Origin of the sequence: Pseudoalteromonas prydzensis (assembly GCF_011050055.1) — a bacterium.
Taxonomy (GTDB): Bacteria; Pseudomonadota; Gammaproteobacteria; order Enterobacterales; family Alteromonadaceae; genus Pseudoalteromonas; species Pseudoalteromonas prydzensis_A.
This window is the reverse complement of record NZ_DRGM01000133.1, coordinates 1-57,671: the sequence shown is the minus strand read 5'-3', so window position 1 is coordinate 57,671 and position 57,671 is coordinate 1. Positions and strand designations below refer to the sequence as shown.

The window sequence follows — 57,671 nt, the reverse complement described above, 5'->3', positions numbered from 1 at the left end:
CGTGGGAACAGCCAACTGGTATAATTTCATCGTCCACAAACTAGCTTTGCTTGTTGGCAATACTCCATTATTTTTCCACAAAAAAGCCGAACTCCACGTTAATAAAGTTCGGCTTTTAATGATCATCAAGCTTAGCTAGATTACTTTATCTATGCAGCTGGATACTCACGATACGCACGTTCAATGTTCTTCGCTTGCTTTTTAGAGATCCCTAAATGAGCAAGTGCTACACGTAAACGGGCACGGGATAGATCAGAGCCTAAAATTTCCATTGCATCAAGTACTGACGTTGATGACGTTTTGCCCGTAATAGCCACAAAAATTGGCTCTAAGAAATCTTTGATTTTTAGCTCATGGAAGGTAGCAACAGCCTTCGCAATGGCAAAAATTTCTGGTTTTTCAAAGCTACGTAAACCTTCAAGCTGCCATATAAAGAACTGTAAAGCTTGACGAATTACATCTTCATCGGCTTTACCTGCGGTGAGTAAAGCTGGATCGTACGTTGGTATACCACCAACAAAATGCCCTGCTAAATCAACCATATCCGACAAAGTATTAATACGCGTTTTCGCTTCTGGTAAAACTTTGCCAAAAAAGTCGCTATTAAACTTCCAATCAACAAAGCGCTGCATAAGCTCGCTATCGGTTAAGTTTTCACGGATCCACATGCCGTTTAACCAGCTTAGTTTATCAACGTCAAATACCGGCCCACCCAGTGACACACGTTTCATGTCGAAGTGTTCAATCATCTCAGCAAGGGTGAACTTTTCACGCTCATCTGGCATTGACCAGCCCATGCGGCCAAGGTAGTTAAGTACCGCCTCTGGTAAGTAACCCATTTCTTTATAGTAATTAATAGAAGTGGGATTTTTACGTTTTGACAATTTAGATTTATCTGGGTTACGTAATAATGGTAAGTGCCCAAGTACTGGTGCTTGCCAGCCAAAATCTTCGTATAGTTTTAATAGCTTCGGTGCTGAGTTGATCCACTCTTCACCACGGAAAATATGACTAATTTGCATATGGTGATCATCAACCACATTGGCTAAAAAGTAAGTTGGGAATCCATCAGCTTTTAAAAGCACTTGCATGTCTACGTTTTCCCACGGGATCTCAATTTCACCTCGTAAGTAATCGTTAAACTTAAAGCTGCCTGCACTTGGAATATTCATGCGGATCACATAAGGCTTGTCAGCGGCTAAATTCGCTTTAATTTCGTCCTCTGTCAGCTTTAAACCACGGCCATCGTACTTAGGACGCAGGCCTTCGGCCATTTGTTGTTCACGCATTTGATCCAGCTCTTCGCTAGTTGCAAAACAATAAAATGCTTTGCCATCATCAACTAACTGATGTGCATATTTTTTATATAACTCACTACGCTCTGACTGACGGTAAGGGCCAAATTCCCCGCCCACGTCAGGACCATGATCCCACTCAAGCCCTAACCAACGTAAGCTATCCATGATCGCTTGCTCTGATTCTGGTGTGCTACGTACTTGGTCTGTGTCTTCAATACGAAGTACAAATTCACCACCTTGTTGTTTAGCAAAACAATAGTTGAATAAGGCGATGTAAGCGGTGCCAAGATGCGGGTCACCAGTAGGCGACGGCGCAACACGAGTACGAATTGTCATGGTTATGTTCTCTTTAAAAAAGGACTATAAAAGTTGCCCAAATGCTAGCATAGCATGGGCAATTTTCGAAGTTATTGGACGCTTTATGCAGCGACTTTATTTAAGTAAGCGATAATATCGTTTGATTCATATAACCAAGTCACTTGGTTATCTTTTTCGATGCGTAAACACGGTACTTTTATTTTTCCACCTTGCTCTAGCAATTCTTGGCGATACAGCTCGTTATGTTTGGCATCGCGAGTTTCAACTTTTAAGCCTTCACGCTTAATGGCACGGCGTACTTTTACGCAAAAAGGACACGCTTTGAATTGATACAATTTAAATTGCGCAGTAAGCTGATCAAGCGGTTGTTGCTCATCCGCAGAGCGTTTTTTACTGCGAGGGGTAAAAACAAAATCAAAAAAGAGGATTAAACTACCTAATAACCAACGAACTAATTTCATCAACTGAGCCCTGTATACAACGATTTAAGGGCACAGATTTTAACACAGAATATAAAGCTAAAATAGCATCAAAAAACGCGGTTCCATCGCCTAAAAAGTAAAGCAATCCACGTTATTTTTGAAAATATAAAGCCAACCTCAATAGCGCAGTGAAAAGGCAGGCATCAAAGGTTTAGTGTTGCGGTATTATGAAAACTATCCATTCATGTCCACAAGGGGTGACTTTATTGTTTTACAATGTAGTCGTTTGATAATCTAAAACAACACCAAATTATCACGATGGATCACCTCACTGCCACAGTCAAAGGCTAGCAACTTAGCTATTTCACTTGAATGACAACCTTTAATGATATCGATTTCAGCTTTACTAAAACGTACTAACCCACGGGCAACTAATTGCTGATCGCTGGTGACTAAATCAATAAGATCGCCACGTTCAAACTGACCACGCACACCACGTACGCCTTTGGCTAATAAACTAGCGCCTTGTTGCTGTAAAGCGTTTACAGCGCCATCATCAATCACTATTTGGCCACTACTTTTAGGTCCAGCTAACAGCCATTTTTTACGGCCATCGCGTGGCGCGATGAGCTTTACAAAGCGTGTGCCTGGTAACTGTTCGCTCATACAGTTAAGAATTACATTTTCACCAGCACCTTTAGCAATGATCACTTCAACGCCAGCACGGCGCGCGATATCTGCCGCTTGTAATTTTGTTGCCATGCCACCAGTGCCTAAGCTGGTGCCACTGCCACCAGCAAGTTGGCGTAATTCATCATCGATATGATTCACTTCATCAATAAGTTGCGCATTAATATCTGTGCGTGGATCGCTAGTAAATAAGCCTTCTTGATCGGTCAATAATAATAATTTGTCCGCATTAGCTAATATTGCTACCAGCGCAGAAAGGTTATCGTTATCACCGACTTTAATTTCAGCAGTCGCAACTGCGTCATTTTCATTAATGATCGGCACTACGTCATAACTTAATAGCGCGGTTAATGTATCGCGGGCATTGAGGTAACGCTCTCTGTAATCAACATCAGCGCGGGTTAGTAGCATTTGCCCCACATTCACACCATATAAAGCGAATAAGCTTTGCCATGTGTGTATTAGTTGGCCTTGGCCAATCGCGGCAAGCATCTGTTTATCAATCAATGAACGACCACAGGGTTTTAATAGTTGCTCACGACCCGCAGCCACTGCACCGCTTGAAACTAGCACTACTTGATGACCTTGTTTTTTTAATTCACAACATTGGCGAACTAATTCCACCATGTGCGCTTTGTCGAGTTTATCGGTGCCGCCGGTGAGTACACTCGTTCCCAGCTTAACCACTATTACCTGTGCCCTTTGCATGCTTTTTACTACACAAAAATATTGAAGGATTTATTTATACCAGTTATCGATTTTTGAACAAGTAAAAAAAATTCATGCTAGGATCGCCTTTTACTATAATCATACGACGTTTATGCCAGCTAGCCTTTGTTTGATCATTGCCACCTTTTTATGGGGTAGCTCTTTTATCGCCTTAAAATATGCCATTGCTATTTATGATCCTGCTTTAGTCATTTTTTTGCGCATGCTCACCACCTTAGTATTAGCGTTATGTTTATGGCGATATGTGATCCGCTTTGAATATCATAAAGGTGATTGGAAGTACTTAGTAGGCATGTCGCTGGCTGAGCCCTGCCTGTATTTTTTGTTTGAAGGCCATGCAATGGAATACACTTCGGCTTCGCAAGCGGGGGTTATTGTTTCGTGCTTACCGATTATAGTGGCGCTTTTAGCGTTTTTTATGCTCAAAGAGTACATCAGTAAAGCCATCGTTATTGGCTTTACCTTTTGTATTGGCGGCAGTATTTTACTCACTCTGCTATCGCCTACTTCAGAGCAAGCCCCTAATCCATTGCTGGGTAACTTTTTAGAACTAATGGCGATGGTTTGCGCCGCGTTTTATACTATTTCAGTTAAGCATTTAGTTGCCCGCTACTCACCATTAACTTTAATTGCACTGCAAGGTTTTAGCGGTAGTCTGTTCTTTGCGCCATTTTTACTGTTTATTGATTTACCCAGTGAAAACCAACATGATCTTAGCGCATTATTAAGTATTTTATATTTAGGCTCTTGCGTCACCTTAGGCGGCTATGGCTTGTATAATTACGCAATTAGTAAAGTATCGGTACTCACTGCGGCCGCCTATTCAAATTTAATTCCAATTTTCACGCTCATCTTGTCGGCAATTATTTTGGGGGAAATTCTCACGTTAGGGCAATGGCTAAGTATCTTCGTGGTGTTTATTGGCGTAATGATAAGCCAACGCCATCAGGAGTTGGTTGTCGATGTTAATGAAGAGGCTTTATCGGATGAGACTTTATCTGCTGATACTAACAAGCGCAAATCAGTGCCTGATGCTAGTGAGTTAAAAGGATAACAAGTCAGTAAGTACAAACCAGCTTGTGCTAAAAAATGGTGCTGGGATTGATGGATCACCTCAATCCCACGTACTTGGTATTGTTCAATCACGCCATTTTGCGTTTGCAAGCTAAACTGCTCACCCACTTTCACTTTTTGTAAAAAAGCAAAGTGGGTGTCATTATGCCCAGCAATCAATACGCCACGCTCTGAGCCGAGCTCGCCACTGGGTAAAAAGTGACTCGGTGCAAAGGCTAAGTTACGGCCGCTGGCTCCTGCTAATATTGTTAAGGTTTGTTTTTGACTTGGCCAATTCAGTTGTGCGGTCACGTAACTGTCAGCATAAAACCATGGTTTTACCTGTTGCTGTGGCGTTGTCAGTGCCAGTTGCCAAGCCTGCTCAATAAAATGTTGTGCCAACCACGCTTTAGCTTGCATATAACTGCCATGGCCAAACAGCGCCAAACCAACAATCAATAATAGAGCACCGAGCACTGCTTTCATTTTTTTAGCCTCAGCACCACAAATCCAGCCAATAGCACGCAACCGAGCAAAATATGCAGTCGGCTCTGCCCATCAGTTTGCGGCAAACGCATTGTTAACCCCTGTGGCAGCTGATTAGCAGCTTGTACGTTGTGCTCTGCAACCGTGCTCGACTGCGTTTGTTCAATTGCTATAAAGGCGGTAAATGGGCTGAGTAATTGATGCTCAAGCGCCAGACTCTCAACCTGTGCTTTTACCTGCTGTTGTTGGTTATAAAGTAATAACGACTTAATTTTTTGTCGTGCCCAGAGCCTTGCAATCCCCTGTGCTGACTGCCCTTGTTGTGTATTTAATTTTATTGCCAGTGGTCCTTGCGCTGTTTGCCCTGTTAATGTAATCGCAGATTGGTTATCAAGCTTAACCGCCACCATTACTGGCTCTGAAAAATATAAATCTGGTAACGGCGATGGCCAATATTCAAGTTGTTGACTAACTGCATCACTAATAAGTGCAAGTTGCGTAATAGCAGGATGTGCCAATTTATCAAACAGCTGCTGCATTTTTGGTTGCACTTGTGCGCTGCTACCTATATGGGTAAATGTACCACGGCCAACATCCGCGGCGCGGCGCATAAAATAGCTATTTGGCGCACTGCCTATACCCACAGTAAACAAGCGGCTGTCACCTAATGCTGCGTTAATATGTTTAAACAAGGCATCTTCATTACTAACACTGCCATCGGTTAAAAACACCACTTGGCGTACATACCCAAGATGCTCACGGCCATCCAGCACCGCATCCAACGCCCCTTTAATTTCAGTGCCGCCATCAGCTTGTAAGTTATAAACAAAGCGCTCTGCGCGGCGTAAATTAAAATCGTTTGCTGGCACTGGTTTATTACTCATTGGCATTATTTGGTCATCAAAGCCAATAATGTTAAAGCTGTCGTTGCTATCAAGTAACGATAGCGCATAGTGCAGCGCACTTTTAGCTTGCTCCATTGATTGGCCATGCATAGAGCCTGAGGTATCAACAACAAAAATCATTTCTCTTGCCAATCGCTGGGTTTGCGTAAAATGGTCGTCTGGCGGCAACAACATTAGCAAACCAAAGCGCTCACCATTATTAAGTTGCTCGGTAAAAAATGCGGCTTGCGCTTGCTCTTTTTGCAGCGGTTTAAACTCCAGTAAAAAATCACGGTCCACTGCATTAGGCTCATTCAAAGCAACTTGATATTGACCAAAGGCTGAGTTTTCGATTGCAATCTGATGATACTTAGATTGAATATCAACCAGCTCTAAACCAACATCGATATTAATTGTTAAACTAAATTCACTTTGCGCTGTATCACTATGACTAGAGGATGAGTAAATAGGCGTGATCCATCCTGATGGCGTAAATACAGTAGCAGCAGGCTGCTTTGCAACGCGTGGACTCTCGCTTTGTTCACGAGTTTGCAGTACCCCATTAATTGGATGATAACGGGGCGTTATTGTGGTTGGAAACCGCAGCGCAAATGTACCGCTGCGATAATCAATCACTTCTTGATATTTCAGCTCTATTTGCACTTCTTCGCCGGGGCCGATGTTTGCCACATTAGTGACAAACATGTTCGAGCGCTGCTGGCGCACTAAAGCCGCTTGTTGACCCGCTTGTTGTGCCTGTTGAAAACGCAGCTCTGCTTGTACTTTTTTATCAATTTCCCCTTTGATCACTCGATCGCCAATCTGCATTGTCATGGCATGCACTGCACTTTCATCGGCCAGTGGAAAGACATAGCGCGCATTAACAGCAAACGGGTTTTCATTGCGATAATGTTGAGTTACCACAACATGGTTTATCAGCCCTGTGATTGTCATGGTGGCATCACTTTTTAAAATAACGCCAGGTGCAGCCATTGCACCTTTGCTGTCGAACATAGTTAGTTCTGGCGATGTGTTGGCGTGACTCGCACAGCTGACTAACACGATGAAAATAAAAAGGCTTCCCCGTAGCCATAAACGGCTACGGATCAGCACTTTGCTTGGTTTACTCAACATAAAAATCACTCCCTTGGCGGCTACTTGGCAAAATGGCGATTAGTTACTCGCGGTTTGGCTATACGGCTGCGTGCTTGGACGCGTTGTTAACGTCACACGGCGATCAAACATGTTTTCTTCATAGTTATCGCTATCAGCCACAGTTTGCTGCTCACCAAATGCGGTGGTCGTTAATCGGGTATGGCTGATACCTTGTTTTATTAAGTAGCTTTGTACATTGGCAACTCGCTGTTTTGAAAGCGCTAGATTAGCGAGTTCATCACCACGTTGATCGGCAAAGCCATTTAAATCTAACTGCAAGTCAGGTTGGCTTTGTAGCAAATTCACTAGTTGGTCGAGTTGGCTGGCAAAGTGCGGAGCAATCTCACTTGAACCGGTTTTAAATTGAATGGTCATTGCCATTAGATTGTGCATTTGTGCTAATGCTAGGCGTTCATTATTGGCTTCAAGTTGATCGAGCTGTTCAGTCATTTGCGCATTTTTAGCGAGTACATGCTGGTAATCATCAGTTTTATCTTGCAGCACTAATAAAGCACGTTGTTGCTCGGCAATTTTATCTTCGGCCACTTCTTGCTCACCAATCAAGCCACCAGCAAATGCGCCAACAAAGGCACCAATTGGGCCGCCAACAATCCCGCCTAAAATCGCACCGGTGCTGAGGCCGATAACCGTTTCTTTATGAGTTTCTTTTGCTGCCACTGATTTTGTGTCAGCGTGCGCTAAGTTAGGCGCTGCAAAAATAGTAGCGATAGTGCAAGCGATAATCATTTTTTTCATGGTGTAATCCTTTTTTGCTTAATAACTTAATGGTTGGCAACTCATAGGTTGGGTAGCTGCCCTATTTGGTATAACGCTATTAAAGCAAGCTCAAGTGGCAACAAAGGGGAGCAAAAAAGGCAAACTGCTGAGCAATTGTGGCAAAAAAAAGGCAATTGCCTTTTTGCCAGTGCGAAAGAAAAAAAATTAGGTATAGTGCAATCAAATGAGTAAGAAGGTATGAAGATGAAGAAAATAGCCATCATTGAAGATGAAACCGCAATCCGCGAAAACTACATGGAAATGCTTAGCGCACAAGGGTATCAGGTCAGCGGCTATTGCGACCGCCAAAGTGCAGAGCATGCATTTAATGACGCATTGCCCGATTTAGCGATTGTCGATATTGGTTTAGGTCATGAAATTGATGGCGGTTTTTTACTATGTCAAACTCTGCGTTCGCTTTCTAAAACCTTGCCGATTATTTTTTTAACCGCCCGCGATAGCGAAATTGATACCGTGTGCGGCCTACGCATGGGCGCAGATGATTACCTTACTAAAGACATCAGCATGGCGCATTTAGCCGCACGTATTGGTGCGTTGTTTCGGCGCATGGAAGCCCTTGAGCAACCGGCTGATCAAAATGCCTTACTCAATCGCGGCCTACTCACGCTTGATACTAAACGTATGCAAGTATTTTGGCAGCAGCAAATAGTCGATTTAACCGTCACAGAGTTTTGGATGCTGCACTCACTGGCTCAGCGCCCGGGGCATGTAAAAAGCCGTAACGAGCTAATGAGCGATGCAAAAATTTACGTTGATGACAGCACAATCACTTCGCACGTTAAACGTATTCGTAAAAAATTTATTGCCTTAGATGCGCAGTTTGATTGTATCGACACCGTGTACGGTATGGGTTACCGCTGGGAGCAACTGTAATGCTGCGCTTTGGTTTGCGTAGCAAGTTTATTTTGCTGTCATGCTTTTTGTTTTTATTGCCTTGGCTTGGCTATGAATATGTGTGGGAAATGGAAAAGTTTTTACGCCAAGGGCAAGAAAAAACCCTGGTCGGCACCACTCGCGCACTCGCCACTGCATTACATGAGCGCCCTGCGCTATTTGATTCGCAAAGCAATTTTTTAGATCAAGTCGTCAAAGGCCGTGATCTTTATGCCTATAACCTCAGTAACCCCATTCAACTTGACGGTAAATTATCTGACTGGCAGCCGTACCAAAGTTTAATCTGGCACTATGATCAGCGCTATTTACAAACCAATAAACCCGACCATCAGCTTGAGGACTTATCGTTTGAGCATATGGTTGGCAAATATGAAAACTTTTTATATGCAGTATTTAAAGTTACCGATGACTCGGTGGTTTATCGCGCTAAAAACAGCTTAAGTTTAACCCGTAATGATCACTTACAAATCATGCTTAAAACGCCTGATGGCGAATTTAAACGCTACATTGTTGCCGCCAGAAAAGACGGTTGGATCAATGCATTCGATGCGCAAAGCAAAATTCCTATTACAAAAATTCAAGGTTACTTTGTCAGTACAGAGACGGGCTACAATATAGAACTGCGCTTGCCACTTAATATGCTGGGTAATAAACTTGGTTTTGCTATCGAAGATTGGGATCAAGGTAAGCCTGAACCACAAACCATGTCGACTTCAAACTTACAAAACCCCAATGATATTGGCTCAGTTCTCGTTCCTTCCCCAGAAATAAACCGGATTTTAAAAGGCATGGGACACAGCGGCAGCCGTATTTGGGTAGTTGATAATCATCACCGGGTACTGGCGCAATCTGGATCAATTCACCATGCCGACGGCGTATGGGCGGATGGTATTGCAGATAAACCGCCTACAACTTGGTGGCAGCGCTTTGAGCAAAACTATTTACACCCACTTTATTACAAGGTACTCACCCGCCCCGAAAACGAATTTTTAGATACCTTACATGATGTTGCGGCCATGCAAGGTACACACATAGGTAAAGCACTCACGGGGACACCTGCCTCGTCGTGGCGACTGACTCCAGATAACAAAGCGGTTATTTTATCTGCTGCTTATCCGATATGGATCCAAGACCAAGTGATTGGTGCCGTGGTCGCCGAAGAGACCACCAACGGTGTACGCACTTTACGAAATAAATCGCTCGAAAAGCTATTTAATGTGATTTTAGCGGTAATGCTGATAGGCACAGTAACCCTGTTCTTTTTTGCCTCAAGAATATCAAGTCGCATTCGCCGCCTTCGCGATACCGCAGAGCAAGCCATTGACGCCCAAGGGCGAGTAACGGGCAGCATTGATTATAGTGACTCAAACGATGAGATAGGCGACTTATCCCGTAGCTTTGCCAATATTGTTGGCCGCTTAGGCGGTTATACTAATTATTTAGAAACCATGTCATCGCGGTTATCTCACGAACTGAGAACCCCTGTTGCCGTAGTACGAAGCTCGCTTGAAAACTTACAAATGCAGCCGCAAAGTGAGCTTAGCCAAAAATACCTTGATCGCGCCAGTGAAGGGGTGGAGCGGTTAGGTAAAATTATTACCACCATGAGCGAAGCAACGCGTCTTGAACAAAGCATTCAAAGCGCAGAAGCTGAACCATTTGATTTACGTAAAGTGATAACGGGCTGCATGCAGGGCTATCAACTCACCTACCCGCAGCAGGCTTTCACTATCGATATTTGCGACTCTTCCTTAGCTGTTATGGGCGCACCTGAATTTGTCGCACAGCTACTCGATAAACTCATTAATAATGCCTTAGAGTTTAACCTTTGTGATAGCGCAATAAGCGTCAGCTTAGCGAAAGACGATAACGAGGCCGTTTTAACTGTTAAAAATAACGGGCCATTACTACCAGCAGGACTTGCTGAACATATTTTTGACTCGATGGTTTCAGTTCGCAGTCAACAACTTCAACAACAGCCTCACTTAGGGTTGGGTTTATACATTGTTCGTTTAGTATGTGAATATCATCAAGGCAGTGTAATAGCGGCCAATAATCAACAAGGTGATGGCGTTGAGTTTATTGTTAGGATGCCATTATCTACACCCAAATATAAAGATGTAACCCAAAAGAGCTGAGGGTTACATTTCTACACATTTTGAGCAATAAGTGTTCACCTATAATTCAGGCTTACAGGCATATCCTTATTATCAGCAAGTTTTAGACTGATTACTAGGAGGTTAAAATGCAAACTGTATTAAAGCGCGAAGAAATCGATTTTATATTCGACCTATATCATCCTGTAGAAACTGATGAAAACAGCAAAGACGACGACGCAGAGCCTGAAACTGAAAAACTTGATGCAGCGCAATCTGGTGCTATTTATAAAACAAGTTATTTGACCTAAAAGCGGTTTGCTCATTACAATGGCGCACCTTGGAAAAGCACCCTGTAATAATGAAAACTCATTCAGCTAAAAAAGAACTTATTTTATTACCTATTCTTCTCATCGTGATCTTACTCTGCGTCGCAGGACACTTTTTATTGCAAGCCAGCTTTGCTGACAGTAACCTCACAGAATACTTACTTGCAGCCCTCCCTTTTGTTATGTTTGGCTTGGTGATTATGGCATTTAAAATTGCCAGTAATAGCGAAGACAAAGAGCGCACTGAACAAAGCGACCACGATTAGCCGCTTAATCAAACAACGTATCTATAAAATATGATAACCAAACCAATCTGGCTTAATCGTCTGAGACTGCCCGCTCGGGGTTAGCTTGATGTGAAGTTGACTGTCGAGTAAATCAATTGCAAAGCAATCATCGACATCGTGTAAGTCATCTTTATGAATATGGCTTAAGCCCGCGAGTAAATGCTCTTTTGCTCTTTGTTTAGCTTCATCGCTACTGCGTGCAACATACAAAGCAAAATCATGCTGCTCAGCTAAACTGTCAGCACGGTATGCCCCTAAATTTACAAAGTATAACTGCTCTGCTTGTGCAACAGGCTGATCAACTACGGTTACTGCAAAGCCATCGATATGATTGACAGCCATGAAGCTATCCATATGCACACTACTTTTATCACCAACCCACTGCGCTTTTAACTTTGTGTAAGTGTGTTCTATCGACTCCCCTACCACGAAACGAACATCATGCATTTCAATATGGCAGCCCTGAATACGCCCACCTAAATACACCATAAATAATTGCATGTTTTCTCCTAACAAATGGTATCCACGTCTATGTTGTGTTTTTTGATCAACTTATAAAAATCTGAACGGTTACGTTTCGCCAGTTTTGCCCCTTCGGCCACATTACCACCGGCCATTTTTAGGGTGTTAATAACATAATCGCGCTCAAACTCTTTTTTAGCATCGTTTAGTGAAAGCGGCTCAACATTACTGGCATTACTATTAAGCGCACTCTCCACCAACTGTACCGATATTACTTCACCTGGGGTCAGTGCGACAACCTGTTCAACAACGTTTTGTAATTGGCGAATATTACCAGGCCAATCATGACGTACTAATGCGTGCATTGCATCGTTGGCAAAGCGCTTTTCTTTTTGCTCCATACGTTTAGCTATGGTGGCGCTAAAATACTGCGCTAATAAACTCACATCTTCTCTGCGCTCGCACAATGGCGGTAATTTAAGGTTAACAACATTTAAACGGTAATATAGATCTTCGCGAAATTGTTGATTAGCAATCGCATCCGGTAAATTTTTATGGGTTGCTGAGACAATCCGCACATCGATAGGAATTTCTTCTTGAAAGCCCACCGGACGGATGGTTTTTTCTTGCAATACACGCAGTAATTTAACTTGTAAATTAAGCGGCATATCACCAATTTCATCTAAAAATAGGGTGCCGCCTTGCGCTTGTTGAAATAACCCTTGATGGTCTTTAATTGCACCTGTGAACGCGCCTTTTTTATGGCCGAATAATTCAGATTCAAGCAATTCCCCAGGCACTGCACCACAGTTAATTGCCACAAATGGGCCTTCACTAACATGACTGTGTTGATGAATCGCATTCGCTAATAACTCCTTGCCCGTACCACTGGCGCCTGAAATCAACACATTGACGTGCGTAGGTCCCAGTAACTTAACTTGTTCAAGCAAGTGCAACATAGCACCACTGCGGGTCACTATATTACTGCTTGATGACTTTTCATCAGCGCTCAAGCCGTGAATCTCAATTGCTTTCGCTAAACTATCGAATAATTCATCTTTATCTACCGGTTTAGTAATAAAAGCGAAAATTCCCTGCTTAGTTGCCTCAACCGCATCAGGGATCGAGCCATGAGCAGTCATCATGATCACCGGCAATGCCGGGTAACGTTTTTGCAGCTGACGATGTAATGCCATGCCATCCATTTCATCCATCCGCAAGTCGGTAACCACGGCATCATACACATGGTTTTTTAAGAGCTGTAGAGCAGCGATGCCACTTTCGCAGGTAGTAACCTGATAGCCTTTAGATTCTATACGAATAGCCAGCAGCTTTAATAAACTTGCATCGTCATCAACCAGTAAAATTCGTGCGCCTTGGTTTTGCTCTATTGCCATGATTACTGCTCCTTGGTTTCTTCGCGTAATAATAACTGCTGCTCGATAGTTGCCAGCGATGACAATGTCTCTTGCATTTTATTATTCAGTGCCTGCTGCTGTTTGTTAGCGTTTATTTGCTGATTTATTTGTTGCTTTTGCAGCCATAAATACTGCTTTATATCATCAGGCCAATAATACGCCTGATCAAGTTTTAGTAACTGCTCTAATACTTTTTCTGGCGCTAATACATTATTTTTACAACTAAAATCAAAATAATTCTGGATCTCTTTAGTACCAATATAAGCGATTTTACTCACCGCCACTTGAAAGCCACCACAGGCCTTCGCATGCCAACCAATGACGATTTCTGCCGGTGGATACATAGGATCTGTTTTTGGCCGAGGTTTTGGGTTTGGTAAACCATCACCGTGTGGCTCAATCTCTTTAATCACCTGCTCTGCTTCGGTATTATTCTCTTTTACTGGTTGCTCAGTTAACTCACACCCTGCGAGCCCTAAAGTTGTGATACACACCACAAAAATGGCATTTAAACGCACGCCCATGCTAATTAACTCCTTGGTTTTTATTGGTTGGAATGATGGTTGGTATTTGAATAACAAAACGACAACCTTGTGGCTCATTCTGCTCTAGCTGCAAAGTCCCCATTAATTGCTCAACAGACTCCTTGACAATTGTCAGTCCTAAGCCGCTACCTTGAGCGATCACATCTTTGGCATTTTTACCTTGATAAAAAGCACTAAAAATATGTGATTTTTCTTGCTCTTGAATACCTGTACCTTGATCACTGACGATCATTTTTAAAGTATGTCCCGCTAATGATAAATTGATATCAACCGCCTGCCCTTGCGATGAGAATTTCAAGCCATTAGAAATTAACTGTATTAAAATCATTTCAACTAATTCCGCAGCAATTTCTAGCGGCTGCTCGGGTACATCACAATGCCAACATAAACTTTGCTTACGCGCGACTAAACGGTGTTCAAAATGACTGTTGATCTTGGTTATTAATTGCGAAAAAACCAACTCACTTAAGTCCTCTTTACTACTGCGAATTGCATTGTAGCTTAGTAAACTGTCTATCATTGCCCGCAGGCGCACCATACTTTGCGTGATTAGCTCCAGTACAGCTTGCTGTTCTTTATTAATAGGCCCTACGATTTCATCGGTTAATAAATCGGTGCCTTCTACCATTGATGCTAATGGGGTTTTCAGTTCATGGGTCACATGGCGTAAGAAGGTATCTTTTTGTTGTTCTAATTGATGTAATTGCTCCTGCACCCATTGTAATTTATTGCCCAGCTCAACCAGTTCGGCAGAGCCCTGTACTGATATTTTTTGCTGCCAATGACCTTGCCCAAGTTTATCAATAACCGAGGTTAAGCCTTTTAATCGGCCGCTAATACGCCACAAAAAACCACCGCCAACCAATAATGTTAATGGGATAAGCGCCACTAACCAATTTATAAAAGAATCTTGTAAGGCTTTTAACTGTTGCTGATTTTTAGTTATTTGCAGTTCATTTTGATCTCTTAACCATAACGTTTGACGAGCAATTAATTCGCTCACCGGAATAAATAATTGCGCATCCTGTAGCCCTTCGCCGACCAGCTTTGAATGCGCTAACTGCAATTCTTTGGCAAGTTGCTGCCACTGACTAATATAATCCCCGGCGGGGCTAATAAAAGTGAGTTCATCAATACTCTGTAACGATGATTGCCACTTATCAACAATCAATTCGTCAAGTGATTCACTTTTTAGTACCCAATTTTGCCGAGTCGCTCGCTCTAAACTATTAAGGTCTTGTTTAAGATTATTAAATGATTTGGTTATTTGATAGTTATCACTGACGATTTGCTGGGTAACGGCAAGCTGTTTATTCAAAGCATTTAAAAACACAATCACCACCAGTGATAATGGCAGCAAAGATAACAAGGTACTAAATAAAAACTGGCCTATTAAATTTGGTCGCCAACTAAGTAAAGCGCTGTACTTTTTAGCGAGTGGGGCCACTATAGCTACTCCTTAGTTTAAATGTCTAATTATGAAAGGTGTTACTTATACACTAGCTGAATCAATAACGATAATGAATAAGGCGAACTCTAAAGCGCCACATAAAGCGGCTGACGCTAAATTGAAACAACTTAATCGTTTGTTTTTAAATAACTTTATTAATTACCATGAAAATCTGTTGCAAAAAAGACACAGCCCTGAGTCATTATTTCCCACTCATCATCACTAAAAACAACTAAAGTACTGATATTTAAAGACTAATTTTATTGGCATTATTCTTGTAATATCTGAAGCAACAACTGTTTTTAAGGTAACCATATGAAAGTATTAGTCCCACTGTGTTTATGCTGCAGTGCACTGTTTAGTTTTAATAGCCTTGCTATCGATGTTGAGGCTACCTTCGCTGAGCTTGATAAAGACAGCAATGGCACATTAAGTGAAGCCGAAGCTTCTGAAGATGCAGTGCTGCACGAAAGTTTTGAGCAAATTGATAAAGACCAAAATGGTCAAATATCCCTAACTGAATTCAAGCAGTTTTTACTATAACTTCCCCAAAGGAAATACAGCTATGAGACAACTTATTGCCGCCTTTTCATTGATGTTTTTAATCATTAGCGCCGCAGTTTTAGCATCGCAAACAAACGTTAAATTTGCACAATTAGATAGCAACGCAGACGGGCAAATATCATTGCTTGAAGCAAAGCAAAACGACGCCTTGCTGAAGCAATTTACGGATCTTGATGATAACAACGATGAGTTATTATCGGCGCAAGAGTTTGCAAATTTTAAGATTTAAACGACTTTATCTTTTTACTAAGTAAGTAAAGTTCAGGCTAACTAAAAGAACCTTAACAATGAAAAACAGATTAGTCATATTAGCTGTGCTACTCGCCACTAGCTTTAGTGCGATAGCGCTGGATGTAAAACAACGGTTTGACCATTTAGACAGTAATAAAGATGGCTACTTAACCAAAAATGAGTTGGACGCTCAACCGCAGCTACTAAAACAGTTTCAGCGCTGGGACACTGACCAAGATAATAGAGTTTCACTCGTCGAGTTTAAGAATTTTTTAACTATTAACCTGCATTAATGAGTTTCCCCCCTATGAAATACACCACACAATTGGGATTAATTTCACTCCTTGCCGTTAGTTGTGGCAGTTTTGCAACAACTGATAACGTCGCTGAGCAATTCAAAAAGTTAGACCGTAATCAAGATGGCTTACTTACTCGCTCAGAGTCAGCAAAAGATCCCGCTTTATGGTCGCGCTTTAAAAGCTATGACAGCGATAAAGATAACAGGTTATCGCTGGCAGAGTTTAGCCTGTACGCAAGTAAATAATTATATCGCACATTATTTTAATTTAAAAAATGCAACTTGCTTTAATACCAACTGACTTTGTTCAGCCATACTATTGCTGGTATTTGCAGTTTGCTGCGAAATATCAGCAGTGGTATCGGTCAAGGTATGGATGGTATGCATATTTTGACTAATATCAGCGGCAACGGCTGACTGCTCTTCAGCGGCTGTTGCTATTTGCTGGGTTTGGTCATTAACTTGATTGATCATTTGCATAATCTCTTTTAATAAGCGATTACTTTCATCCATTTTATCTTCCGCTTGCGCTGCAACTCTGGTGCTATCAGCCATCATAGTCACTGCATTTTGACTTGCTGAGCGTAGCTGCCCAAGCATTGTCTCAATCTCGTTTACTGAACTATGAGAACGTTGAGCCAAAGTACGCACTTCATCAGCCACCACGGCAAAACCACGCCCTTGTTCGCCCGCTCTAGCAGCCTCAATCGCGGCATTAAGTGCTAATAAATTAGTTTGTTCGGAAATATTACGGATCACATCGAGAATAGTTTCAATTTTGCTGGATTCACTTTGCAGTTGGTCAACCACGTCTGACGTTTCATTTAATGTGCCTAATAAGTGACTTACTGCTTCTTTTGTTTGCTCAGAAGCATCTAAGCCACTATTGGCAAGTGTCATCATGCTATCAGAGGCTGTTGCCGACTCAGCGGTATTTACCGCAATACTCTTACTCGTGACCGATAACTCCTCAATTGCAGTTACGGCTTGCGTTGTATGATCGGACACCTCTGATGTCGCTGTTTGAATTTGAGTATTTGAGCTGAGTAACTCATTACTATGATTATTAACCTGTGCTACAGAGTTATAAATAGTGGCAAGAGTGGTATTTAAGTGGCTAATTGTAGCGTCTAAGGTACGGCTTAAGTCAGCGACTTCATCATCGCCTTCAACTTGAGAGTATTGATCTAATTCGCCGCGTTGTAATGCATGGGCACTTTCGCTAACAACCGTTAGTCCCATTACTACTTTTTTCGACAGCATATGGCTAAATAATAAAGCCAAGCCAAGCGCTATTAAAATTGATAAGTAAAACACTGTATTTGCAAAATTGATGGATTGCTGCGCAGTCGCTTGCGCTTTAGCAACTTGCGCTATGTTTGCTTGTTCAAACTGCTCAAAAAAAGTCGTTAAGGCACTATGTGAATCAACAAATTCACGATAAATAGCATAATCGGCTTTATTATCGGCAGCTGTTTCCATCGCCTGTTTAAACTCAATAGCGGCTTGCTCATAACGCTGCGAGTTATTTTTTAGGGCCGTAAGTAAATTAGCCTCGCCTTTGTATATTTGGCTAATACGCTGTATTAGCGGCGCAGTAAGCGCAACATTCTCATCAATACTCTTGAGCATCTCTGGCGCTTGCTCTTGTAAACCTAATAAATAAACTACTTGCAGCCCCCTGACTCCGGATAATATGCCGTCTTGCGCTTGCTTGAGGTCGGCACTGAGTTTAGTCACCATAAAGTTATGTTGATAGAAGCGCTCGAAGCCTGTCGCTGTTTGGTTATTTGCAACTTTTATAAATGCCATAGCAACAATAAAAATGATGCATATTAAAGCAGATAAGAGTATGAATTTGCTACGCATAGCGAGTTGATTAAGCTTCATTTACGTTCCGATTATAATAAAATAATAATAACTAATTCATAAGCATAGCTTAAAACACCAAACAATAAATAAATTATCAGATTTAATTTGCAGACTCACCATTCTCTGTTACTGTTTAGCTAACAAAAGCACTTAAAAGAATATTAATAATGAAATGCTTCCTTGCCTGCATACTCTCTTTATCTTTACCTGCTATCGCTGATACCACAGTGATCTATAACGCCAACGGCTACACTCCTACTTACAGCGGTCAGTTACAACAGTTTTCTACATTGGTGATTAAGGATGGCAAAGTCGTTAAACTAGGTGACGAGAAACTAGCAGCAAGCTTTCCCAATGCTCAAGCTTTCGATGCCGAGCAGCAAACCCTGCTACCAGGCTTAATAGACGCCCATGGTCATGTCATTGGACTGGGTAATAATTTAACACAGCTGGATTTGCGTGGCAGTGCATCGATTTCACAAATACAACAGCAGCTTGAGGTATTCGCCAAGGATAAAAGTGGCTGGATTATTGGCCGCGGCTGGAACCAAGAATTATGGCCTGATAAACAGTTCCCCACCGCTACTGATTTAGATAAAATTGTTAAAGATATTCCTGTGGTGCTTTCTCGAGTCGATAGTCACGCTATTTGGGTCAACAGTAAAGCCATGGAGCTTGCTAACCTAACGGCTGCAACACAAGCCCCTGAGGGGGGAGAAATTATTCGCACACCCGCGGGTAAACTAAGCGGTATTTTTATCGATAAAGCTGAAAGCTTGATCACGGCACATATTCCGGCTCCATCAGATCAAGACGTAAGTAACGCATTAACTCAGGCTGGCCAACACTTAGTGAGCCTAGGGATAACCTCAACCCACGATGCCGGTATTGATAAACAAACATGGCAAATTTATAAACAAAGAGCAGAGCAAGGCACACTACCACTGCGTATTGTGGCAATGCTCAGTGCAACCGATCCTGCGCTTGAAAGCATGCTCAGAGCTGGTCGCTATAAAGATCTAAATGACTTTATGTCTATCCGCAGTGTAAAAATATATGCTGATGGCGCCTTAGGTAGTCGCGGCGCTGCATTACTTGATGATTACGCCGATAGAAAAAATCACCAAGGCTTAATGTTAGAAACACAGCAAAAATTAGAGCAACTTTTCACGCTAAGCTTTAGTCATGGTTTTAGCGCAAATACCCATGCCATAGGTGATAAGGCAAATCATATTGTCTTGGATGCCTATCAAAATGTGTTTAAAAAAACCGGCGGTATTTTATTACGTAATCGCATAGAGCATGCACAAATAGTTGCCCCTGCTGATATTCCTCGTTTCAAAACACTTAAGATAATTCCATCAATGCAGCCCGTGCATGCTACTTCTGATATGCACATGGCAGAGCAGCGCCTTACCGATACACAGTTACAAGGCGCCTATGCATGGCAGACTTTTTTAAAACAAGGCTCTGTGGTGGCTGCAGGTTCTGATTACCCGGTTGAACTGGCCAACCCCTTTGACGGTTTGTATTCAGCAATTACTCGCCAAGATCACAAGCAATTACCAGCAGATGGCTGGCGAGTCACTGAAGCACTGAGCAGAGAAGATGCACTCAGAGCATTCACGTTAGGTGCTGCTTATGCCGCACATCAAGAGTTTAAATTAGGTAGTTTAGAGCAAGGCAAATGGGCTGACTTTATTTTAATCGACAAAGACTATTTTAAAGTGCCAGTACAAGAAATTTTTACCATTGTCGTCAATCAAACATGGATTGGCGGCGAATTACGCTACCAAAAAGAGCAAGAAGTATCAGAGTAATAACAGCTTAATCGGTTGGTAGTTGCGAATTTTGTGATTGGCGATTAAGTTTTATTAAATGGTAAATATTAACAAACGTTAGTAAGCCGTTGGTAATGGCCACAGGCCATGCGGCAATCGCGATACCGTATGCAGTGAAAGCAATACACCCGGCAAGGTTAAACCAGCGAAGTTTGCTTACATCACTCATGGTTAGAGAGGCAATGAGTAAAGCAGAGGCAAAATAGCCCAAATATTCCCAACTCATTTGTTCTCTCCGATACTTTAGGTTAGCATTGCAAATGTTGTAGTTTAAACAAAGATATTCCACAATATAGCAACAGTATAAAAAGGCTAACTTACTAAAAACCCAAAGCTGCTAAAAGCACACTTTAATAATCATTACACGGGATATCAGGTATTAAGCTTAATTAATCTCGTTAACTAAACTAGTAAGTTAGCGTAAATTCTTAGAATCTTAATGCTAACGTCATTAAGATGTAATAAATAGGACAATTGTCCGAAGGGCATTGTTGATGTTTCAATATCATTTTTCTAGTTACCTGGTCGAGCAGCTACTTACGTTTGCTGGCAGTCGTTATCAACAATCAAAAAAAGAAGTACTGATCCACCAAGATCAACCTCTTAGTAAATTAGTATTGGTCAGAAGCGGTACTATATCGTTTAGTTATGATGTAGGTAATGGCCGCCGCTTGCTGTTGGGTCAGCTTGATTGCAACAACACCCTGATTGGTGAGATTGAAGCGCTAAACAACAATCCTTGTATTTATACAGTTACCTGCTTTAGTGATGTTAGCTATAACTTAATAGAGCTGAAACACTGGCGCGCCTTGTTACTTGAAAAACCAGAACTCAGTTTATACACGGCACAAACGATTGCCGCTAAGTTTCAAGAAAACCAAAAAATCAACTTAGACAAGCTGCTACTACCATTAGGTTACAATATTGCTAAAGACTGCTTATTACGTGCAGAAAATAACAACCCAACACTGCTACGAGCATATCCGACCGTCAATGCCGAAGCCGAACGTTTTGCAACCACCGAACGCGCTTATCGCCGCGTAGTCTCCGAATTAGTAGAAAAAGGTTTAGTCGCGCGCTCAAACGATGGACTAAAAGCGGTAGATTTGGATAAATTGAGTGATTACGTAGACAGTTTTTCACAGCTATGACGTTGACTCACAGTAAAATTCAGCCGAAAAGAACAACGTTTAACTGCCTAAAATGCAACTATTTACATTTACAACCGCAGCCTACTACTTTAGCATAGTAACCCGACAACAAGGCCGCGCTAACTCAGCAAAAATTAACTAAGAGATTTTTTACATTACGCCGGTAACAATTTTCTTATTTAATTAATGAAAGTATATATAATGTTCACTTGACGTATATATAATGTGCGCTTATCCTTGATTAACTAATTATTGTATTATAGGTGCAAGCCTGATCTGGTGCGTGCTTCGGTACATTTATAGAACTGCAATTAAGTCTGTTTACTTTAAAGAGAAAGGAAAGAAAGGTAACGATTATGGGAAATAATAAATTCAAGCTCACCAAGCTAGCTCTTGCACTTGGTCTAACTGCAAGCTTAAGTGCTTGTTTTAGCGACAACGATAATAATGATTACGTTGCGCCACCTGTTCCAACGCAAGACGTTGCTGTACCTCCTACAGCTACTGAAGTTCAAGCTGGCTCGGTAACGGTTAATATCGTAGATATTAATGGTGCACCTTTAGCTGACACGGTAACAGCTATGATTAGCTTCACTTCATCTGAAGACGGCCTTTTAACTGCTGCGGGTAATGCTTTAACTGATGCAGACAAGTCAACAACTGCAAGTTCATTTGCTTTTACAGTAGGCTCAATCCCTACTGATGGTATCAGCTATGACTATGTTATTTCTGCTGATGGATTTTTAAATAACTCAGGTACATTAACGCTGTCAACTACAGATAACGTAGTTGCACAAGAGATTCGCTTAACACCTCGCACTCTAGCGGATTCTGATGTTGCAATTGTTGCTGATACCAAAGCGCTAGAAGAACTTGTACCTGAAGGAGAGAATACGACTGTATCGTATGATCCAACTTCTGGTTTATCAGTTTCTGGCGATAAAACAGAAATCGCTCTACCACAAACAATCAACAAAGCGGGTGTTGCAGTTGGTGGCTCAACAGTTAAAATTAAAAATGGCACGCAATTCCTAGATAAAGATGGTACAGCATTAGCGACCGTTCCAAAAATGACAGTTGCCTACTTTGCGAATGAAGCAACACGTAATGATGAAGAAGCTGAATCAGCTGCTGCCACTTCATCATCGTTAGATGCATTTCCTGGTGGTCTAGCTCTATCTGTAGCATCTGATCCTAACAGTACTGAGCAAGTTGAAGGTTCATTCACTTCTGGTGGCTTTGTTGCTATTGAGTTAGTTGACGATGCGGGTAAGAAAGTTAAGTCATTTGGTGAAGGTAACTCTATTACTGTTGCTATGCAGGTAGATAAGAAAACATCGAACCCTTGTCCTGTAACTTTACCAGCTGGTACAGCTGATATCGCAGCCTACGCTGAAGCAAATGGCTTTAAAAATGGCGTATGTACAGTTGCAGCTCCTGTAGCTCGTAAAATTGCCGCTGGTGATATTTTCCCAGTTTGGAGCTACGATGAAGAAGTTGGTAAATGGGGATTCGAAAGCTACGGGGAAGTAACTGATAGCGGTAATGCGTCAACATTTGATGTATCTGTTGATGTAAATCACTTATCTTACTGGAACCTTGATTACTTCAACAACAATAAATGTTCAAGTGTAAAATTCAACATCCTGGATAATACAGATTCTGCTAATATTGCAGAAACTAAACTTGTTCTTGAAATCAATGGTTATAGACGTGTTCTGACAAGTTATACTGGTGATTATTCGTCAGCAACAATTTATAACCCTCCTGGTTTCCCTGTAAAAATGAAAGTATTACGTGATGGTGAAAACGTATTAGATGGCTTATCAACTAACACTGATGGCGCTCCATCTGCACTATCTGTAAGCAATATCTGTGATTTACAAGATAAAGATCTAACTCTTACAATTGCTCCACCAACAATTGTAACTAAGCAAATAAAAACACAATTAGTATGTAGCAACACAGCAGACTTTGATGTAAACACTGCTCCTGTGCCTACTCCAGCTATTGTAGCATTGTTCAAAAATAATTCTTACCTACAATCAATATACTCAACAGGAACTTTCTCTGTTAAGTTAGAGCAAGGTGCGTCTTATACAGCGAACTACTATGATTACAACACTGGTAATTGGATATCAACTAACGTAGCAGCAAATGCAACTGCAGCAACGTTTGATATTCCAGTAACGTGTGAAGTTGAAACCGTACCAGTAACTGGCACTGGTACTACTGGCGGCAGCTAATTAGTAACAACGACTAAATAAACTCTAAAAGCCGCGCAATTGCGCGGCTTTTTTATAGGTTAGATATTATAGTTACTTCTTGTTTTCAGTATTTCTTGCTACAGTAAAACTACTGACTGGCTTTAAGGATTTAAAGCCTAACTTTAATCTATTTTGGTTAACAACGTGATAAATAAAAAAACAACTTTAGCAACGGTTTGCGCTCTTACTGTAAGCTCACCATTACTTGCCGATGAGACAATGACTCACGGCATTGCGTATAACGGCTTTACCGGACTTTTTCATACACCTTCTGCGGAGGTGATGGATAAAGGTACCGTTGATATAGGCTACAGCAATCAACTAGAAATTAAAGGCAAGTACACGGATGGTCATAACTTCACTTTTTCTGCAGGACTTTTTGATGGCTTAGAGGTTACTGGCCGAATTACTTCATCGTCGATGCATGACAATTTATTTAGTTATGACAGCAAAGGTCAAATCCGTGATTTATCATTTAACGCAAAGTACCAGATTCCGTTTATACCGAAAGATTGGTTTAATGTTGCTGTTGGTGCAAAAGATGTTGGAGGGGCTGCCAATAACTATGAAGCGTTTTATGCTGTTGCCTCTAAGCAATGGTGGGATTTTCGCTTTAGTGCCGGTATTGGCGCATCAGACACGCTTACAGGCCAACTTGACGGCGTGTTTGCCGGTATTGAATATCAACCGTTCACTTGGCTTGCTGTACTCGCTGAACACGATGCAGAAGCATTTAATGTAGGTGCTCGTATTACGGTACCAAAAGAATGGCTTTACGATATTGCGACAGTATCATTTAATAGTCGCTTTTATTCTAATACTGAGTTAGCTGACGATGATACCTATTGGGGTATCAATATCAGCATGCCACTCAGCGATGAAGCACAAGCTAACTACGAAAAGCCACAACCCGCACCGCAACCGTTAACAACAGTTAAGTTATCTGAGAATAAAAATCAACAAGCGAGAGCTACGGTTACTCCGTCGACAAGTCCAGCTATTGAGCCAATCACTAAACCGCCGCAAGCGATACCTGTAAATGCTTTAGCAGCTCAGCAAACTCAACCTGTTCCAACAAAGCAAAATAATATTCAGCAAATCCATACCCTTAAAAGCAGCTTAATCAATGATGGTTTTGAAAATATCCGCGTTGGTATAACTCAGAATAATCAAATCATTGTTGAATTTGAGAACTCGGTATTTAATCGTAATGAAATTGATGCATTAGGGCTGGTATTAGGCCGCATTACCGAGAGTTTCTCTGATGGTAATAATGAATTTATAGTTCGCTTATCAAAACAAGATATCCCGTTACTACAAGTAAATGGGAATTTGAATAATTATCGCCGCTTTATTGATGAAAATATTACTCCAGATTTAATGATCAGCACGCAATTTAGTGATGAAAGTACGCAAGTAGTAAATTGGGCGGATAATGCCCCAAACACCAGCCCTTACTTTGTACCACGACTATCATTTACCCCTTCTTTAGCATCAACTTATGCCACAGAACTTGGTGTATACGATTATTCATTAGCATTACAAGCCGATTTACACATGCCGCTTTGGCAAGGTGCTGGCGTCAATATTACCGGCCAAGTTAATGTTGCTAACACAGATCATTTTGAAGAAGGCAAAGCATTCACCAATGCCCGCCAAGAGACTGGCATCAAGCGCGCGATTGTCTATCAAACCTTTGCGTTGCCGTTTAATATCTATAACCAAACGCAAATTGGTTTATTCCAAGACTATTTTGATTTTATGGGGATCACCAATGAAACCGTGTGGCAAAGCCCTGCTGGTCGCCATAAGTTAAAAGCTAAGTTTGGTGTGTTTGATTATAAAGATTATAACGTCGATCAACGTGACTATTCTGTTTTTTCATATCGCTATTTATGGGCTGAAAAAGACGTTTCATTTCATGTAACTGGTGGGCAATTTTGGAATGACGACAGTGGCTACTTAGTAGAAACTAAGTTCTGGTTTGGTGATGCCAATATTGCATTATCATACAGTGATACCAACATAGAAAAAGTGGGCATTTCGTTTACTATCCCACTAACATCACGTAAAGATATGAATGCAGGTAATTGGCAAGTCAAAGGAGCCAAGAGCTGGACTCACGGCGTAAGTACGCGTATTGGTGAATCAAAAAATGCGCTTGATTTTGGTAGTGCGACAATACTCAAATCGTCTATCGACCTCGATAATACTTTCCTAAACCAAGATCGTATGTCGAGCAGTTATGTCTATGCTCACCTTGCACGATTAAAAGAAGCGTTTGAAACTTATAAATAATAGTGTGTTAAATTAGCTATTGATAAACAAAAAAGGCCTAGTTAAGGCCTTTTTTATTTTTTCTCAATAAATTTATTTTGCTAATAAAATATCGTGTATTTTCACTAAATCTGTTTTACCGGCGATAATCTCATCAGGTGTTAAACCCGACAGCTCATGTGGGAATACCAGCCATTCTTCTGATTCATGAATATAGTAATCTGGCTTCATATCTACTTTTGAATTTTTTGGTTTGTAATACGGGCAAGCAACGCGAATATCTTGCGGTAAGTTTAACCGCATCAGCTCTGAAAGTTTCTCTTTAAGCGCAAAAATACTACGTCCTGAGTCAAACACATCATCAACAATCAATAATGAATCACCCGCATTGGCATTCTCGATAATATAATGCAAACCATGTACTTTTATTTCTTTAGCTTGCTTATTGATGCCGTAATATGAAGATGTGCGCACTGCTATATGGTCTGTTTCTATACCTTTATAATCATAGTACTCTTGCACTGCGATACCAATTGGAGCGCCGCCACGCCAAATACCGATTATAAAATCAGGACGAAAACCATCTTGGTAAACTTGTGCCGCAACGCGAAAAGAATCTTCGAGCAGTTGCTGCGCCGTGATGTAAGTCTTATCAGACATAATAGAAACCCCAGTGTAAGTAGATCATTCAAGTGTAATTTAAAGCAACCTTGAACGACAAAAGTGGGGCATGATTTTACAGTAAATAAATAAGAAAAGCTTGTTTGAGTTTGTAATTAATAAACAATAAAAAAGCGCCTATCGAGGCGCTTTTTTAAGTATTTGTAAGTTATGCTTTTTCAAGTAAAGTACGCGCAACGGTACGCATACCAACCGTTGTTGCGCCAGCCGCCCACTGGCTGGTGCTGCCCATATTAAATGCCGCAGCTAAATCAATATGCACCCAGCCTTTGCCATCATTTGGCACAAACCGCGATAAGAAACCAGCAGCATTTGATGCGCCGCCATAACCACCACCTTTTTGGGCGCGGCTATTTGCGGTATCAGCATACGGTGATGGGCAATTTTGTTGATGCCATTTTTCAAGCGGTAGTGGCCATGCAGCTTCCATTTCTTGTCCTGCAAAACCTTCGACTTCGCGCACAAATTCTTTATCAAGGCCAAATAAAGCATTGTATTCTTGACCAACGGCAACCAGCGCGGCACCTGTCAGTGTTGCCGCATCAATAATAAGTGGTGCGCCAGTTTCGCCAGCAGCCATTAAGCCATCAGCAAGGACTAAACGCCCTTCTGCGTCGGTATTTACAATCTCAACGGTCGTGCCGTTTTTATAGGTAAGAATATCACCCAATTTGTAAGCGTGGCCTGAAATAAGGTTCTCAGCGCAACATAAAAATAGTTTTATGCGTTTATTGATACCACGACTAATAGCCAACGCTAACCCAGCAGTAACAGTGGCAGCACCACCCATGTCGCATTTCATGCCGAGCATGCCTTCACTGGCTTTAATGGAATAACCGCCAGAGTCAAAAGTAATCCCCTTACCAACAAGCGCTGCATCCACTGGCGCATTGTCATCACCCGTTGGGTTGTAATCAAGCGCTAATAATACTGGCGGGCGTTCACTACCACGGCCAACAGCATGAATACCAATCCATTGTTGCTCAAGTAACGCATCACCTTTAATGATTTGGTAACTGACATGCTCAGGAGCCAGTGATTGAATAAATTCAGCGGCTTTACCAGCCAAGCTTTCAGGGAAAATATCATCTGCCGTGCCATTGATCATTTCACGTGCCCAGGTAGCCGAGCGCAGTAATGAGGCTAATTCTTGGCTATCTGTTTTAGCATTTTCGGCAAATTCAACACCATGTAATGACTTAGGTGATACAAACCCCTGATAAAATGCCCATTGCGTTTCAGTGCACCAGCAATCACCAGCGAGAACGACATTTTTAACGCCTTGATTGGCGATACTGCGCGCGGCTTTTTGTACATTCGCCAATGTGTCTTGCTCAGCTAAATGAACGGTTGCACCGTGCTCATTAAAAGATAACGTGGCGGTTTCGCCCCAATGCGATGCAGCACCCTGCTCGCTTAATTGAACAACAAATTTTTCAGACATGTTAGAATACTCTTTGCACTAAATAGTAGCACTGAGTCTACTATAGCTGACACAACTTCCCAACCGAATGAGACTAAATAATGAAATTTGCTACGCCATTACAACAAGCCCGGTTAATTAAACGCTACAAACGGTTTTTAGCCGATTTACGCTTAGCGGATGGTTCTGAATTTACGGCTCATTGTGCCAACACAGGTAAAATGACGGGCTGCGCTGAGCCTGATTTTGCCGCATTTTATTCAACCAGTGATAATCTCAAGCGTAAATACCGCCACTCCCTAGAGCTGACGCGAAATCAATTTGGGCAGTTAATTTGTGTCAACACGGTGGTGGCAAATAAACTGGTAGAAGAAGCCCTGCACGCTAATTTAATTACTCAATTAAGCGGTTATGAGCAACTACAAAGCGAAGTAAAATATGGCCAAGAAAATAGCCGGATTGATTTTTTACTCAGCGGGCCTAACCGACCAAATTGCTATGTTGAAGTTAAGTCAGTCACCTTACTGAGCCAAGACTGCCCGCTTAGCGGACAAGGCTATTTTCCGGATGCGCAGACTCTACGTGGCCAAAAGCATATTCGCGAATTAATCGAAATGGTTGAACAAGGTCACCGAGCGGTTTTATTGTTTGCTGTATTACATGAAGGGATCAGCCAAGTCAGTGCGGCAAAACATATCGATGAAAAGTACGCGCTATTACTTGATTCTGCAATTACCAAAGGCGTTGAAGTACTTGCTTATAAAGCCAACATTTCGACCGATGAAATTACACTAGCAGAAAAACTGCTTTTTAATTAAAACAGCCTTGCTTTTCATTTTTTCGCCCATATAACTAGGCAAGTTTTTAAGCACTTATTTATAATTTGAGATGTGTAAAAATCACTTGCTGTACCTTCTTTGATTTTATTGATGCGGTTTAAGTAAGACTAATTAATGAAAATAAATTTGCCTAGGCCATAGGATTCTGTTATTTATAGCCGCCGGCTCATGCTGGGCATTATATTAAGGATTTAGGAGAAAGTTATGCCAGACCAAAAAAAATTAGGGTTATTGGCTCAGGCCGGATTAGAACCGTACCAGGAAAAGCCGGGCGAAGAGTATATGAATGAGGCACAACGCACTCATTTTAAAACTATTTTGGAAGCATGGCGCAACGATTTACGCAATGAAGTTGATCGCACTAAATCGCATATGCAAGACGAAGCAGCTAACTTCCCTGATCCAGTTGACCGTGCAGCACAAGAAGAAGAGTTCTCTTTAGAACTTCGTACTCGTGACCGCGAACGTAAACTGATCAAAAAAATTGAAAAAACGATTCAATTAATCAAAGAAGATGATTTTGGTTTTTGTGACTCGTGCGGGATTGAAATTGGTATTCGCCGTTTAGAAGCACGTCCTACAGCAGATTTATGCGTAGACTGTAAAACACTTGCGGAAATCAAAGAAAAACAATCTGGACGTGGTTAATTATCAGTAATTAATCAATGTCTACCACAGCCGTTACTGCGCCTGTGCGCAACTATCGCGGTCGCTTTGCACCGTCACCTTCTGGGCCACTTCATTTTGGTTCACTTGTGGCGGCTGTGGGCAGTTACCTTGATGCGAAAAGCAACCAAGGTACTTGGTTAGTCCGAATAGAAGACATCGACACCACACGTGTTGTTGAGGGCGCAGCCAAAGATATTCTAACCACCCTTGAAGCTTATGGTTTATATTGGGATGAAGACGTTGTCTATCAAACCCAGCGCCATGACTTGTATGCGCATACCATTAATAATCTAAATAACCAGCAACTTATTTATGCTTGCCACTGCTCACGCAAACAAATCAAAGCGCTTGGCGGAATTTACCAAGGCCATTGTCGTCATTTAAACCACTCGCAACACCACAGCGCATTGCGATTAATCCAGCAACATGCCATATGCCAATATCGCGATCTCATCCAAGGTGAGGTGCATATAGGCCAAGATTTAGCCCACGAAGATTACTTAATAAAGCGTAGCGATGGTTTATTTGCTTATCAACTAGTGGTGGTTGCAGATGATATTGACCAAGCTATTACTCATATTGTCCGCGGCGCTGACTTGCTTGAACCGACCGCTCGACAACTCAGTTTATTTAACCAGTTAAATCACACAGCCCCCCAGTATGCGCATTTACCATTAGCGGTTGCTAAACCTGGCTTTAAATTATCAAAGCAAAACTATGCCCCAGCGATTGCCAAAGACAACCCTAAACCTGCTCTGCTCAGTGCATTTGAATTTTTGGGTTTGGCCCCATCGCCTGAACTAGTTGAGCTAAGTATTGAAAAAATGCTGAGCTGGGCAATCGATAATTACAGCCTGCAAAACGTGCCTAAAGTAGCTGAAATTCAAATTTCACAAAAGCTAAATAGCCAAGCAACCCTCTTTACCCAGATAAACAAATAAAAATTCACTAAATATGGTGAATTTTAAGGCCTTCAACTTAATTTTTAAGCTGTGCTGGTATATGATAGCCCACCTTAAATGTGCAATTCATTTAATTAATACCAATCGTGTTAAGTTACTGACTATTTATAGCGACAGAAAAATACAGTGATAACAAGGCAGAAATTTTAACATGTAGTTGTTCTACATGAAAAATTACTAACGCAGTTAGCGCTTTATTTAGCCCGCTAGAATGGTTAAATATTTAAGTCGATTGGTATAATACCAATTGCGTTAAGGTTGTACACGATTATAGCAACAGTCAAGTAGCCCAATAACAGGATAATAATTTCCAGCATCGTTGTGCTAGAAAATTTTAACCCTAGCAATGACTGTTTAACTGACTAGAATGAACAAGACTCTAATACCATAGGTATTACCAAGTAAACGCAACACATGTGCAGTTAATAGCAAAGTGAGGCTATACTTGGTTTGATTTTTGATGGCGTCCATCAAATAACCGAATTCTGTAGGAGACAGATTATTATTTCCAAGCTTTTTCAATTTTGTCGGCAAATTATTGGCCCAACCGCCTCTGCAACAGCCGAACATACTCAAGTCTCTGCGCAGCCTTTAATAGTTGGACGCAATGAGCACGGTATTTCTCGCAAACAATTTAGCCCAAATGCAATCAAGGTGTTATATCGCCTTAAAGACGGTGGCTTTGACGCCTACCTCGTTGGTGGTTGTATTCGCGATATTTTGTTAGGTCAACAACCAAAAGATTTTGACGTGGTCACCAATGCCACCCCTGATCAGGTTAAAAAACTATTTCGTAATTGCCGTTTAATTGGCCGTCGCTTTCGCTTAGCGCATATTGTGTTTGGTCGCGAAATTATCGAAGTTGCCACCATGCGCGGTCATCACGAAGCGCCTGAAGATAAAAACCAAATCAGCCAATCGAGTGATCAAGGCCAGCTACTACGCGATAACGTGTTTGGTAGTATTGAAGAAGATGCCGAACGCCGTGATTTTTCAATCAATGCGTTGTATTACTCTATTAATGACTTTTCAATCCACGATTATGCTAATGGCTTAGCAGCGATCAAGGCCCGACAAATCGAAATGATCGGTGATCCAGCAACCCGCTACCGTGAAGATCCTGTGCGTATGCTACGCGCGGTTCGTTTTGCCACTAAGCTGGATATGTCAATTGCACCGGCAACCGAGCAACCATTAAAAGAATTAGCAAACCTGTTAGATAACATACCTGCAGCGCGTTTATTTGAAGAAACACTGAAGCTGTTTTTAAATGGTAAAGCAGAAGCAAACTTTTTAATGCTTCGAAAATATGGCCTTTTCAAATCATTATTCCCCGCCCTTGATACTATTTTAGATAGCAACCCTGATGGCTTAGAATTCGCTTTAATTCAACAGATGTTCCGCAATACCGATGAACGCATTAATGCCGAGAAAAAAGTAACCCCAGCATTTATTTTTGCTGCATTGTTATGGTTCCCATTATTGCAGATCACTAAAGCACTGCAAGAACAAGAGCAACTCTCTGAATACGATGCGTTTGCTCAAGGGATGAATAAAGTACTCAGTGATAACGCACAGCATATTGCCGTACCAAAACGCTTTACCCTTGGCGCTCGCGATATCTGGCATATTCAGCATCGTTTAGATAAACGCTCAGGGCAACGTGCATATCGCCTTACCCAGCAACCACGCTTTAAAGCTGCCTATGACTTTTTACTATTGCGCGTAGAAGCCGGTGAAAAGCAACATCAGGAATTAGTAAATTGGTGGACTGACTATTTAAAACAAGACATCAATGGCCAAAAAGACATGGTGAAAGCGTTAGGTAGCCAAGGCGCAACAAAAGGCCGTCGTCGTACTCGCCGCCGTAGCCCAAAGCCAACGGCTGAATAAACATGGAAATAGTCTATCTTGGTTTAGGCGCTAATTTAAACGCGCCACGTCAGCAACTCGATAACGCCGTAGCGGCTTTACACACTTTAGCCCAATGCGAATTTGTTTGCGTATCGCACTATTACGCCAGCAAGCCGATGGGCCCGCAAGATCAACCTGACTATGTGAATGCTGTCGCGGCAATTAAAACCACCTTATTACCCGAGCAACTGCTTGATTTAACACAACAGATAGAACTTCAGCACGGTAGAGTACGTAAAGCCGAGCGCTGGGGGGCGCGCACCCTAGATATTGATATTTTATTATTTGGCGATCGGGTCATTCACAGTGAGCGCCTAATTGTGCCTCACTATGGCTTAACCGAGCGCGAGTTTGTAGTCTATCCGCTACTTGAAATCGCCCCAGATATTACGCTGCCAAATGGAACACCCCTGCACAGTGTTACCGCTACCTTGGCATTAAACGAATTACACCAATTACCTCTGTAATTAATTTCAGGCCGTTGCCTACGAGGATACTATGTCTAAAATAACCGTTTCTACGCTCAATAAAATGAAAGCAGAACAGCAAAAAATTACTGCTTTAACAGCTTATGATGCCAGCTTTGCTAAGTTATTTCACGATAACGGCGTTGATGTCATTTTAGTTGGTGATTCATTAGGCATGGTGTTACAAGGTGGTGATGATACGCTGGCTGTTACTAACCAAGAAATTGCCTACCATACACGCAGTGTACGCGCCGGCAGCCGAGAGTTATTCGTCATTGCTGATATGCCATTTATGACCTATTCAAACCCAGCAGAAAGCTGTAAGAACGCTGCTGAGTTAATGCGCGCTGGCGCTAACATGGTCAAGCTTGAAGGTGGTGAATGGCTGTATGACTCAATTGTTGCGCTGACTCAGCAAGGTATTCCGGTGTGTGGGCATTTAGGCTTAACACCGCAATCGGTACACGTTTTTGGTGGTTTTAAAATTCAAGGTCGTAGTGAACAGCAAGCACAAAAAATGATCAGCGATGCCAAAGCACTGGCAGCTGCGGGCGCACAAATGCTGGTACTTGAATGTATTCCATCTGAGCTTGCCAAATTAATTACTGACGCGGTTAATATTCCTACCATTGGTATTGGTGCAGGTAATCAAACCGATGGCCAAATTCTCGTTATGCATGACTTAGTAGGTATTTCTGCGGGCTATATCCCTAAATTTTCTAAAAACTTTTTACTGGAAACTGGCAACATGCCAGATGCAGTCAAAAAGTATTGTAACGACGTTAAAAGTGGTGCTTTTCCAAGCACGGAACATGAGTTTAAATAATGCAGTCGATCACTGAAATAAAATCCTTACGTAGCCAAATTAAAGCATGGCGTCAAGCTGGGCTGAGCGTAGCCTTAGTGCCAACCATGGGTAACTTGCATCAAGGGCACTTCTCTTTAGTTGAAAAAGCTAAAAACATCGCCGATAAAGTCGTGGTGAGCATTTTCGTTAACCCAATGCAGTTTGGCATAAACGAAGATTTGGATAACTACCCGCGCACCCTTATTGCTGATAAACAAGGGCTTGCTGAACTAGAGACTGATATTGTATTTACACCGACAGTAGAAGCTATTTACCCTAACGGTTTGGATGCACAAAGCTTTGTTGACGTGCCAGGTATTTCAATGGGCTATTGTGGTGGCTCACGTCCGGGTCATTTTCGCGGTGTAGCCACTGTGGTAACTAAATTATTTAACTTAGTGCAACCCGATTACGCCTGCTTTGGTGAAAAAGACTTTCAACAATTACAAGTCATTAAAACCATGGCTCACGACTTATCTATTCCTGTTGAGATCATTGGCGTTGCAACCAGCCGTGAAGTCTCAGGTTTAGCAATGAGCTCTCGTAATGGTTACTTATCAGATATTCAAAAAGAAACCGCCACAGAGCTATTTAGAACGCTAAATTGGAGTGCCGAGCAACTAAACGCTGGACAACGAGATTTTGCTGAAATATGCCAACAAGCTAAACAACGATTGCAACAAGCAGGGCTCAAACCGGATTACTTTGAAATAGCTCAGCGCGATACCTTAAAAAAAGCTACACTCAATGATAGTCATCTAGTGATATTGGCTGCGGCTTTTTTAGGTCCTGTTAGGCTTATAGATAACCTGCAAGTTGATATTAAATAACAATAGTTAGGGATAAACATGAATTCATTACTAAAATTATCAAGCATTGCGCTTTGTGTTGGTGTGCTAGCTGGATGCCAAGCTCAAATAGAAAACCCAGAAATGCAGCAGTGTGCTCAGCAAAACTATCAATGTGAAGTAAACTGTGAGCAACAAAGTACGGGTGAAGGTATGGTTCATAAAGTCTGTAGCACCAAATGTATTGAAGCTTACAACCAATGTAAAGCCAATGCTGAAGCATTAGGTAATGCTCAATAATTAAACACTTAACTTGCCGATTGTGCAAATAATTGGCAAGTTCACTTCCTGCTTATCGCAATTTCTTGACCCTGTAACAAAATCTATGTAACTGCCTGCTCATTCACCTTAGCGCAAGGTTGCATCGAGTAACATCTACTTACATTAGTAAGAAGTAGTCATACAGCTCATGTAATTATTTTCCGCTTATACAAAGAAAATACATCATCTACATAACAATTGAAACAAAAAGTCATTGAAATATAAGTATTTATTTCATGTTCATTGCTTGCTGAGGTGAATGTAACTTATTAAAAGCGACTAACTACTATCACAAAATTTAAAATTAACTAGGTAACGGCTAAAGGAAACCTCATGGAAACGAAAACGCGAGCAGCTCTGTCTCCATCATTTAAAAGAAATACTGTGCTAGCTGCACTGTTAGCTTTGTGTGTTTGTAATGTAAGTGCAGCAGAAGAGCCAATTACACAGCCAGACACACCTGTACCGGCTAAAAAGCCAGACACAGTGACGCCTGTATCCGTAAAAAAACCAACGCTGCTTACGATCCCTTCAGAAAGATTATTTGAGGTGATCACCGCAAGAGCGAAACAGTTAGCAGCAAACGACTACATCGCTGCACCTGAGATTGCTATAGATACATTAAATAATATTAGCTACCAAGATTATAGGTCTATTCGTTTTCGTCAAGATCATGCCATCTGGAAAGATCAAAGCTTGTATGAAGTGCAATTATTTCACCCTGGTTTTCTTTATAAAAATCCTATCGCTATCAATACAGTGAGTACTGATGGCAAGGTACAAAAACTGCCGTTTAAAACAGATTACTACCGTTATGATGGTACTGCCGCTCCTCTTGAGCAGGAAATTAGCGCCGCTTTGGGTAGCACTCAATTAGGTCACGCTGGTTTTCGACTACATTTTCCACTTAATAATAACGAGTACAAAGATGAGGTCGCGGTATTCCAAGGTGCTTCTTACTTTCGCTTGGTTGGCCCGCAGCAAGTGTATGGTATTTCAGCCCGTGGTCTAGCGGTCGATACTGCACTTAGTTCTGGTGAAGAATTCCCAGTGTTTAAAGAGTTTTGGCTGGTGAAGCCAACAGCAGAAGACACTAATATTGTGCTCTATGCGTTATTAGACAGCCCATCTGTGACCGGTGCATATCGATTTGAGATAAGCCCATCAACTAACACTGAAATAACAACACAGATGCAAATATTTGCCCGTAAAGATATTAAAAAACTCGGTATTGCACCACTTACCAGCATGTTTTATCACGGCGAAAATAGCACTAAATTCTTTGATGATTACCGACCAGAAGTGCATGACTCTGATGGCTTATTAATGCAATCACAAGATGATAAATGGATTTGGCGAGCACTTAATAATCCAAAACAGCTTAGCGTAACCTCATTTGGTTATGATAACCCAAAAGGTTTTGGCCTAGCACAGCGTGATCGTGAATTTAATAACTACCTTGATACGGAAGCACATTACCATGCTCGCCCTAGCCTCTGGATTGAGCCACTAGAGCAATGGGGTAATGGCCGGATTGAATTGGTTGAAATACCAACAGATACGGAAACTAATGACAATATTGTCAGTTACTGGGTGCCAGAGCAACCACTAAAAGCAGGTGAAACACTGAGCTTTGGCTATAAAATGTCAACCTTTAACACCGTATTGGCGAGTCAAAATAATGCCCATGTTTTACGTACTCGAATTGGCAGCGCGGCTTTGCCTGGTGAAAAAAATCCACCGCCAAAAAGCCATCGTCAATTTACGGTCGATTTTACCGGTGACACAATTAATAACTTATCGGCCAATATTAAATTGCTCGCTAATTTAACTCTAAATTCAGGTGAAGTCAGCGATAAAACAGTACAACAATTACCGAATAATCAAGGATGGCGTGTTGCGTTTAAAATCGCGCCAGAGGGAGATAAGCCAGTCGATATGCGCTTATCATTAACACTACGTGACAAAGAAGTAAGCGAGGTATGGAGTTATGTCTGGTATCCAAATGACGTCGAATAGCAAGAAGGTGCGCAACACCGCAATGCCTTTCAAAAAGGCCCGCGTATGGTTATTTTCACTGTTAGTGTTAGCCATCTCAGCCTACGGTATGTGGATCATGTTTGATATTTTAAATTCAAATGGTATGACTCCACTTGAGTATGCATTACTGGCGCTGTTTTCAATTACCTTTACTTGGATTGTGACCGCATTTTGCAGTGGCTGTATGGGCTTTATTTTACAACTATTTAGAATTGACCCGCTAACACTGACGCGCCAAAAAGCCATCAAAATTGATGAGCAAGCATTGAGTAAAACCAGAACTGCCGTCGTTATGCCTATCTACAATGAAGATACGCAGCGAGTTATCGCAGGTTTTGAAGTGAGCTTACGCTCGCTGATAAAAACAGCGCAATTTGCGCATTTTGATTTCTACTTATTAAGTGATACGCAAGATAAAGAAATAGCTAACAATGAGCTAAAAGCGTGGCATGCCTTGAGCGAGCGCCTAGGGGACTTTGCCAAACAAACTTTTTACCGCCGCCGCGAAGATAACAAACACCGTAAAGTAGGTAACTTAACTGACTTTTGCGAGCGTTGGGGCAGTAACTATGAGCACATGATTGTACTTGATGCCGATAGCATCATGACGGGTCAATGTATGCTTGAGCTCACCAGCAGCATGATCAACAATCCGCAAGCTGGACTTATTCAAACGATCCCGATCCCTGTTAGGCAAGATACCTTCTTTGGTCGTTTTCTACAGTTTGCATCAGTACTTTATAGTCCAATGCTAGCAACGGGTTCGGCTTTTTGGCAAACCAACCACGCTAACTACTGGGGCCATAATGCAATTATTCGTGTTGCAGCCTTTATTGATTGCTGTGGCTTACCAGTGCTCAAAGGTAATGCCCCCTTTGGCGGCGAAATTTTAAGCCATGACTTTGTCGAAGCCTCACTACTGCATCGTGCTGGTTGGGATGTGTTATTGCTCAGCGATATACAAGGCAGCTACGAAGAAGTACCGAGTAATATTTTAGACTACGCCATCCGCGATAGACGCTGGGTGCAAGGTAATATTCAGCATTTAGGTTTATTACCTGCATCGGGTTTAAAAATGATCAGTAAACTGCACTTTTTGTTAGGTGCAACGGCATATATTTCATCATTAATTTGGTTATCTATGCTGGTGCTCAGTACCATCGATGCGGTTACCCGCGCCGTAAATAGTAATGTTTATTTTAATCAGGCATATCAATTATTTCCGACCTGGCAAATTGCTAAAACAGAGTTAATTAATTCACTGCTTTTTGTCACTATTGTTTTATTACTATTACCAAAATTAATGGGCATAATTGTTACATTGATCCATCGTAATAAACAGTTTGGTGGCTCATTCAAGTTAATTTTTGGCTCAATTATTGAGACCGTATTTGCGATAATCATTGCCCCACTGATGATGGTTTTTCATAGTTACTTTGTGGTGTGTGTATTTTTAGGTAAAAAAGTAAGCTGGGATGCCCAGCCTCGCTCAGGTCGCATGGTGCCGTGGCGAGAAGCAATTGGTTACACGCTCTTTTCAACCTTAGTAGCCGTTGCATGGGGGGGGATTGCTTACTATTTTACACCAGTATTCTTTTGGTGGTTATCGCCTATTTTAGTCGGGCTAATTTTGGCCGCGCCAATTGTACGTTACTCAAGCAGCATTGGCTTAGGCGTTAGGTTACGTAAAATGGGCATATTTATTTGCCCGAGTGAAGTTGATAATGACGACACCCTTGCCGCTTTGCGTGTCCATGAGCAAGAAATTGCTTTACCAAGTGATGAGCTGGCTAATTTCACAGTCCCAGCATTGCCACCAGAGCAACCAAGCGTAATGCCGATACAAAGTTTTAAACGCCAAGGTTTAAGTAAACGAAAACGCGTTTTAAATGCCCATCAGCAAATCAAAAAGAAGCTGTTTAGCTAAGCCGTGTTTTACTTGTAACACAGCCAAACCAAACACCTGCAGATAAAAAACCGCGCAACTTATGTTGCGCGGTTTTTTATTAACTCATAGTCGGCGTTGAGTTTAAAGCAGACCTAGCTTCTTAAGTTCGCTCATTGCCATCTTGCCTGAAAGTGGCACATAACCATCTTTCTCTACAATTTTTTGGCCATCTAGTGATAACACCATTTTTAAGAACTCAGCTTCAATAGGTGCAAGCGGTTTGTTCGGGTGTTTATTCACATACACATATAAAAAGCGTGATAATGGGTATTTACCTTGTGCTACATTCTCAAGAGTTGCATCAACAAAGTTGTCGCCTTTTTTCGCTAGCGGCACAGTGCGTACACCTGATGTTTTATAACCGATACCTGAGTAACCAATCGCGTTCACTGATGACGAAATAGACTGTACCACAGAAGCAGAACCAGGTTGCTCATTCACGTTGTTACGGAAATCGCCTTTACATAGCGCTTTGCTTTTAAAGTAACCATAAGTACCCGATACAGAGTTACGTCCGTAAAGCTGAACATCTTTAGCTGCCCAATCACCCGTTAAACCAACATCGCTCCAACGGGTTACATCAGCGCTTGCACCACATTTGCGAGTTGAAGAGAAAATCGCATCGATTTGGTCAATGCGCAGGCCTTCAATTGGGTTATCTTTATGGACAAATACAGCCAGCGCATCGATAGCCACGCGTACTTCTGTTGGCTTATAACCGTAGCGCTTTTCAAACGCTTCGATTTCTTTTGATTTCATTCTGCGGCTCATCGGGCCAAAGTTAGAAGTACCTTCCGTTAATGCTGGCGGCGCAGTTGATGAACCTGCGGCTTGAATTTGAATATTCACATTTGGATAGATGCGCTTATATTCTTCCGCCCAAAAGGTCATCATGTTGGCTAACGTATCAGAGCCCACAGATGAAAAGTTACCTGAAATACCACTGGTTTTTTGATATTCAGGCATGCCTGCATCGACAGCAATTGCTTGTGCAGATACAAATGTTGTTACTGCCACACTCATTGCGGCTACGAGGTTTTTAAATTTCATTGGGTTACTCCGATTTGGTTCGTCCATTTCTTAACTGTGGTCTACTGTAAAGAGAGTAGATGACAGTTAGATTACTCAAAAATGACAGTTTTATGACTTTAAGCGTTTTCAGCTAGATTATTTAGCAGCACCGTTTTTTCACTATTAAAGGCAAATGAAAACGTTGAACCTTCGCCTAACTTACTGCTTATTTTTAACTTACTTTCGTGGCGCGTTAACACATGCTTAGTGATTGCCAAGCCAAGTCCCGAACCACCTGTTGTACGACTACGCGCTTTATCCACCCGATAAAAACGCTCTGTTAAACGATTAATATGCTCAGCAGCAATACCATCGCCATTATCTACTACCGCAAAATGCGCTTGCTTATCTTTTAGCTGCCAGCTTACGGTAATTTTACCGCCAGCTTTAGTGTAATGAATGGCATTAAATACTAAATTGGAAAACGCACTACGTAGCTCTTCTTCCGAACCTTTAATATCAAGCCCGGCATCTATATCAAATATTAACTCATGGCCTTTATCTTGGTTCAAAGACTGCGCTTCAGTTTTTATATAGCTGAGTAATTGCGGTACGTTGACCGCCTTATCATTATCTTGACGGCGAGCGCCTTCAATGCGTGATAACGACAATAACTGATTAACTAAGCTATCCATGCGTTTACATTGCTCAAGCATAGTACCTTGGGCTTTATTCCACATCGCAGGCGGCGGCATCATGTCACCATCAAACATTTCTAAGTAACCAGTTACAACCGTCAATGGTGTGCGCAATTCATGTGAGACATTGGCAACAAAGTCTTTACGCATTTGTTCTAGTTGCTTCAAGCGCGTCACATCCCTTACTACCACCATTAATTGTGAGCTGGCGTATGGCATTACCCGAAACTCTAAAACTTGCTCAACACTGTGACCACTTTCCAGTTCTAATGCTTCATCAAACAATTCCGTTTGCATGTATTTCGCAAATTTAGGATTGCGAATAAGGTTGTCAAGCCGTTGACCATGATCCGCTGGCCACTGTAACCCCAGCACTTTTAACGCTAATTGATTACACCAAACAATGCTTAAATCACGTTGTAGAACAATTACCGCATCAGGCACCGCTTCGGCACCATCACGAAAACGACGGATCAGATCCGCTAATTCATTACGTTTTTTACGGTTACGGTGTTGTAAGTGATAGATCCCTTCAAATACCTGTTCCCATGCGCCCTCGCCTTCCGGTGGATTAAAACTGCGCTGATTCAATAACCAATCACTGAGCCGATATAATTGATGGTAATGCCAAACAAGCAGTGAAAAAGCACCTAAAAATAACAGCAGAAATGGCGCACCAATCAGCACGCCAACTAATAATAAAGGTAGGAAATAGATAAGCAGACGTTTTGCTAGCGCCTGCTTATTAACAACTCGATACATACACTCACTTTACCTTAGAGTAAAACCGACCTTGGTCTGAATGTTTTATAGTTTACTTGAAAAACGATAACCTGCACCACGTACAGTTTGTACTAAGCGGTCATGACCAAGCGGTGCTATCGCTTTGCGTAAGCGACGAATATGCACGTCTACGGTTCTATCTTCAACATAGACATTAGTCCCCCACACATTATCTAGCAGTTGTTCACGGCTATAAACACGCTCAGGATGGGTCATAAAGAAATGCAGTAAACGAAATTCGGTTGGCCCCATATCCAGCTCGCTACCTTCAGAGGTAACACGGTGTGAAATAGGATCAAGGCGTAAACCGTGTACGTCAATCGCTTCTTCAAGTGAAGTTGGCGAAACGCGACGAATAACCGCTTTAATACGTGCCATTAACTCTTTTGGTGAAAATGGCTTAGTAACATAATCATCAGCACCGACCTCAAGACCACGAACTTTATCTTCTTCTTCTCCGCGGGCCGTCAGCATGATAATAGGAATTTGCCGAGTGTATTCACTTTGCTTAAATTTTTTGGCGATTTGAATTCCACTACCCCCTGGTAGCATCCAATCTAATAACACCATATCAGGGTAAGGTTCTACCATTGCTGCAATGGCAGAATCATAATCTTCTGCTTCTATTGCTTGAAAACCGTTTTGCTCTAATACAAAAACCAGCATCTCTCTGATCGGTGCTTCGTCATCGACGACAAGTACTTTACGTGACATTCCAATTTATCTCTTTCGTTATCGAACTAGTTTTCATTATTATGACTAAGTATGACATTTTTATGAAAGTGTAACGTGTAAATCAAAATGCGGGAAAAAAAACACCAATTAACCCATATCAGGAACAAAATAACTGTAAATAAGTCCCCTGCCACGGTTAAAATCAATACTTTTTCATGACTAAAAATATTTTACTCAGTATTAATTTTAACCACAGATACCGTATATTTTTATAAATAACAGTCAAATGCCCTCTGCGGCGGCAAAATTAGCGCCCTATAGCAGTGATTATGACAACGCTTTTTAGCTGTTTACGCTGCTTAAATCGTCACGATTGAATGATCGAACTTTGCATATGAGTGGGCATAACAAAGCAGCTCAGATCATTTATAGAGATCAAAATTCTACCAAGTACTAAGTTAGGGATCATGCTTTTACTAACCGAGTCAGATCTGGGATCAATCTTTTACCTAGCAAAATCCGTAAGTTGTTGATCATTTGCACAGGCAAGCGTGGAAGTGGCTATTTTTACAACAAAATAACCTGCCGTCTAGCCGATCCTTAGTAAAAATCTGATCCCAGCGACGCATAGTTAGTAAATCAGTGATCCCAAGTTTGACGCTTGGTAAAATAATGATCCCTATTGATCAACTATATAAAAAGCCAGTAGTTGGATGCTACTGGCTTGTTTATTTATTAAATAACTCAATGAATTAGTTTATTTAATTTTCGGATCTAATTCACCCGTTAAATATTTAAGGTGCATATCATCGAGTGAAATTGGTTTGATCTTACTTGCTTGACCCGCAGTGCCAAACGACTCATAGCGAGCAACACAGATCTCTGTCATCGCTTTTGTTGCTTCAGCTAAGTATTTACGTGGATCAAAATTCGCAGGGTTAAGTGCTAAATGACGACGAATTGCGCCCGTTGATGCTAAGCGTAAATCAGTATCGATATTTACTTTACGCACCCCAAACTTAATACCTTCGATGATCTGCTCGACTGGTACACCGTAAGTTTGCGGGATCTCACCACCGTATTGGTTGATGATCTCAAGCCATTCTTGCGGCACTGAAGACGAACCATGCATTACTAAATGAGTGTTAGGAATACGTGCGTGGATCGCTTTAATACGATCGATCGCTAAAATATCATCCGTTGGTGGACGGGTAAATTTATACGCACCGTGTGATGTACCGCAGGCAATAGCCAGTGCATCAACATGAGTTTTACTGACAAAATCGGCCGCTTCTTCAGGATCGGTAAGCATTTGATCTGTCGTTAACTTACCTTCTGCGCCAACGCCATCTTCTTCGCCAGCTTCACCGGTTTCAAGTGAGCCTAGTACACCTAATTCGCCTTCAACAGACACACCGCAAGAGTGCGCAAGTTCAACTGTTTTACGTGTTACATCAACGTTATATTCATAGCTTGACGGTGTTTTACCATCGCTCATTAATGAGCCATCCATCATCACTGATGAAAAACCTAATTGAATTGAACGTTGGCAAACGCCAGGTGAAGTACCGTGATCTTGGTGCATTACCACAGGAATATGTGGCCACTCTTCAACAGCAGCTAAAATCATGTGACGAATAAATGGGGCACCAGCGTAGGCACGAGCGCCAGCTGAACCTTGTACAATTACTGGGCTGTTAGTTTTATCAGCCGCCATCATAATAGCGCGGATCTGCTCTTGGTTATTAACGTTAAAAGCGGGTACGCCATAACCGTGTTCAGCTGCATGATCAAGAAGTTGTCGCATACTGATTAAAGCCATTTGGTATTCTCCAAATTGTCGATAGCTGCGCACGCGCAAAGCTACCTAGTTCGAACGGAATAGTTGAGTTCGGTGCAATCACTGCACCTCGATAGCCTTGGCTTTTGCCAAATTTACCGTTATCCAAAACCAGCATTAAATAAGGGTGAGAGGTATTTAATTACTGATCGTACTCAGCGTACTTACCTAAATAAGTACACTGAGCAAACGCTAATTACTTAGCGCGTTGTTCAAGCATAGCAACTGCTGGTAATTTTTTCCCTTCTAAGAACTCAAGGAAAGCACCACCGCCAGTTGAAATATACGAGATCTTATCGGCAATGCCGTATTTATCAATGGCTGCTAACGTATCACCGCCACCAGCAATTGAAAACGCATTTGAATTAGCAATTGCTTGTGCAATAGCACGGGTGCCATTACCAAACTGATCAAATTCAAATACACCTACAGGGCCATTCCATACAACAGTACCTGCATTGGCAATAATTTTTGCCAGCTTGCTCGCTGTATCTGGACCGATATCAAAAATCATATCGGTGTCTGTAACTTCGCTTACATCTTTTAATGTTGCAACGGCAGATTCTGAAAACTCATTCGCAACAACCACATCGGTTGGTACTGGAATTTCGCCATTGTTACTTTTCGCCGCTGCACTTAACTTATTTGCTTCGTCAATTAAGTCAGCTTCGTATAATGATTTACCAACCGGGAAGCCCGCTGCTGCAATAAAGGTATTGGCAATACCGCCACCTGTTACTAGTTGATCAACAATCGTTGACAGTGAATCAAGTACGGTTAGTTTAGTTGATACCTTAGAACCACCAACAATCGCTACAAGCGGACGAGCTGGGTTATCAAGTGCTTTACCTAATGCCTCTAATTCAGCCGCTAAAAGCGGGCCTGCACAAGCCACATCTGCAAATAAACCAACACCATGGGTAGACGCTTGAGCACGGTGAGCGGTACCAAATGCATCCATTACGTATACATCACATAATGCAGCGAGTTTTTTAGATAGCACTTCGTCGTCTTTGCTTTCGCCAACATTAAAGCGTACGTTTTCAAAAACCACCACTTCATTATCAGCAATTTCAACGCCATCTAAGTAATCTTTTTCAAGGCGTACATTTTGCTCAAGTGCTTCATTTAAGTAATCAACAACAGGCGCTAATGAAAACTCTTCGTTGTATTCCCCTTCCGTAGGACGGCCTAGGTGTGACATCACCATTACTTTAGCGCCTTTTTCAAGGGCAAGTTTAATACTTGGTAATGCAGCACGAATACGTGCGTCTGAGGTCACTTTACCTGCTTTTACTGGTACATTTAAATCTTCACGAATTAACACGCGTTTGCCGTTTAAATCTAAATCTGCCATATTTATGACCGACATGGACTTCTCCTTAGTTAACGATACTGACTTGAAATATATAGGTTTTATTTTAGGTTCTAAATTTTATTTGCTGCCATCATTACTCGTGCTGTATCGAGCATACGATTAGCGAAACCCCACTCATTATCACACCACACTAACAACTTTATCAGCCGTTTATGACTGACTCGTGTCTGCGTGCCATCTATGATACAAGAATGTGGGTCATGATTAAAATCAACCGAGACCAATGGCTCTTCGGTATAACTTAAAATACCTTCTAAACGGTCTCTCGCTGCTGCTTTTAATACTTTATTCACCGCGTTTAAATCAACATCAACGTTGACCGTCACACTCAGATCCATCGCAGTAACATTGATAGTAGGCACTCGTACTGCAATGGCTTCAAAGCGACCATGGAACTTAGGTAAAATACGTTCAATACCACGAGCTAATTTAGTATCTACGGGAATAATAGACTGACTCGCAGCGCGGGTACGACGTAAATCATGATGATAGGCATCAATTACTTGCTGATCGTTCATCGACGCATGAATGGTCGTAATCGCCCCCGATTCAATACCAAACGCATCATCAAGCACTTTGATCACCGGCACTATACAGTTGGTAGTACATGAACCGTTAGAAACAATCGTATGCTCAGCAAGCAGTTCATCATCATTAATACCATACACGATAGTAGCATCAACATCCGCATCAGCGGGCTGAGAAAATAAAACTTTTTTAGCACCCGCATCCAGATGCAATTGCGCGTGTTCACGGGAATGATAAACCCCTGTACACTCTAAAACCACATCAACATCAAGTAACCGCCATGGCAACTCAATCGGGTTTTGCTCAGAAAATAATGCGATCGTATCGCCTGCGACACTCAGAGAATCTTCACCTAAGGTAACCGGATATTTAAAACGACCATGGGAGGTGTCATATTTAAGTAAGTGAGCAATCCCTTCGGGATCCGCTAATTCATTAATCGCAACGATTTTAATATGATCGCTAAGTCCCGATTCATATAACGCGCGGACAATATTTCGACCAATTCGACCAAAACCATTAATTGCAAGTTTGATTGCCATTCGAAAGAAAATCCACTCTAGTTGCTTGCAGATAAAGGCAACCTGCCTTTGAGATGGCGGTATTGTAATCGACCTTGAGATTGAATATAAGAGGTTAACAGCAGAAACTTAAAATTAACCCTTTTAGATGGCCCAGTTTTGGTAATCGACCTTGGGATTGAATATAAGAGGCAAGGTTAAATAAATGTTTGCATACCCACCTAAGATGGCCCGATTTTGGTAATCGACTTTGGGATTGAATATAAGAGGTTAACAGCAGAAACTTAAAATTAACCCTTTTAGATGGCCCAATTTTGGTAATCGACCTTGGGATTGAATATAACAGGGGAAGTTAAATAAATGTTTGCATACCCACCGAAGATGGCAGTAAATTATTTTTCATAGCAGAAAACCAAAGAGAGAATTAAACAAAACCACTATTAACGCCGAATTGACACATCAAAGCAACGCAGCCAATTTCAATTCCTTACCACGGCTTATTTGATGGCACTGTGCTAATAATAACTCTGCGGTCGCCATGGCATCGGTAAGTGCATGGTGAGTGCTGTAATAAGGTAACTCATAACGCTTGCGACACGCTGTGAGTGTTAAATCATCCAAACCAATTTGCTGACCTTGTTGATGTAAGCGTTTTTTTTCAATCTGAAAAGTGTCGAGTATCAATTTAGGTTGTATCGCTATACCGTGAGTTTGAAATGCTTGCTTTAAAAATCCCCAGTCTAACGTGGCATTATGAAACACTAAGATCGCATCCGAAAAATGTGCGCTTAATGCAGTTAAAATAGCCGCCAAGTTTTGCCCTTGTGCGACGTCTTGCTGGGCAATACCATGATATACAGGGCTTTGCTCAAGGCGCTGCACATCTTTATTAATGGCATGCTGCGCCTGACTTAATTTAATACATTGATTGTCTATCAACAGCCATGCAATCGAGACAATCTCATGCTGTTTTGGATCAAGCCCAGTCAGCTCTAAATCAATCACAAGATAGCGCTGCGTTAATGCATTTTGCGCAAGCAACTGCTTGCGCGCTAAATAACGGCTCAGCCAACGTTTAACCACTTAGTTTTTCACCTTGTTTATTGTGCGAATGTTAAGTGAACTCACGCTATAAAAAAACCACTGCATTTATAAACTTCCTCTGGCAAATTTAAATGCCGCAGCTTGTTGTGCCAGCTTAAGTAAATAAAACGCTTCTTTTAATTGATGACGTTCGAGCGAACTTAACTTATCTGGATTAATACAGTTGCTGGGCAAGCCTTCTTCGTTTATTTGCGTGCGCAAACGCAACTGCGTTAAAAATCGCCAACAGTCTTTCAAGTTATACACGTCGTGATTACTTAATAAAGAATGTTTCAGTAATGCATCTAAGCGCTCTTGGGTGTTCGCTCGGCGTATCCCTGCTTTTAACGCATATAAACGAACAATGTCGTTAATGATCACTACGCCACGTTTTTTCAAATCAATGTATTTATGCTGTTTGGCATCTTTTTCGAGTTTAAATTGATTAAATAAGCCAATCGGCACGGAGTTCGACTTAATATCGGTTGCCATGGCGGCATAAAATAATTCGTCACGAGAAATACGGGTTAGTTGCTCACAAAATGCAGTGTAAAGCGCCGTTGAGCCTTCAATAAAGCGTAAATCAAAAAATATTTTACAGTTCAGCATAGCCTGTGGCGTTGGACTTTTTATCCAAGTAAAAAACTTTTCACACCAATCAGATATACTCATTCTGCATAATTCACTGCTGGCCATAATGTTGCCTGGGCAACGCCTAATACCGCACTCTACCAGCTGTTCACAAACAAACTCCCCCATCCGCCGATAATAATCCTGATGCAGTTCAGTTAAATCATCAGGCAGTAATAAACCGTTGTCTTGATCGGAATGTAAGGTTTGCTCTTCGCGCGCTTGGGAGCCAAAACAAATAAAACTAAAACTGGTCGGTGCAGCTCCGTTATCCTCTTGAAATAAATAAATTAACCGCGACGTAAGCGCATCAGTCAAGCCACTGAGTAATTTACCAATCAAGGATATATCATCAATATTATGCGAAAAACTGCGCAGTAAGTCAGGTATTTCAGCCGCGTAGCGTTTTAGCTCAATCACACTATGGGCTTTATAAATGCGGCCAATAAGTTGTACGGGATCGCTCTTTTGTTGACGTAATAAATCGGTACTGGTGATCATACCAAGTGCTTTATGGCGTTCATCCAGCACAGGTAAATGGTGAATGTTATGTTTGAGCATTAAATGCAGCGCCGAAAACACCCGATTATTTTCAAAAATAAACTTCGGTTTCGCACTCATAATCGTACGGACTGCCTGCTGAGGGTCGATTTCATCGGCTAGTACACGGTTGCGTAAATCGCGATCAGTCACCACCCCTACTAAGCGTTCATACTCAGTAACCATAATTGATGATACACCGTGCTCTTTCATTTTTTTAGCGGCTTGGCGAATACTTGCATCGGGCGACAAAGTGACCGCTTTACGTGACATCAATTCTGATATTTTGCGCTCAGACCAACTGTCATTTTGGCTTTTATAATGCGATGACAACAACCGATTAGCATGGGCACGCACAAAATACTGTTCAAACGGTTTGTACTCACGACGCAAATAATCAAACGCCTCTTGGTTGAGCATATAAACAATGCCCTCTTTTTGCACGACTAAACGGTTTTGAATTGCTTCGCCGGTCAGCAATGAAGGGAAGCCAAAATAATCGCCTTGTGCTAAATGGGTGATCACATCACCTTTTGCATCCACTAAGTCATACAAACCAGAGCGAATTAAAAACAGTTTAGGGGACTCTGATTGCAGCCATTGCGTTTGGTTTTCACAGTTCAGATAAATAACATCAAGGTGTTTTACAAAGTAATCTGTCGCGCTGCTATCAAGGCCGCTAAATGGCATTTGTGCTAGTACAAACTGGGCGACTTCCTGTTGCTCATGGTTCATCTTGCTACTCGCAATAAAACAATCGTACACTCACTGTACTGCTATCAGCTGTAAATAAAAAGCCCGACTTAAGTCGGGCTTTTGGATCTATCAATATAATAGAGTATCAGCGTTGTTAGTGAGCGTGTGCTTCACTAGAACCTTTAGGATTACGAATGCTTTCAACCATTTGTTGAATTTCAAGCGGTGTATCAGCGGTAAACTTAACCACGATTGCAGCAACTGCAAAGTTAATAAGCATACCTACTAAACCAATACCTTCCGGCGAAATACCGAACAACCAATGTTCAGGGTTGTTAAGCTCTGGGCTGATAAACTTGAAGAAAATAATATAAGCAGCAGTAAAGGTAATACCTGTCACCATGCCTAGCACCGCACCTTCTTTATTCATTGTTTTCGAGAAAATACCCATAATGATCGCCGGGAAGAAACTTGCAGCAGCTAAGCCGAATGCAAATGCCACCACCGACGCCACAAATCCAGGCGGGTTAATACCAAAGTAAGCGGAGATAACAATCGCAACCATGGCTGCCAACCTCGCTGCGAGTAACTCTTGTTTATCGCTAATGTTTGGTTTTAAGGTTCGCTTGAGTAAATCGTGCGATACGGAGGTCGAAATAACCAGTAGTAAGCCAGCGGTTGTCGATAATGCCGCAGCAATACCACCAGCTGCTACTAGCGCTACTACCCATGCTGGTAAGTTAGCAATTTCTGGGTTCGCAAGTACCATGATGTCGCGGTCAACGTTAACTTCGTTAGCGCTGTTTGGATCATCAATTTTACCTGCGGTGTAAAACATTTTGCCATCACCATTTTTATCATTAAAGGTGATTAAACCCGTTCTTTCCCAGTTTTTCACCCATGTCGGTGCTTCTGCGTATTCAGTACCGTTACCATCTTTACCGTTTATGGTATCAATCATGTTAACACGGGCAAATGCGGCAACCGCTGGCGCTGTAGTGTAAACAATAGCGATGAACACTAATGTCCATGCCGCTGAGATACGCGTATCTTTAACGCGCGGTACAGTGAAAAAACGTACGATTACATGTGGAAGACCCGCAGTACCCACCATTAATGCACCTGTGATAGCAAACACATCTATCATGCTCTTAGAGCCTTCAGTGTATTGCGCAAAGCCAAGTTCAGCACTTAAACCATCAAGTTTATCCAGTACATATACACCATCGCCGCCAATTAATGTCGCGCCAAAGCCAGTTTGTGGGAAGAAGTGACCCGTCATCATCATAGAGATAAAGATGGCAGGAACAAGGTAAGCAAATACCAGTACACAATACTGTGCCACTTGGGTATAGGTAATGCCTTTCATGCCGCCTAATACTGCATAAAAGAATACGATAACCATACCAATGTAAACACCGGTTTCAATTTCAACTTCTAAGAAGCGAGAGAATACCACGCCTACACCACGCATTTGCCCTGCAATATAGGTAAAACAGATAAAGATGGCACACAAAATTGCCACTAAACGCGCAGTGCGTGAGTAGTAGCGGTCACCGATAAAATCGGGCACAGTAAACTTGCCGAACTTACGTAAATAAGGTGCTAAACACATGGCAAGTAATACATAACCACCGGTCCAACCCATTAAGTACACGCCGCCATCGTAACCGGCGAAAGAGATGATACCTGCCATTGAGATAAATGACGCAGCACTCATCCAATCCGCAGCTGTAGCCATACCATTAGCAAGCGGTGGAACGCCGCCGCCTGCTACATAAAATTCATTTGTTGAGCCCGCTCGAGCCCAAATTGCAATGCCGATATAAAGCGCAAAGCTTAGTCCGACAATGATAAACGTGAGTGTTTGAACATCCATTGCTTAGCTCCTATTCGTCTACGCCGTATTTTTTATCTAACGTATTCATTTTGAAAACGTACACAAAAATCAAAGCCACAAAGGTGTAAATCGCGCCTTGCTGGGAGAACCAGAAGCCAAGTTTAAACCCAAAGAAACGCACTTCATTAAGTACATCAACCAGTAATATGCCAAAGCCAAACGACACGACAAACCAAACTGCTAATAATTTAAACAGCAGTGAAATGTTTTCCGCCCAATAAGCTTTTGCTTGTTCTTCATCTTTAAAAGCCATTTTTTATTTCCTCTTTAACATCTGTAAAAAGTGATGTGGTTTTTATTATCTGCACTAACCAATTTAGCAACGCTGCCTTAATATTGAATTGAGACCATAGTCGTAACAACAAGTTAACGTTTACGTAAACTGCAAATGCCCACTTGTTAAATTTAAGTAAAAAACATTAATTATCATCACGTTAACTATTTCCGCTGGGTGATTTTAACTATTCATCTAGGCTATGTTGCAGATCTGCGACATTAGTCTAATAGATCTTAAAAACACATAATTAATATTAAATATCAAATAGATAGATTTATTTGTATGTTCTACACAAAAATTGACAGCTCAAATCAGCGAAAACTTCTGGTATGGTGTGCAATAACAAAATAAAAATTGACTATATACATGACTGCTGCACTGATTTTTGTCGCTTTGGCGTACATTGGCATCTTGTTTTGGCTAGCAAACTGGGGCGATAAAACCACACCACTGGCCAAACGAATTAGCCACCACCCTTTTGTTTACTCTTTCTCGTTGGGTATTTATTGCACCTCGTGGACTTACTACGGCTCAGTGGGCACGGCTGCCACCAGCAGTTGGAGTTACTTACCGATTTTACTTGGCCCTGCATTGTTGTTTTTTTTCGGACAAGGATTTTTACGTAAACTAGTGCTAGTCAGTAAAAAACAAAATATCACCACCATCGCCGACTTTATTTCCGCCCGCTACGGTAAGCGCCAAACCACTGCAATTATGGTGACTATGATTGCGCTACTAGCAACCATTCCGTATATCGCCTTGCAGTTAAAAGCACTAAGTAACAGCTTTTTACTACTGCAAAGTGACAACAAAATATCCGGTTCAATGGTGGCGCTCTCTGCTACTTTGATCATGGCGATGTTCGCAATATTTTTTGGTACCCGTAAAGTTGATGTAACCGAATATCGCTCAGGATTAATGCTTGCTGTTGCCTTTGAATCGATGATCAAACTGCTGGCCTTAGTGGCAGTCGCTGGTTTAGCTCTGCTCACCTTGTATAACTTACCCAGTACCAGTGAACTACAAATTAAAGAGTCGTTGTGGCAACATTGGGATAATTTTAACTTTTTGAGCTTTAACTTTATTGGTCAATCGTTGATGGCCGCCGCTGCGATCATCTGTTTACCACGACAGTTCCACGTTACCGTGGTTGATAACCAAGACAAGCGCCACTTGTTTACCGCTCGCTGGGCCTTCCCGCTGTATTTATTACTGACTGCTGCAATGATTTTACCGATTGCTACCGCGGCGATTCACCCAGAAATTGGCAATGGCTTCTCACCAGATAGCTTTGTACTGGCACTGCCGTTAATGCACGACAATGTGTTACTTACCACCTTTGTATTTATTGGTGGCATATCGGCCGCTACTGCGATGATTGTGGTTGCAACGTTAACGCTCAGTACCATGATCTCAAACGATGTGGTATTACCGTTAATGCTACGTCGTAAATTCAAACGCAACCTCATTACTAGCAGTTACAAACCACAAATATTACTGGTAAGGCGCTTTACTATCGCCGGTATTTTGATCTTGTCTTACTTCTACCAGCAATGGTTTGGCCATGGCAAAGCCCTTGCCAGCATGGGCTTAGTTGCCTTTTCATTAGTCACGCAATTATTGCCCGCTATTGTGGGCGGCTTGTACTGGCGCAAAGGACATGCTTACGGCGTTTATGCTGGATTATTAGCCGGTTTGATCTGCTGGATACTGTTTTTAATGCTGCCCATTCTCGATGCTGGCAATACCCTTACTACAGAGCTGCAACAAACGTTGATCACCCGTGGCACCTTGATTGCGTTATTTGCCAACATCGGCTGTTACATCAGCTTTTCATTAGGTGCCGATGAACGCTTGATTGATAAAATTCAAGCCGCCGCCTTTGTTAACCCTAAAGAGCAAGCCGTACTGGCAAGGCGTTTAAACAAAAATGTCAAAGCCACTGTGTACGATTTTAAAGTGCTGCTACAAACTTTTTTGGGGATTCAACGTAGCCAGCAAGTCCTCGCACATTTTTCGCTAACACATCAACTTGATGATAATAATACGCACCCAGATCCTGAGTTTATCGCCTACTGCGAGCGTGCTTTAACAGGCGTATTGGGTGCCTCTTCTGCGCAAGCACTTATTCATACCGTTGCATCGGGTAAACGCATGGCATTTGAAGAAGTGGTTAACTTTTTTGATGAAACCACGCAAGCCCTGCAATTTAACCAAAATCTACTCTACACTTCGCTGGAAAACCTCAGTCATGGTATTTCAGTTGTTGATAAAGAGCTAAATCTAGTGGCCTGGAATAAACGCTACGCAGAAATGTTTAACTACCCAACTGGGTTTTTAGAAGTCGGCCAACCGATTGAAGACATTATTCGTTATAACGCTGAGCGCGGTGAATGTGGCCCAGGCGAAATAGAACGCCATGTAGAAAAGCGTGTGCAGCATTTAAAAAACGGCAGTTCGCATCACTTTATTCGTCATCGTCGTAATGGTCTAGTATACGAAATGATTGGTAACCCACTGCCCGACGGCGGCTTTGTAACCAGCTTTTCAGATATCACCACCCACATTGCCACACAAAATGCGCTTGAAGAAGTGAACATGGATCTGGAGAACCGCATTGAAGCCCGTACCCAAGAAATCCGTACTATCAATAAAGATCTCGAAGCACAAATAGAAAGCCGCGTACAAACAGAGCAAGCACTCACTTTAGCCAAGCGTGAGGCTGAGCAAGCAAATGACAGTAAAACCCGCTTTTTAGCCTTGGCCAGTCACGATATTTTACAGCCACTCAATGCCGCCCGTTTATACCTTGCCGCCATTGATGAAAAATCCCTTGCGGATAACAATATCAACAACTTTGAAAAGCTCGGTGCCAGTCTCGATTCAACCGTGCATTTAATGTCAGCATTATTAGAAATTGCCAAACTAGAGCAAGGTGCCATGACCCCCACCCCGCGCCACTTTAGTATTGACGATATCCTCGCGCCACTGCGCAACGAATACGCCATTTTATCAACCGAAAAAGGCCTTAAGCTCACGGTGCGCAGCGGGCAGCATATTGTCCACAGTGATATCACCTATTTGCGGCGAATTGTGCAGAACTTAGTGTCAAATGCGGTTAAATACACCAATACGGGTAAAGTTTTAGTGGCGTGCCGTAAACGTAAACATCACCTGCGCATCGAAGTATGGGACACTGGCCCTGGCATTAGCGAAGTAGAGCAAGCCAAAATATTCAACGATTTTTACCGCATAGAAGCGTCTGACAACAAAGGCATCGGCCTAGGGCTTAGCGTGGTTAAACGTATGGTCGATTTACTATCAATTCGCTTAGATGTGCGCTCAACGCCGCAAAAAGGCAGCTGTTTTAGTATCGAAATACCGTATGGTGAAAGCCAGTTTGTGCAACAAAAGCTCGCGACCAACAGCTTGTTTGAAGAGCGCTCCGCGATGAATATCATTGCCGTTGACGACGATCCTGAAAACCTCAATGCCATGGCTAGTTTATTACAAAAGTGGCAAGCTAATTATCAGCTGTTTGATCAAGTTGACAGCGTGTTGGCATACGCACATGCGCACAGCGCACCGGATGTGATCTTAATGGATTATCAGCTCGGCCATGCGCACGACGGCATCAGCTTAATTAAAGCCCTACGCGAGATTTGGCAAGCTAAGGTGCCCGCCATTTTAATCACCGCAGTGCGCGATGTAGAGCTAAAACAAGCCACCAAAGCCGAAGATATTCATTACTTATCTAAACCAATAAAACCAGGGAAATTAAAAGCACTGCTTAATCATAGTACGTGAAGTGAAAGGTTCTAGCCGCTAGGCAAGAGATTAAAACAGATTCGCGCTAAATAACATAACTAAGTACACCCAACAATCTTGCTGGGTGTACTGCTTGAGTTAAATTACCCCGCTGGTGCTTTACTCCTGAGCTTTTGGAATAACCAACTCAGGCCAACCAGCGACAAACCTAAGCCAATAAATGACACCGCTCTGAGTAAACCAGTTAGGCTGGCCATATCGATTAAAAACACTTTCACTATCACCGCGCCGAGCATGCCTAAACCGACTTTTTGTAGTAGTAATTGCTGTTTTAAATGCCCAGTGATAACCACCAGCGCACCGAGCAATAACCAAATGATTGAATAGCTGTATAGCTCGGCATCACTGGTGGCTTTATCAAGGTAAATAAACGCTCCTTGCCAATATTGGCGGATCAGCGCATTGATTGCTAACACCGCTAATAAGCCTGATGCACCCAGTACTATTTGGCTAAACTTAGCATTAAGTGGTTTAACTAATTTAGCCAACCATAATGTAAGCATACTTGGTACTAACCAGGTTAATAACAGCCAGTTAAATAACGGTATTTCCCCCACATAAAGACGCATTAGTAATGGGTTTTCATGTAATGCTGTATTGATTAACAATAAGCCCGCTAACGCGGATAAGGTCAGACCTGCAGTACGGTATAGCTTACCCAGCTGCCCTGCACTTTGCGCGCGGTATAAATAAACGCAGCCTAACGCGAGCCAGTTACAGCTGAGTAATATTTGCTCATAAAAGCTTAAAGACGAAAGCTGCGGATAATGCCCAACTAATTGATAGCTGGTTTCGGTGGTGATAAATAATGCCAAACAATGCAGTGCAGCCCCTTCGAGCCAAATTTTCATGTCTGTTTGTTGCCATTGTTTTGCGGCAAACCAAAATAACCCAACAGCAACGGGGTAAACCACTATGCTCCAATGCAGTGCTAAAAAGGTTAAATCAGCATCGTATGTCCACGGCGCGAAGGTTAACCTTGCCAGCACCACGGCCACTAACGCTTTAATAGGCCAGTGCGGCATTGGCACCTTGTGGCGTTTAACTAAGTAACTAATAGCCAATACTTGAATGGCCAGCGCAAGCGTTAAGCCACTATCGGCAAGTAGCATAGTTAAACAAAGGGTGATATTGGCATTAGCACCAAGCCAATAACTAAACTGCTGCCATTGGGTGTGAGCATGTTGCGCGCGTTTGATCAGTACACCACTGCTGAGCAGTAATAACACTGTCCATAATGAATATGCCACCGCTAAATCTTGTGCTGGCGTTAGGGTGTAAAGCGTTGCTATTAAGGTAAACACACTAAATGCAGCAAGTAAGTGGAAACTTAACCGTTTGTAGTAACGCGCGCCAAAATACAGCCCGTATAAGCAAAGGCCAATACCCAGTAATAAGCCAAAGCCATACATGTTTTTGAATACGAATAGGTGATCGTTACTATCAATATGATAAGCTTGCTGACTCACAACCAATAACACGGCGCTTAGTAGTGCTAGGCCTTGCCACAGATCCCAACGGCTATTTTGCAGCACCAAAAATAGCAACATCACAATTAAACACACCATCACAATTTGCCATTGCACGCTCGCCACAGAGATTAATATCGTGAGCAATAACGGCACCACAATCGCTAACAGTAATGGATGATCAGGCTGTAATTTTAATAGCCGCGGTAAACTATGCGGGCGATATTCTAATAAACGCAAGGTGACACCTAAACGCATCATCGCGATTAACCCTATGATTGATAACAGCGCAAAACCACCCACTAACCAATACTGCGTTGGCTTTATGACACTCAGTGCCAGCCAATACCAGCCAATGTGCCCTGCCCAAAGTAAATACCACAACCATGGTCGTTTTACTTTTTGCGCTACTAACACCGCAGACAAAGTAACAAAGCCAATGTACATCAATAAGGCCACTAAGTTACCGCTGCCAGTGTTGACCCAGATTGGTACGCTGTATGCGCCAACAATGCCTAACACCGCTAACAAGGGCCCTAAGCGCAGTGCCATGGAGCTTGCCGCCAGCGCAATAACTGCCAGCATCACAAACGCCGTGGTTGCGCTTAACATGGCATAACTTGAATAGGCAAGCAGCGTTAATGCAAAACAGCTGATAAACCCGCCACCAGCCAGTGCTGCGGGCACATAGTTATTAAACCCTTCAAAAACAATGCCTTTTCGATGCAGATATTCAGCCCCGGCAATTAACGCAACGCCAAATAAGCCACCGAAAGTGAGTCGTAAGCTTGGCGATAATAAACCGGCATCTAAGCTGTATTTTGCTAAAAATATACCACCAAAGGCCAGCGCAACGCCGCCAATCCAGGTCATCCAATGTTCTTGAAACTGGGTTTTTAATTTACTAAAAAAACTATCAATCGCGGAAGGAGAAGATGATTTTTCGCGGCTAGTTGTTGCCGCAGGAGTTGTTTGCTTGATGGCTGAAGCGCGCTGTTCAACGGCTTTTGCATGCTGTGATCGTGCCAGCTCAATTGGGCGTGCAACTTGCGACTGCACGGTTTGCGCTACACTGTGAGGTCTGTCTCTTATACACATCT

General features: G+C 42.1%; 49 protein-coding genes. 24 read left to right on the top strand and 25 right to left on the bottom strand.

What is annotated here, in order from left to right; all coding sequences use genetic code 11:
- Window positions 1-149: 149 nt before the first annotated feature.
- From gltX to proB, 3 genes are all read right to left on the bottom strand, one after another.
- Window positions 150-1,634 (bottom strand): glutamate--tRNA ligase, encoded by a 1,485-nt coding sequence (gene gltX, locus ENH88_RS12925; RefSeq protein ID WP_304182701.1) that lies wholly within the window; start codon window positions 1,632-1,634, stop codon window positions 150-152.
- A gap of 83 nt (window positions 1,635-1,717) precedes the next feature.
- On the bottom strand, window positions 1,718-2,077 hold the full coding sequence (locus tag ENH88_RS12920; RefSeq protein ID WP_304182700.1) for a glutathione S-transferase N-terminal domain-containing protein: 360 nt from the start codon (window positions 2,075-2,077) through the stop codon (window positions 1,718-1,720).
- Window positions 2,078-2,332: 255 nt separating this feature from the next.
- Window positions 2,333-3,436: a glutamate 5-kinase gene (gene proB, locus ENH88_RS12915; protein ID WP_304182699.1), complete on the bottom strand. Its 1,104-nt coding sequence runs from the start codon at window positions 3,434-3,436 to the stop codon at window positions 2,333-2,335.
- Between the two features lie 112 nt (window positions 3,437-3,548).
- On the opposite strand from proB, the gene ENH88_RS12910 reads away from it, so the two are divergent.
- Window positions 3,549-4,511 carry a DMT family transporter gene (locus ENH88_RS12910; RefSeq protein WP_304182698.1) on the top strand — a complete coding sequence of 321 codons (963 nt, stop codon included), beginning with the start codon at window positions 3,549-3,551 and terminating at the stop codon, window positions 4,509-4,511.
- Here the strand turns inward: ENH88_RS12910 and ENH88_RS12905 are convergent.
- Genes ENH88_RS12905 through pdsO form a run of 3 tightly spaced genes read right to left on the bottom strand, consistent with a single transcriptional unit; the run spans window position 4,403 to window position 7,791 of the window.
- Window positions 4,403-4,996, bottom strand: coding sequence for a class GN sortase (locus ENH88_RS12905; protein ID WP_304182697.1), 594 nt, complete (start codon window positions 4,994-4,996; stop codon window positions 4,403-4,405). The genes ENH88_RS12910 and ENH88_RS12905 overlap by 109 nt on opposite strands.
- Window positions 4,993-7,014 (bottom strand): marine proteobacterial sortase target protein, encoded by a 2,022-nt coding sequence (locus tag ENH88_RS12900; RefSeq protein WP_304182696.1) that lies wholly within the window; start codon window positions 7,012-7,014, stop codon window positions 4,993-4,995. Before ENH88_RS12900 ends, ENH88_RS12905 begins: the two co-directional genes overlap by 4 nt.
- A 39-nt stretch (window positions 7,015-7,053) precedes the next feature.
- Entirely contained in the window at window positions 7,054-7,791 is a 738-nt protein-coding gene (gene pdsO, locus ENH88_RS12895; protein ID WP_304182695.1) for a sortase-associated OmpA-like protein PdsO, read from the bottom strand.
- A gap of 225 nt (window positions 7,792-8,016) precedes the next feature.
- On the opposite strand from pdsO, the gene pdsR reads away from it, so the two are divergent.
- The 4 genes from pdsR to ENH88_RS12875 all read left to right on the top strand — a co-directional run bounded on the left by pdsR (window position 8,017) and on the right by ENH88_RS12875 (window position 11,418).
- Window positions 8,017-8,706, top strand: coding sequence for a proteobacterial dedicated sortase system response regulator (pdsR, locus tag ENH88_RS12890; RefSeq protein WP_304182694.1), 690 nt, complete (start codon window positions 8,017-8,019; stop codon window positions 8,704-8,706).
- Window positions 8,706-10,865 carry a proteobacterial dedicated sortase system histidine kinase gene (gene pdsS / locus ENH88_RS12885; RefSeq protein ID WP_304182693.1) on the top strand — a complete coding sequence of 720 codons (2,160 nt, stop codon included), beginning with the start codon at window positions 8,706-8,708 and terminating at the stop codon, window positions 10,863-10,865. Before pdsR ends, pdsS begins: the two co-directional genes overlap by 1 nt.
- A 107-nt stretch (window positions 10,866-10,972) precedes the next feature.
- Window positions 10,973-11,134 carry a hypothetical protein gene (locus ENH88_RS12880; protein ID WP_304182692.1) on the top strand — a complete coding sequence of 54 codons (162 nt, stop codon included), beginning with the start codon at window positions 10,973-10,975 and terminating at the stop codon, window positions 11,132-11,134.
- Between the two features lie 50 nt (window positions 11,135-11,184).
- Window positions 11,185-11,418: a hypothetical protein gene (locus ENH88_RS12875; RefSeq protein ID WP_304182691.1), complete on the top strand. Its 234-nt coding sequence runs from the start codon at window positions 11,185-11,187 to the stop codon at window positions 11,416-11,418.
- A 21-nt stretch (window positions 11,419-11,439) separates the two neighbouring features.
- Here the strand turns inward: ENH88_RS12875 and ENH88_RS12870 are convergent, their stop codons facing one another.
- From ENH88_RS12870 to ENH88_RS12855, 4 genes are read right to left on the bottom strand one after another with little or no spacing between them, the layout of a single operon-like run.
- The gene (locus ENH88_RS12870) at window positions 11,440-11,940 is read right to left on the bottom strand and encodes a DUF1543 domain-containing protein (RefSeq protein WP_304182690.1); all 501 of its coding nucleotides are present in this window, start codon (window positions 11,938-11,940) and stop codon (window positions 11,440-11,442) included.
- Window positions 11,941-11,948: 8 nt separating this feature from the next.
- Window positions 11,949-13,298 carry a sigma 54-interacting transcriptional regulator gene (locus ENH88_RS12865; RefSeq protein WP_304182689.1) on the bottom strand — a complete coding sequence of 450 codons (1,350 nt, stop codon included), beginning with the start codon at window positions 13,296-13,298 and terminating at the stop codon, window positions 11,949-11,951.
- Window positions 13,299-13,300: 2 nt separating this feature from the next.
- Window positions 13,301-13,843 (bottom strand): hypothetical protein, encoded by a 543-nt coding sequence (locus ENH88_RS12860; protein ID WP_304182688.1) that lies wholly within the window; start codon window positions 13,841-13,843, stop codon window positions 13,301-13,303.
- Between the two features lies 1 nt (window position 13,844).
- The gene (locus ENH88_RS12855; protein WP_304182718.1) at window positions 13,845-15,314 is read right to left on the bottom strand and encodes a sensor histidine kinase; all 1,470 of its coding nucleotides are present in this window, start codon (window positions 15,312-15,314) and stop codon (window positions 13,845-13,847) included.
- A gap of 315 nt (window positions 15,315-15,629) precedes the next feature.
- On the opposite strand from ENH88_RS12855, the gene ENH88_RS12850 reads away from it, so the two are divergent.
- From ENH88_RS12850 to ENH88_RS12835, 4 genes are read left to right on the top strand one after another with little or no spacing between them, the layout of a single operon-like run.
- The gene (locus ENH88_RS12850) at window positions 15,630-15,857 is read left to right on the top strand and encodes an EF-hand domain-containing protein (protein ID WP_304182687.1); all 228 of its coding nucleotides are present in this window, start codon (window positions 15,630-15,632) and stop codon (window positions 15,855-15,857) included.
- 22 nt (window positions 15,858-15,879) lie between these two features.
- A complete protein-coding gene (locus ENH88_RS12845; RefSeq protein WP_304182685.1) occupies window positions 15,880-16,107 on the top strand; it encodes a hypothetical protein in 228 nt (75 codons plus the stop codon).
- Between the two features lie 58 nt (window positions 16,108-16,165).
- Window positions 16,166-16,402: an EF-hand domain-containing protein gene (locus ENH88_RS12840; RefSeq protein ID WP_304182683.1), complete on the top strand. Its 237-nt coding sequence runs from the start codon at window positions 16,166-16,168 to the stop codon at window positions 16,400-16,402.
- Window positions 16,403-16,416: 14 nt separating this feature from the next.
- Entirely contained in the window at window positions 16,417-16,653 is a 237-nt protein-coding gene (locus tag ENH88_RS12835) for a calcium-binding protein (protein WP_064665910.1), read from the top strand.
- A gap of 12 nt (window positions 16,654-16,665) precedes the next feature.
- Here the strand turns inward: ENH88_RS12835 and ENH88_RS12830 are convergent, their stop codons facing one another.
- On the bottom strand, window positions 16,666-18,297 hold the full coding sequence (locus ENH88_RS12830; RefSeq protein WP_304182680.1) for a methyl-accepting chemotaxis protein: 1,632 nt from the start codon (window positions 18,295-18,297) through the stop codon (window positions 16,666-16,668).
- A 149-nt stretch (window positions 18,298-18,446) separates the two neighbouring features.
- Between ENH88_RS12830 and ENH88_RS12825 the strand changes: the two genes are divergently transcribed.
- A complete protein-coding gene (locus tag ENH88_RS12825) occupies window positions 18,447-20,099 on the top strand; it encodes an amidohydrolase (RefSeq protein ID WP_304182679.1) in 1,653 nt (550 codons plus the stop codon).
- Window positions 20,100-20,106: 7 nt separating this feature from the next.
- On the opposite strand, the gene ENH88_RS12820 is transcribed toward ENH88_RS12825, so the two are convergent.
- On the bottom strand, window positions 20,107-20,346 hold the full coding sequence (locus ENH88_RS12820) for a uroporphyrinogen decarboxylase (RefSeq protein ID WP_283711231.1): 240 nt from the start codon (window positions 20,344-20,346) through the stop codon (window positions 20,107-20,109).
- A gap of 268 nt (window positions 20,347-20,614) precedes the next feature.
- Here ENH88_RS12820 and ENH88_RS12815 point away from each other — a divergent pair, with 268 nt between their 5' ends.
- The 3 genes from ENH88_RS12815 (at window position 20,615) to ENH88_RS12805 (ending at window position 25,836) form a co-directional block, all read left to right on the top strand.
- Window positions 20,615-21,271, top strand: a complete 657-nt coding sequence (locus ENH88_RS12815) for a Crp/Fnr family transcriptional regulator (protein WP_304182677.1) — start codon at window positions 20,615-20,617, stop codon at window positions 21,269-21,271.
- A 356-nt stretch (window positions 21,272-21,627) separates the two neighbouring features.
- Window positions 21,628-23,517 carry a hypothetical protein gene (locus tag ENH88_RS12810; protein ID WP_304182675.1) on the top strand — a complete coding sequence of 630 codons (1,890 nt, stop codon included), beginning with the start codon at window positions 21,628-21,630 and terminating at the stop codon, window positions 23,515-23,517.
- A 165-nt stretch (window positions 23,518-23,682) separates the two neighbouring features.
- A complete protein-coding gene (locus ENH88_RS12805; RefSeq protein WP_304182674.1) occupies window positions 23,683-25,836 on the top strand; it encodes a YjbH domain-containing protein in 2,154 nt (717 codons plus the stop codon).
- Between the two features lie 72 nt (window positions 25,837-25,908).
- Here ENH88_RS12805 and ENH88_RS12800 read toward each other — a convergent pair whose 3' ends face one another.
- Window positions 25,909-26,475: a phosphoribosyltransferase gene (locus tag ENH88_RS12800; protein WP_304182673.1), complete on the bottom strand. Its 567-nt coding sequence runs from the start codon at window positions 26,473-26,475 to the stop codon at window positions 25,909-25,911.
- Window positions 26,476-26,644: 169 nt separating this feature from the next.
- Window positions 26,645-27,940 carry an aminopeptidase PepB gene (pepB, locus tag ENH88_RS12795; RefSeq protein WP_304182672.1) on the bottom strand — a complete coding sequence of 432 codons (1,296 nt, stop codon included), beginning with the start codon at window positions 27,938-27,940 and terminating at the stop codon, window positions 26,645-26,647.
- A gap of 80 nt (window positions 27,941-28,020) precedes the next feature.
- Between pepB and sfsA the strand changes: the two genes are divergently transcribed.
- The 10 genes from sfsA (at window position 28,021) to mdoH (ending at window position 38,693) form a co-directional block, all read left to right on the top strand.
- Complete coding sequence (gene sfsA / locus ENH88_RS12790; RefSeq protein WP_304182670.1) at window positions 28,021-28,737, top strand: DNA/RNA nuclease SfsA; 717 nt, start codon at window positions 28,021-28,023, stop codon at window positions 28,735-28,737.
- Window positions 28,738-28,962: 225 nt separating this feature from the next.
- Window positions 28,963-29,406, top strand: a complete 444-nt coding sequence (dksA, locus tag ENH88_RS12785) for an RNA polymerase-binding protein DksA (protein ID WP_304182669.1) — start codon at window positions 28,963-28,965, stop codon at window positions 29,404-29,406.
- A gap of 17 nt (window positions 29,407-29,423) precedes the next feature.
- Window positions 29,424-30,368 (top strand): tRNA glutamyl-Q(34) synthetase GluQRS, encoded by a 945-nt coding sequence (gluQRS, locus tag ENH88_RS12780; protein WP_304182668.1) that lies wholly within the window; start codon window positions 29,424-29,426, stop codon window positions 30,366-30,368.
- Window positions 30,369-30,842: 474 nt separating this feature from the next.
- Entirely contained in the window at window positions 30,843-32,282 is a 1,440-nt protein-coding gene (gene pcnB / locus ENH88_RS12775; RefSeq protein ID WP_414704837.1) for a polynucleotide adenylyltransferase PcnB, read from the top strand.
- Between the two features lie 2 nt (window positions 32,283-32,284).
- Complete coding sequence (gene folK, locus ENH88_RS12770; RefSeq protein WP_304182666.1) at window positions 32,285-32,770, top strand: 2-amino-4-hydroxy-6-hydroxymethyldihydropteridine diphosphokinase; 486 nt, start codon at window positions 32,285-32,287, stop codon at window positions 32,768-32,770.
- Between the two features lie 31 nt (window positions 32,771-32,801).
- Complete coding sequence (panB, locus tag ENH88_RS12765; protein WP_304182664.1) at window positions 32,802-33,596, top strand: 3-methyl-2-oxobutanoate hydroxymethyltransferase; 795 nt, start codon at window positions 32,802-32,804, stop codon at window positions 33,594-33,596.
- Window positions 33,596-34,447, top strand: a complete 852-nt coding sequence (gene panC, locus ENH88_RS12760; RefSeq protein ID WP_304182663.1) for a pantoate--beta-alanine ligase — start codon at window positions 33,596-33,598, stop codon at window positions 34,445-34,447. Before panB ends, panC begins: the two co-directional genes overlap by 1 nt.
- 18 nt (window positions 34,448-34,465) lie before the next feature.
- Window positions 34,466-34,705: a hypothetical protein gene (locus tag ENH88_RS12755; protein ID WP_304182661.1), complete on the top strand. Its 240-nt coding sequence runs from the start codon at window positions 34,466-34,468 to the stop codon at window positions 34,703-34,705.
- Between the two features lie 354 nt (window positions 34,706-35,059).
- Complete coding sequence (locus tag ENH88_RS12750; RefSeq protein ID WP_304182659.1) at window positions 35,060-36,745, top strand: glucan biosynthesis protein; 1,686 nt, start codon at window positions 35,060-35,062, stop codon at window positions 36,743-36,745.
- A complete protein-coding gene (gene mdoH, locus ENH88_RS12745; protein ID WP_304182658.1) occupies window positions 36,717-38,693 on the top strand; it encodes a glucans biosynthesis glucosyltransferase MdoH in 1,977 nt (658 codons plus the stop codon). The genes ENH88_RS12750 and mdoH overlap by 29 nt, the downstream gene beginning before the upstream one ends.
- Before the next feature lie 102 nt (window positions 38,694-38,795).
- Here mdoH and ENH88_RS12740 read toward each other — a convergent pair whose 3' ends face one another.
- From ENH88_RS12740 to ENH88_RS12695, 10 genes are all read right to left on the bottom strand, one after another.
- Window positions 38,796-39,764 (bottom strand): PstS family phosphate ABC transporter substrate-binding protein, encoded by a 969-nt coding sequence (locus tag ENH88_RS12740; protein WP_304182657.1) that lies wholly within the window; start codon window positions 39,762-39,764, stop codon window positions 38,796-38,798.
- 98 nt (window positions 39,765-39,862) lie between these two features.
- Window positions 39,863-41,185, bottom strand: coding sequence for a phosphate regulon sensor histidine kinase PhoR (phoR, locus tag ENH88_RS12735; protein WP_304182655.1), 1,323 nt, complete (start codon window positions 41,183-41,185; stop codon window positions 39,863-39,865).
- A gap of 45 nt (window positions 41,186-41,230) precedes the next feature.
- Window positions 41,231-41,920 carry a phosphate regulon transcriptional regulator PhoB gene (gene phoB, locus ENH88_RS12730; RefSeq protein ID WP_145235364.1) on the bottom strand — a complete coding sequence of 230 codons (690 nt, stop codon included), beginning with the start codon at window positions 41,918-41,920 and terminating at the stop codon, window positions 41,231-41,233.
- Window positions 41,921-42,638: 718 nt separating this feature from the next.
- On the bottom strand, window positions 42,639-43,703 hold the full coding sequence (gene fba, locus ENH88_RS12725; RefSeq protein WP_304182653.1) for a class II fructose-bisphosphate aldolase: 1,065 nt from the start codon (window positions 43,701-43,703) through the stop codon (window positions 42,639-42,641).
- Between the two features lie 214 nt (window positions 43,704-43,917).
- Entirely contained in the window at window positions 43,918-45,093 is a 1,176-nt protein-coding gene (locus tag ENH88_RS12720) for a phosphoglycerate kinase (protein WP_304182652.1), read from the bottom strand.
- A 56-nt stretch (window positions 45,094-45,149) separates the two neighbouring features.
- A complete protein-coding gene (epd, locus tag ENH88_RS12715; protein WP_304182650.1) occupies window positions 45,150-46,169 on the bottom strand; it encodes an erythrose-4-phosphate dehydrogenase in 1,020 nt (339 codons plus the stop codon).
- Between the two features lie 438 nt (window positions 46,170-46,607).
- A complete protein-coding gene (locus ENH88_RS12710) occupies window positions 46,608-47,231 on the bottom strand; it encodes a 3'-5' exonuclease (protein WP_304182649.1) in 624 nt (207 codons plus the stop codon).
- A gap of 66 nt (window positions 47,232-47,297) precedes the next feature.
- Complete coding sequence (locus ENH88_RS12705) at window positions 47,298-49,136, bottom strand: DUF294 nucleotidyltransferase-like domain-containing protein (RefSeq protein ID WP_304182647.1); 1,839 nt, start codon at window positions 49,134-49,136, stop codon at window positions 47,298-47,300.
- Between the two features lie 115 nt (window positions 49,137-49,251).
- Entirely contained in the window at window positions 49,252-50,976 is a 1,725-nt protein-coding gene (locus ENH88_RS12700; protein WP_304182646.1) for a sodium:solute symporter family protein, read from the bottom strand.
- Between the two features lie 10 nt (window positions 50,977-50,986).
- Window positions 50,987-51,250 carry a DUF4212 domain-containing protein gene (locus ENH88_RS12695; RefSeq protein WP_004586074.1) on the bottom strand — a complete coding sequence of 88 codons (264 nt, stop codon included), beginning with the start codon at window positions 51,248-51,250 and terminating at the stop codon, window positions 50,987-50,989.
- A gap of 390 nt (window positions 51,251-51,640) precedes the next feature.
- On the opposite strand from ENH88_RS12695, the gene ENH88_RS12690 reads away from it, so the two are divergent.
- A complete protein-coding gene (locus tag ENH88_RS12690; RefSeq protein ID WP_304182636.1) occupies window positions 51,641-55,081 on the top strand; it encodes a PAS domain-containing hybrid sensor histidine kinase/response regulator in 3,441 nt (1,146 codons plus the stop codon).
- A gap of 104 nt (window positions 55,082-55,185) precedes the next feature.
- Here the strand turns inward: ENH88_RS12690 and ENH88_RS12685 are convergent.
- On the bottom strand, window positions 55,186-57,671 hold a 2,486-nt coding region (locus ENH88_RS12685), incomplete at its 5' end, for a DUF2339 domain-containing protein (RefSeq protein ID WP_304182635.1).

What these genes read in the sequence shown, in the direction of transcription:
- gltX (WP_304182701.1), bottom strand. Translation starts at nt 1,634, where the DNA reads ATGACAATTCGTACTCGTGTTGCGCCGTCGCCTACTGGTGACCCGCAT.
- ENH88_RS12920 (WP_304182700.1), bottom strand. Translation starts at nt 2,077, where the DNA reads ATGAAATTAGTTCGTTGGTTATTAGGTAGTTTAATCCTCTTTTTTGAT.
- proB (WP_304182699.1), bottom strand. Translation starts at nt 3,436, where the DNA reads ATGCAAAGGGCACAGGTAATAGTGGTTAAGCTGGGAACGAGTGTACTC.
- ENH88_RS12910 (WP_304182698.1), top strand. Translation starts at nt 3,549, where the DNA reads ATGCCAGCTAGCCTTTGTTTGATCATTGCCACCTTTTTATGGGGTAGC.
- ENH88_RS12905 (WP_304182697.1), bottom strand. Translation starts at nt 4,996, where the DNA reads ATGAAAGCAGTGCTCGGTGCTCTATTATTGATTGTTGGTTTGGCGCTG.
- ENH88_RS12900 (WP_304182696.1), bottom strand. Translation starts at nt 7,014, where the DNA reads ATGTTGAGTAAACCAAGCAAAGTGCTGATCCGTAGCCGTTTATGGCTA.
- pdsO (WP_304182695.1), bottom strand. Translation starts at nt 7,791, where the DNA reads ATGAAAAAAATGATTATCGCTTGCACTATCGCTACTATTTTTGCAGCG.
- pdsR (WP_304182694.1), top strand. Translation starts at nt 8,017, where the DNA reads ATGAAGAAAATAGCCATCATTGAAGATGAAACCGCAATCCGCGAAAAC.
- pdsS (WP_304182693.1), top strand. Translation starts at nt 8,706, where the DNA reads ATGCTGCGCTTTGGTTTGCGTAGCAAGTTTATTTTGCTGTCATGCTTT.
- ENH88_RS12880 (WP_304182692.1), top strand. Translation starts at nt 10,973, where the DNA reads ATGCAAACTGTATTAAAGCGCGAAGAAATCGATTTTATATTCGACCTA.
- ENH88_RS12875 (WP_304182691.1), top strand. Translation starts at nt 11,185, where the DNA reads ATGAAAACTCATTCAGCTAAAAAAGAACTTATTTTATTACCTATTCTT.
- ENH88_RS12870 (WP_304182690.1), bottom strand. Translation starts at nt 11,940, where the DNA reads ATGCAATTATTTATGGTGTATTTAGGTGGGCGTATTCAGGGCTGCCAT.
- ENH88_RS12865 (WP_304182689.1), bottom strand. Translation starts at nt 13,298, where the DNA reads ATGGCAATAGAGCAAAACCAAGGCGCACGAATTTTACTGGTTGATGAC.
- ENH88_RS12860 (WP_304182688.1), bottom strand. Translation starts at nt 13,843, where the DNA reads ATGGGCGTGCGTTTAAATGCCATTTTTGTGGTGTGTATCACAACTTTA.
- ENH88_RS12850 (WP_304182687.1), top strand. Translation starts at nt 15,630, where the DNA reads ATGAAAGTATTAGTCCCACTGTGTTTATGCTGCAGTGCACTGTTTAGT.
- ENH88_RS12845 (WP_304182685.1), top strand. Translation starts at nt 15,880, where the DNA reads ATGAGACAACTTATTGCCGCCTTTTCATTGATGTTTTTAATCATTAGC.
- ENH88_RS12840 (WP_304182683.1), top strand. Translation starts at nt 16,166, where the DNA reads ATGAAAAACAGATTAGTCATATTAGCTGTGCTACTCGCCACTAGCTTT.
- ENH88_RS12835 (WP_064665910.1), top strand. Translation starts at nt 16,417, where the DNA reads ATGAAATACACCACACAATTGGGATTAATTTCACTCCTTGCCGTTAGT.
- ENH88_RS12830 (WP_304182680.1), bottom strand. Translation starts at nt 18,297, where the DNA reads ATGAAGCTTAATCAACTCGCTATGCGTAGCAAATTCATACTCTTATCT.
- ENH88_RS12825 (WP_304182679.1), top strand. Translation starts at nt 18,447, where the DNA reads ATGAAATGCTTCCTTGCCTGCATACTCTCTTTATCTTTACCTGCTATC.
- ENH88_RS12820 (WP_283711231.1), bottom strand. Translation starts at nt 20,346, where the DNA reads ATGAGTTGGGAATATTTGGGCTATTTTGCCTCTGCTTTACTCATTGCC.
- ENH88_RS12815 (WP_304182677.1), top strand. Translation starts at nt 20,615, where the DNA reads ATGTTTCAATATCATTTTTCTAGTTACCTGGTCGAGCAGCTACTTACG.
- ENH88_RS12810 (WP_304182675.1), top strand. Translation starts at nt 21,628, where the DNA reads ATGGGAAATAATAAATTCAAGCTCACCAAGCTAGCTCTTGCACTTGGT.
- ENH88_RS12800 (WP_304182673.1), bottom strand. Translation starts at nt 26,475, where the DNA reads ATGTCTGATAAGACTTACATCACGGCGCAGCAACTGCTCGAAGATTCT.
- pepB (WP_304182672.1), bottom strand. Translation starts at nt 27,940, where the DNA reads ATGTCTGAAAAATTTGTTGTTCAATTAAGCGAGCAGGGTGCTGCATCG.
- sfsA (WP_304182670.1), top strand. Translation starts at nt 28,021, where the DNA reads ATGAAATTTGCTACGCCATTACAACAAGCCCGGTTAATTAAACGCTAC.
- dksA (WP_304182669.1), top strand. Translation starts at nt 28,963, where the DNA reads ATGCCAGACCAAAAAAAATTAGGGTTATTGGCTCAGGCCGGATTAGAA.
- gluQRS (WP_304182668.1), top strand. Translation starts at nt 29,424, where the DNA reads ATGTCTACCACAGCCGTTACTGCGCCTGTGCGCAACTATCGCGGTCGC.
- folK (WP_304182666.1), top strand. Translation starts at nt 32,285, where the DNA reads ATGGAAATAGTCTATCTTGGTTTAGGCGCTAATTTAAACGCGCCACGT.
- panB (WP_304182664.1), top strand. Translation starts at nt 32,802, where the DNA reads ATGTCTAAAATAACCGTTTCTACGCTCAATAAAATGAAAGCAGAACAG.
- panC (WP_304182663.1), top strand. Translation starts at nt 33,596, where the DNA reads ATGCAGTCGATCACTGAAATAAAATCCTTACGTAGCCAAATTAAAGCA.
- ENH88_RS12755 (WP_304182661.1), top strand. Translation starts at nt 34,466, where the DNA reads ATGAATTCATTACTAAAATTATCAAGCATTGCGCTTTGTGTTGGTGTG.
- ENH88_RS12750 (WP_304182659.1), top strand. Translation starts at nt 35,060, where the DNA reads ATGGAAACGAAAACGCGAGCAGCTCTGTCTCCATCATTTAAAAGAAAT.
- mdoH (WP_304182658.1), top strand. Translation starts at nt 36,717, where the DNA reads ATGTCTGGTATCCAAATGACGTCGAATAGCAAGAAGGTGCGCAACACC.
- ENH88_RS12740 (WP_304182657.1), bottom strand. Translation starts at nt 39,764, where the DNA reads ATGAAATTTAAAAACCTCGTAGCCGCAATGAGTGTGGCAGTAACAACA.
- phoR (WP_304182655.1), bottom strand. Translation starts at nt 41,185, where the DNA reads ATGTATCGAGTTGTTAATAAGCAGGCGCTAGCAAAACGTCTGCTTATC.
- phoB (WP_145235364.1), bottom strand. Translation starts at nt 41,920, where the DNA reads ATGTCACGTAAAGTACTTGTCGTCGATGACGAAGCACCGATCAGAGAG.
- fba (WP_304182653.1), bottom strand. Translation starts at nt 43,703, where the DNA reads ATGGCTTTAATCAGTATGCGACAACTTCTTGATCATGCAGCTGAACAC.
- ENH88_RS12720 (WP_304182652.1), bottom strand. Translation starts at nt 45,093, where the DNA reads ATGTCGGTCATAAATATGGCAGATTTAGATTTAAACGGCAAACGCGTG.
- epd (WP_304182650.1), bottom strand. Translation starts at nt 46,169, where the DNA reads ATGGCAATCAAACTTGCAATTAATGGTTTTGGTCGAATTGGTCGAAAT.
- ENH88_RS12705 (WP_304182647.1), bottom strand. Translation starts at nt 49,136, where the DNA reads ATGAACCATGAGCAACAGGAAGTCGCCCAGTTTGTACTAGCACAAATG.
- ENH88_RS12700 (WP_304182646.1), bottom strand. Translation starts at nt 50,976, where the DNA reads ATGGATGTTCAAACACTCACGTTTATCATTGTCGGACTAAGCTTTGCG.
- ENH88_RS12695 (WP_004586074.1), bottom strand. Translation starts at nt 51,250, where the DNA reads ATGGCTTTTAAAGATGAAGAACAAGCAAAAGCTTATTGGGCGGAAAAC.
- ENH88_RS12690 (WP_304182636.1), top strand. Translation starts at nt 51,641, where the DNA reads ATGACTGCTGCACTGATTTTTGTCGCTTTGGCGTACATTGGCATCTTG.